This window comes from Pseudomonas sp. PA-6-3C (genome assembly GCF_021605825.1).
In the GTDB taxonomy this organism is placed as follows: domain Bacteria; phylum Pseudomonadota; class Gammaproteobacteria; order Pseudomonadales; family Pseudomonadaceae; genus Aquipseudomonas; species Aquipseudomonas edaphica.
In genome coordinates this window covers 113,873-159,764 of sequence record NZ_WKDV01000009.1, presented here as the reverse complement: position 1 = coordinate 159,764, position 45,892 = coordinate 113,873, and the positions used below count along the sequence as shown (strand labels likewise).

37 protein-coding genes and 3 pseudogenes (1 of these 40 only partly in view) are annotated in these 45,892 nt (G+C 53.0%); 18 read left to right on the top strand and 22 right to left on the bottom strand.

Annotation, left to right across the window (positions count from 1 at the left end; genetic code table 11):
• On the bottom strand, positions 1–816 hold an 816-nt coding region (locus GIW48_RS08965; RefSeq protein ID WP_236490668.1), incomplete at its 3' end, for a hypothetical protein.
• 75 nt (positions 817–891) lie between these two features.
• Positions 892–1,218 carry a hypothetical protein gene (locus GIW48_RS08960; protein WP_236461917.1) on the bottom strand — a complete coding sequence of 109 codons (327 nt, stop codon included), beginning with the start codon at positions 1,216–1,218 and terminating at the stop codon, positions 892–894.
• Between the two features lie 329 nt (positions 1,219–1,547).
• On the opposite strand from GIW48_RS08960, the gene GIW48_RS08955 reads away from it, so the two are divergent.
• Positions 1,548–1,766: a hypothetical protein gene (locus tag GIW48_RS08955; RefSeq protein ID WP_236461915.1), complete on the top strand. Its 219-nt coding sequence runs from the start codon at positions 1,548–1,550 to the stop codon at positions 1,764–1,766.
• A 185-nt stretch (positions 1,767–1,951) separates the two neighbouring features.
• On the opposite strand, the gene GIW48_RS08950 is transcribed toward GIW48_RS08955, so the two are convergent.
• The 3 genes from GIW48_RS08950 to GIW48_RS08940 form a co-directional block, all read right to left on the bottom strand.
• Positions 1,952–2,731: a hypothetical protein gene (locus tag GIW48_RS08950; protein ID WP_181643194.1), complete on the bottom strand. Its 780-nt coding sequence runs from the start codon at positions 2,729–2,731 to the stop codon at positions 1,952–1,954.
• Between the two features lie 123 nt (positions 2,732–2,854).
• Positions 2,855–3,157, bottom strand: a complete 303-nt coding sequence (locus tag GIW48_RS08945) for a hypothetical protein (RefSeq protein WP_181643195.1) — start codon at positions 3,155–3,157, stop codon at positions 2,855–2,857.
• Between the two features lie 618 nt (positions 3,158–3,775).
• Positions 3,776–4,321 (bottom strand): hypothetical protein, encoded by a 546-nt coding sequence (locus tag GIW48_RS08940; protein WP_236461911.1) that lies wholly within the window; start codon positions 4,319–4,321, stop codon positions 3,776–3,778.
• A gap of 926 nt (positions 4,322–5,247) precedes the next feature.
• Between GIW48_RS08940 and tmk the strand changes: the two are divergent.
• The 5 genes and pseudogenes from tmk to qatC form a co-directional block, all read left to right on the top strand.
• Positions 5,248–5,562, top strand: a pseudogene (tmk, locus tag GIW48_RS08935) (dTMP kinase); the annotation flags it as partial.
• Positions 5,563–6,225: 663 nt separating this feature from the next.
• Positions 6,226–6,774: a hypothetical protein gene (locus tag GIW48_RS08930; RefSeq protein ID WP_236461908.1), complete on the top strand. Its 549-nt coding sequence runs from the start codon at positions 6,226–6,228 to the stop codon at positions 6,772–6,774.
• A 187-nt stretch (positions 6,775–6,961) separates the two neighbouring features.
• The gene (locus tag GIW48_RS08925) at positions 6,962–8,833 is read left to right on the top strand and encodes a KAP family P-loop NTPase fold protein (RefSeq protein ID WP_115984116.1); all 1,872 of its coding nucleotides are present in this window, start codon (positions 6,962–6,964) and stop codon (positions 8,831–8,833) included.
• 277 nt (positions 8,834–9,110) lie between these two features.
• Positions 9,111–9,716 carry a Qat anti-phage system associated protein QatB gene (gene qatB / locus GIW48_RS08920; RefSeq protein WP_236461904.1) on the top strand — a complete coding sequence of 202 codons (606 nt, stop codon included), beginning with the start codon at positions 9,111–9,113 and terminating at the stop codon, positions 9,714–9,716.
• Complete coding sequence (qatC, locus tag GIW48_RS08915; protein ID WP_115984114.1) at positions 9,713–10,981, top strand: Qat anti-phage system QueC-like protein QatC; 1,269 nt, start codon at positions 9,713–9,715, stop codon at positions 10,979–10,981. The genes qatB and qatC overlap by 4 nt, the downstream gene beginning before the upstream one ends.
• Positions 10,982–12,022: 1,041 nt before the next feature.
• Here the strand turns inward: qatC and GIW48_RS08910 are convergent.
• From GIW48_RS08910 to GIW48_RS08890, 5 genes are all read right to left on the bottom strand, one after another.
• The gene (locus tag GIW48_RS08910) at positions 12,023–12,853 is read right to left on the bottom strand and encodes a hypothetical protein (protein WP_236461897.1); all 831 of its coding nucleotides are present in this window, start codon (positions 12,851–12,853) and stop codon (positions 12,023–12,025) included.
• A 193-nt stretch (positions 12,854–13,046) separates the two neighbouring features.
• Complete coding sequence (locus GIW48_RS08905; protein WP_236461894.1) at positions 13,047–14,201, bottom strand: hypothetical protein; 1,155 nt, start codon at positions 14,199–14,201, stop codon at positions 13,047–13,049.
• Positions 14,202–14,335: 134 nt separating this feature from the next.
• Positions 14,336–14,809 (bottom strand): hypothetical protein, encoded by a 474-nt coding sequence (locus GIW48_RS08900; RefSeq protein WP_236461892.1) that lies wholly within the window; start codon positions 14,807–14,809, stop codon positions 14,336–14,338.
• 353 nt (positions 14,810–15,162) lie between these two features.
• Complete coding sequence (locus tag GIW48_RS08895) at positions 15,163–17,748, bottom strand: DEAD/DEAH box helicase (protein WP_236461889.1); 2,586 nt, start codon at positions 17,746–17,748, stop codon at positions 15,163–15,165.
• Positions 17,749–18,213: 465 nt separating this feature from the next.
• Positions 18,214–18,732, bottom strand: coding sequence for a hypothetical protein (locus GIW48_RS08890; protein ID WP_236461885.1), 519 nt, complete (start codon positions 18,730–18,732; stop codon positions 18,214–18,216).
• Positions 18,733–18,961: 229 nt separating this feature from the next.
• On the opposite strand from GIW48_RS08890, the gene GIW48_RS08885 reads away from it, so the two are divergent.
• Complete coding sequence (locus tag GIW48_RS08885) at positions 18,962–19,339, top strand: type II toxin-antitoxin system CcdA family antitoxin (RefSeq protein WP_236461882.1); 378 nt, start codon at positions 18,962–18,964, stop codon at positions 19,337–19,339.
• A gap of 62 nt (positions 19,340–19,401) precedes the next feature.
• Here GIW48_RS08885 and GIW48_RS08880 read toward each other — a convergent pair whose 3' ends face one another.
• The gene (locus GIW48_RS08880) at positions 19,402–19,860 is read right to left on the bottom strand and encodes a helix-turn-helix domain-containing protein (protein ID WP_115984106.1); all 459 of its coding nucleotides are present in this window, start codon (positions 19,858–19,860) and stop codon (positions 19,402–19,404) included.
• Between the two features lie 246 nt (positions 19,861–20,106).
• Here GIW48_RS08880 and GIW48_RS08875 point away from each other — a divergent pair, with 246 nt between their 5' ends.
• The 6 genes and pseudogenes from GIW48_RS08875 to GIW48_RS08850 all read left to right on the top strand — a co-directional run bounded on the left by GIW48_RS08875 (position 20,107) and on the right by GIW48_RS08850 (position 25,726).
• A complete protein-coding gene (locus tag GIW48_RS08875) occupies positions 20,107–20,619 on the top strand; it encodes a hypothetical protein (protein WP_115984105.1) in 513 nt (170 codons plus the stop codon).
• Positions 20,620–20,813: 194 nt separating this feature from the next.
• Positions 20,814–21,542, top strand: a complete 729-nt coding sequence (locus GIW48_RS08870) for a metallophosphoesterase (RefSeq protein ID WP_115984104.1) — start codon at positions 20,814–20,816, stop codon at positions 21,540–21,542.
• An 807-nt stretch (positions 21,543–22,349) separates the two neighbouring features.
• Positions 22,350–22,988, top strand: a complete 639-nt coding sequence (locus tag GIW48_RS08865; protein WP_236461879.1) for an HAD family hydrolase — start codon at positions 22,350–22,352, stop codon at positions 22,986–22,988.
• A gap of 794 nt (positions 22,989–23,782) precedes the next feature.
• Positions 23,783–23,869 (top strand): annotated as a pseudogene (locus GIW48_RS29695) (transcriptional regulator); the annotation flags it as partial.
• A 304-nt stretch (positions 23,870–24,173) separates the two neighbouring features.
• Positions 24,174–24,824 carry a hypothetical protein gene (locus GIW48_RS08855; protein ID WP_236461876.1) on the top strand — a complete coding sequence of 217 codons (651 nt, stop codon included), beginning with the start codon at positions 24,174–24,176 and terminating at the stop codon, positions 24,822–24,824.
• A 77-nt stretch (positions 24,825–24,901) separates the two neighbouring features.
• Positions 24,902–25,726, top strand: a complete 825-nt coding sequence (locus tag GIW48_RS08850) for an NYN domain-containing protein (protein WP_236461873.1) — start codon at positions 24,902–24,904, stop codon at positions 25,724–25,726.
• Between the two features lie 1,376 nt (positions 25,727–27,102).
• Here GIW48_RS08850 and GIW48_RS08845 read toward each other — a convergent pair.
• Genes GIW48_RS08845 through GIW48_RS08835 form a run of 3 tightly spaced genes read right to left on the bottom strand, consistent with a single transcriptional unit; the run spans position 27,103 to position 29,667 of the window.
• Positions 27,103–28,008 (bottom strand): bacteriophage abortive infection AbiH family protein, encoded by a 906-nt coding sequence (locus GIW48_RS08845; protein ID WP_115984101.1) that lies wholly within the window; start codon positions 28,006–28,008, stop codon positions 27,103–27,105.
• Between the two features lie 37 nt (positions 28,009–28,045).
• Entirely contained in the window at positions 28,046–28,681 is a 636-nt protein-coding gene (locus GIW48_RS08840) for a restriction endonuclease (RefSeq protein WP_236460236.1), read from the bottom strand.
• Between the two features lie 2 nt (positions 28,682–28,683).
• A complete protein-coding gene (locus GIW48_RS08835) occupies positions 28,684–29,667 on the bottom strand; it encodes a nucleotide-binding protein (RefSeq protein WP_236460237.1) in 984 nt (327 codons plus the stop codon).
• Between the two features lie 260 nt (positions 29,668–29,927).
• Here GIW48_RS08835 and GIW48_RS08830 point away from each other — a divergent pair, with 260 nt between their 5' ends.
• Positions 29,928–30,887 carry a hypothetical protein gene (locus GIW48_RS08830; RefSeq protein ID WP_115984098.1) on the top strand — a complete coding sequence of 320 codons (960 nt, stop codon included), beginning with the start codon at positions 29,928–29,930 and terminating at the stop codon, positions 30,885–30,887.
• Between the two features lie 75 nt (positions 30,888–30,962).
• Here the strand turns inward: GIW48_RS08830 and GIW48_RS29860 are convergent.
• Positions 30,963–31,136: pseudogene (locus GIW48_RS29860) on the bottom strand (DUF7740 domain-containing protein); the annotation flags it as partial.
• 399 nt (positions 31,137–31,535) lie between these two features.
• On the opposite strand from GIW48_RS29860, the gene GIW48_RS08825 reads away from it, so the two are divergent.
• Entirely contained in the window at positions 31,536–32,489 is a 954-nt protein-coding gene (locus GIW48_RS08825; RefSeq protein WP_236460238.1) for a hypothetical protein, read from the top strand.
• A 5-nt stretch (positions 32,490–32,494) separates the two neighbouring features.
• Here GIW48_RS08825 and GIW48_RS08820 read toward each other — a convergent pair whose 3' ends face one another.
• From GIW48_RS08820 to GIW48_RS08810, 3 genes are read right to left on the bottom strand one after another with little or no spacing between them, the layout of a single operon-like run.
• Complete coding sequence (locus GIW48_RS08820) at positions 32,495–33,526, bottom strand: AAA family ATPase (RefSeq protein ID WP_236460239.1); 1,032 nt, start codon at positions 33,524–33,526, stop codon at positions 32,495–32,497.
• Entirely contained in the window at positions 33,511–35,076 is a 1,566-nt protein-coding gene (locus GIW48_RS08815) for an ATP-dependent nuclease (protein WP_115984096.1), read from the bottom strand. The genes GIW48_RS08820 and GIW48_RS08815 overlap by 16 nt, the downstream gene beginning before the upstream one ends.
• Before the next feature lie 42 nt (positions 35,077–35,118).
• Positions 35,119–36,048, bottom strand: coding sequence for a hypothetical protein (locus tag GIW48_RS08810; RefSeq protein WP_115984095.1), 930 nt, complete (start codon positions 36,046–36,048; stop codon positions 35,119–35,121).
• Between the two features lie 446 nt (positions 36,049–36,494).
• Between GIW48_RS08810 and GIW48_RS29745 the strand changes: the two genes are divergently transcribed.
• The 3 genes from GIW48_RS29745 (at position 36,495) to GIW48_RS08795 (ending at position 40,290) form a co-directional block, all read left to right on the top strand.
• A complete protein-coding gene (locus GIW48_RS29745) occupies positions 36,495–38,552 on the top strand; it encodes an AAA family ATPase (protein ID WP_236460240.1) in 2,058 nt (685 codons plus the stop codon).
• Positions 38,545–39,366 carry a hypothetical protein gene (locus tag GIW48_RS08800; protein ID WP_115984093.1) on the top strand — a complete coding sequence of 274 codons (822 nt, stop codon included), beginning with the start codon at positions 38,545–38,547 and terminating at the stop codon, positions 39,364–39,366. Before GIW48_RS29745 ends, GIW48_RS08800 begins: the two co-directional genes overlap by 8 nt.
• A 252-nt stretch (positions 39,367–39,618) precedes the next feature.
• Positions 39,619–40,290, top strand: a complete 672-nt coding sequence (locus GIW48_RS08795) for a DUF4238 domain-containing protein (protein WP_236460241.1) — start codon at positions 39,619–39,621, stop codon at positions 40,288–40,290.
• Positions 40,291–40,822: 532 nt separating this feature from the next.
• Here the strand turns inward: GIW48_RS08795 and GIW48_RS08790 are convergent.
• The 4 genes in view from GIW48_RS08790 to GIW48_RS08775 are tightly spaced (at most 2 nt apart) and all read right to left on the bottom strand, a layout consistent with a single transcriptional unit that may run on beyond the window.
• Positions 40,823–42,196 (bottom strand): site-specific integrase, encoded by a 1,374-nt coding sequence (locus tag GIW48_RS08790; protein WP_178083263.1) that lies wholly within the window; start codon positions 42,194–42,196, stop codon positions 40,823–40,825.
• A gap of 2 nt (positions 42,197–42,198) precedes the next feature.
• Complete coding sequence (locus GIW48_RS08785) at positions 42,199–43,275, bottom strand: hypothetical protein (RefSeq protein WP_115984091.1); 1,077 nt, start codon at positions 43,273–43,275, stop codon at positions 42,199–42,201.
• A complete protein-coding gene (locus GIW48_RS08780) occupies positions 43,268–45,508 on the bottom strand; it encodes a tyrosine-type recombinase/integrase (RefSeq protein ID WP_236460242.1) in 2,241 nt (746 codons plus the stop codon). Before GIW48_RS08780 ends, GIW48_RS08785 begins: the two co-directional genes overlap by 8 nt.
• Positions 45,501–45,892: the end of a hypothetical protein gene (locus tag GIW48_RS08775; RefSeq protein ID WP_236460244.1), read on the bottom strand. It continues 1,786 nt past the right edge of the window; the window shows 392 of its 2,178 coding nt (coding positions 1,787–2,178); its start codon lies beyond the right edge, outside the window; it ends in the stop codon at positions 45,501–45,503. The genes GIW48_RS08780 and GIW48_RS08775 overlap by 8 nt, the downstream gene beginning before the upstream one ends.

Genomic DNA, 45,892 nt, shown 5'->3' with positions numbered 1-45,892 from the left:
GGGAGGGGCACTCTCCTTCCGAGGCTGCGCAAGTTCCAGCCAAGTGCTCGCACAGAGGTATTTAGGCTGAGTGGATACTTTGGCATTTTGAGGGCCCATGTCGATGGGTTGATGCTGAGCTTGCGCAGTGCTCGTATTAGCCCCAGAAGTTGGGGTGGATGGGAATATCACCCAAATACAGGCTGCTGCGCCGGCAGCCATGAGAAGCCGCTCTATCGTTTTGAAGAAACCTTCGTGTTTTTTCGTCCTGGCATCTTTGTAAATCAGCCGTAGCCGCCAGCTGTAGTCCATCACGCTCTGCTGGTGGTGAGCGCTAGTAATGGAGAGATACCTGAAGAACGTGGATAACAGCTCTCTTATTCGTTTATCGGTCAGCTTCTCAGGGCTCGAGTACATTCCCAGAATGATGTTCTCTTCGTTCATTTTCAGGACTGCTGAACTATATGGCGCCATGAAAACTGTGACAGCTCCCGAAGGAGATTGGTTGAACCACAATGCAGCGTCTTTTTCGAGAAGAGTTTTGGCAGCGCCTTGAGGGGGGTATTCGCTTTTTTCCAACGTATCGAGACCTAGCCGCCGGGTACCACACGTCAACTGCAATTGGGCAAGGTACTGGCCTTCAGGCAAATGCCGGTAAGCGTCTGGAACGACCGGATGCAAATACAAAGAGCCGAAATGACCAGCGAGCGGTGAGTGCTCTATCTCATCAAACACTGCCTGGATCCGCCTCACCATTGCTGGCCACATCTGTCGGCGCGCCAAGGACTCGAGATCATCGAGCTTGATACGCTCAGCGTATTTCTCAAAAGCTTTCATGCCGGGATGTTGGCGGCGATGAGTGCGAATCGGGCGCGAAGCGTTAGCTTGTGAGTTCATTGGTTAAGTTGCCAATTATTCAACTTCGGCGGTGTAGGGATCGTAATGGCCATGTACGTACTCGCCTCCCTTTTTCCAGACGATTCGGCCGATCGCGGCCTCGTTTGAAATCTGTACGACGTACTTAACCTGCTCAATTTTGCCTCCTGCTGCAGCCTTCTTCACCGCGCGAATAATGCGGTCGCGAACGTCCTTGATACCATCCTCGTTGTTAGCAATTTGGCTGAATCGGCCACACCACACAGTATCGACACCACTTAGTTTGACCCATCCCTGTTCCTTGAGGCTGGCGTCGAAGTCATTCCGCTGGGCCGTCGAGGCATTCTTCAAGTCGAGGGACATCATTGCTCTGATCACTGTGCAGTCCTTGAGTAAACAGTTGGATTGGCCAAGGAATGCCTCTTTGCAAGGCATGTGGCGCAAGGCCATCTTCCATTGTCAAGGGTCTCTAAGTCCAGCGTTACAAGCTCATCAGCGACGGTGGTGTGGTATCTGATCCAATCGGCAAGAGGAGCGCGCAGGCATAGCCGTAGAGGCGAGGATGGAAACCCGCAGGGCCGAGACGCAGTCAGGCGGCTTGGTGCATGACTGCCGTACCTTGGGCGCCCCAGTCCCCACGAATACGACTTCCCATTACGGTGAGCTATCATCGGGAGCAAACAGGAGGCTCTATGACTCGAGACACCAAGGACACCGTCTACTGTAATGTCCAGATGCCTATGGCCACGGGGCGAGAGCTTTCTCAGTTGGTGGCTGAGCTACGAGCATCAGGCAGTCATCCTGGACTCGACTCAGTCTTCGAAGAGATACAGTACGAGCTGGATTCGTCGATCGAGTTCGTCGAAGAGCACCTCCGTGGTGAAGGCGGATTCGGCCGGCGGCCACACTGAGCGGTCTAAGTCGAGACGGCTCACTTTCTACCCCCTAGGCCCAGAATAGCAACCTGCATGGCGCCAGCAATGTCAGATTTCGTACCCGACCCAGGCTAATCCAACCAGCATCAAGATGAAATTGGATGAGCCAAGGATGTTCGTAACATTCGAAATGGCGGACGAATGTGCAGATGGATACCCGCTTATTTTTTCTCTTCGAGGGGCTCTGGAGGGGCAACCATATTAGGGAAGCGCTCAGACATCACAACGTGTACAAAGCGCGGTGCCTCAGAAAAATCCTGATTCGAGAGAAAGGTACTGTCTACTGTCACCACCTTGAAATCCAGAAACTTATCCTCCTTAATCTTAGTGGCCCTTTCCGAGAGATCATATTCCGCACGAATAAGATCTTTCTGACCCGCCCCTATATTCCAAAACTGCTGAAGAGATGTCACATGACTTCGGAACCAAAAACGCACCCAGCGTGATCTGAGAACTTTGCCATCACTATTCTTCGTGGGCTTGAAGTCCCTAGTGGCAAGCATGGCAATAATTACCTCGTGCTCCTGGATATTCTGGTACTTCCAAACCCCATTGTTATCGATCTCCCGAAGAGCCGAAGTAAAATCCTTGATATCCGCCGTGCGGACGTATTTTTTGAACTGGTGCCAGTGGTACGTCCAGTTTTTGAAGAAGCTCGATCGGAGATCCGCTGCTGCTTGAGTATCCGGAAAATTCGCCGTTAGTACGGAGTATCGAATGGCTCCCTCAGCCTTGATAGGGCATTTGGGTGCCTTAGGGTTTCGCACATGAGCAAAATGAGCCTTCACTGCAGGATCAGGATCGTTAACTGCTTTTTCTGACAACGGCTGATTGCATGCCGGACAACGTGCAGGGCCCGTTGACGGTTTCGACCGCTTCAGATGAATGTAGTCATTGATAGTGATGGCTTCAGACAGGGTTGGGTGCATCGCTTTAAACATTAGAAGCTCCAGCAGAATTGATCCAAAATCCTGCCAGCGGTAAATCAGCTTGGCAACTCAAATGGTTGCACGAAGCCCGAATTAGCTCTCGGAGCTATCCGGTTTAGTATGTGGCGGGCGTCTTCACCGGTGAGAGCTTTTTTTGCGACGGAATCTGCCCTCGTCTCGACGCCCTTGCTTGTACCCCAGAAGGTAGTAGTCGTGGCACAGCCACCCAGCGTTGCGAATGGCAAAGTCAGGCATCTCAATGGGCATCGGGCCTAAGTAAGTTTTCTTGCTGTTAGGTTGGCCAGGGTGCTCGACGCGGAAAAGTTTCAGATGCTTTCCATCTGGCTCATATTGACTTTCCTGATCTGCTACCTCAATCCGCCACCCAAAGGTTGCTAAAAGCTCAGTATTTAATGACTCAAGATCTTTAGTTTCCATAAGGTCATCCGATATTTATCCGCATCATGTTTAAATTATGTTGGTGGAGATTGGAGTGGCGCAACAATGCGGTGCAACTGTAAGTGTGCAACTCGTACGGAATGAGGCGGGTGGTGATTCGGTTGATTTAATTTGATTTGAGCGCAAAATGGCTCGTGGTTTCGATAGTTACCGCCAGCCAACTTAAGTTTCTCGTCTCAAAAAGTGCAGGAAATTTTTGCCCGAACTTCTCGCGCTGAAGTCAATAAGTCACCGCACTGATCGGTGCAGTTAGCAAGCGGAGCGCGCAGGCCGTCAGGCCGAGGCGCGAGGATGGAAGCCCTCCGGGCCGAGACGCGTTAAGCGGCTCGGTTCACGACAGCCGTCCCAAAGGGCGCGCACAGAGAATTCCACGAACACCCATGTCATCGCGGAAAAGTTGTCATAATTATTTTCATATCCGCTAAAGTTTTCTGAGCGACAAACCGTTTAACTTTGTATTTAACAATGATGGTAAATTCATATGTTAAGTGAAGCCGGCATGACGATGGGTAATATTTTCAACGTTGAGCGATGCCCCCCGCTCGCGCCTTACTTCTCACTCTGACCTTTGAACTTTGCACAGCCACCGTAGAAGATCTATAAACCACTGCATGTTTTGCTTCCGGGGATTGGCTCAAGTGGAAGTTTCGCATTCATGAGGGGCAGCTCGGGTGAGTAGTCCAAGATTCCAATTTCAGCTGACCTTATGATTGGGTTGTTGTATCTTTCCAGTACGCTTGCGTTTTCTGGATCCGTGGACTTTAGGTTGTCTGAGCAAACCACCAGTATCCATTTTTTCTCGGAGATTTTTCTTACGAGGGCTTCCAGTGCAAATACAAAAGCCCTTAGCTTTTCTTTGTTCAGATCTTGATCAATAACAATATCTAATCGCCCATTGTCAATTTGTAAAACCTTAATTGGGGAAAGCATCCTGGCAATCAGCGCTTCCTCGATAATGGTAATTACTTTTGAGTCGAATTCGCCATTCCAGAGAACTGCAAATCGTTGTAGTCCTACCGATTTGCGAAAGCCGAGCGACGGGGTGTGTGACTGCGGAGTCGAAAATATCAAGTATTGTGTTTCATCTTGAGCGAAGGTAATTGAGCCCAGGGACTCCGTATGCAAAAAGGGCGAATAAATCATAGGTATTCCAAATCATTGAAAATGAAATCGCGAGCTTGCTTAGCGGGCTAGTGCATGCTCGCTGTTTGTGGCGCTCTTTCGTTCTATTGCTGAAATATATATGGGGTATTTAGTCAAGTTTTTTGTCTTGTCTCGGGTGCGTTAAGTTGGTTAACGGTATTCTTAAAATATCCTGTGATGAGTGTTTTATAATAGTGCTTTTCGTCAGGTTTAAATGTCAATTCATTGGTAATTAGTGGTTCGTGATATATGGGTGTTTTTTTGTTTTGGGGAGCCTTTCGTTTAAACGGAGGATTGCAGGTGTCGGTTGGAAATAGCTTATTAGGATGTCTGGGGGTATGACTGCTTATGAAGGGTATACATATTATCCTGGGGTGATTTAGCTTCGAAAAGACTGGGTGGGGTATTTGAGGGGGCGCTTCTGTATCGCTTCGTCGATAGACGTGTCAGCCGCCTCATAGATGTGGTCGGCTTAGGCTAAATTGACAGGACAAAGGTGGTTTCACACGAAGCTTCTGCTAGTTATGTTGGGGCGGTTAATCGACCAAGTCGCGTAGCGCCCTCTGGTGCGTTCAAACGTGGTATCTGCTATGGCAGCTGTGACCTGCATAGCCCAGCGCAGGCTTCAGTCCTGGGCTTTGATGCCTCTGTCGCTCTAGGTGCTAGCTTAAATAGTGGTTTGCATCGAGCCAGACAGGTAGAGCTCAAAGATATAGAATCAAGCGCCTGTTCCTCGGGTTTACATTTTGACTCATCGAGGAGTCATCGAAATTCACTTTTTTGGGCAGCACTGAGAAACCAGGTTTACATTTTCACCGTGATGAAGCCCATTTTTTGGTTGGGTTGACCTGTTTTTAAATAAGTGAACGAATTTAGCTGCGTTGCATAAGGTTTTAGCCTTGAATTTATTAGGTTTTTTAAGATTTATGTTGGTGCAAATTCAAGTTTCTCTTGGGTTTACATTGGTGGCGCGAGATATATTTGGCGGGGGCAAAAGCACCAACCGCGATTACCTGGCCGAGCGTTTGCGCGCTGAAGGCATCGAGGTGCTGTTGACCCGTGAGCCCGGCGGTACGCCGCTGGCCGAGCGCATTCGTGAAGTGTTGCTGGCAACGGGTGAAGAACAGATGAACCCGGACACTGAGCTGCTGTTGGTGTTTGCCGCCCGCGCCCAGCATTTGGCCGAAGTGATTCGCCCGGCCCTGGCACGGGGTGCTGTGGTGATTTGCGACCGTTTTACCGCGATGTTATTTTCTGTTGGAAGAGAACGTCAACCCAAAATGGTTTGCCATCTCGACCTCCTCGAAAATACATTTCTTGCCTAGAAGCCCCGCTACGCAAGGGCTTCTGGAATCGGAAGGTTGTTGCTTGATTCCATTATAGCACTGGTCATTTCGAAAAAGTAAACCCCCTAGGCCTCTGATAATGCAAAAAAATCAAAGGTAAACCCAAAAGCCCCATTTATCTCGCTTAACGTGCCTTATTCCAGCTCCATACCTGCCTGAAACCCAATAAATTCAGGCTTTTTAGGGTTTACGTTTTCCTCTCCTCGTCCTCTTCAACTCTATAAAGCTAACGCTCAACACCCCCCAAAATACTAACCCTAAGCACAACCACTCCTGAGCAAGCGGGTATGGTCATCAGCCTTCCACTCCCCAATCTCATCTTTCGTTTCTTGATTTCACACTGCCACCATATGAAACTCCTGATGATTGTTGGTGGGTGTCCATCCGCCGAACAGGAGAGCGATTTAGCCCGTGCTGTCGGCCATGAGGTCGACCATCCGCGCGTCTGTACGCCTCGCTGCCCGTTAGCCCCACCTCGCTCTCTCAGTGAATCGCCAAACAGACACGGGATACAGCCTGGCAATTGGCGTCCGCTGTTCGCAAATTTAAGGCCTCTCTATGCTCCACACCGATGATGTACAGCAAGCCCGGGACAATCGGGAGAACGAAGCGTCCCCTAAAGCCCGTCTACCCCTCTGTGCCTGGCAGCCCGGCCAACCGATCCCCCGACCTGAGATCGTAGTGTGCGACCAGTATGAAAATTATCTGGAGACGCCGCCTGAAGGCTTGGAGGTCGAGGACGCGGAGGTGATTTGGTGGACGGTAGCCTCTAGCTTCAGCCGCGAGGAGTTACGGAGCAAGCTCGTGCCAGTCATCGAAAAGCGGCAAGACTGGGCATGCTTCCTCTTTTCCCCAATCGCAGACCTGGAAGGCAATGGCCGCTATCCATCCGGTGTCATTCAGCTTCTTCGAGACATTCTGCCGGAGGGCGCGCTCATTGCTGTTGAGCCCGCAGCAGGGGAGGAGTTGTCCGAGCTCGCGGGTACCTTGGCTATCCAAAACCTGATTTGGCATGAACTTACCTGGGCCGCTTTTCGGCTTGCTCTGAATCAGGAGCTACCTGACTATCTTCGGGACATGTACTTTGCTGGTGATTTGGGGATCTAGTAGGGGAGGGCGCGACCCTTTCCTGATTAACCGTCATGTAACGAAACATTTCCTCATCTCAGTGCACCTGTAGGTGGTGGCCACTGGCCCAGCGCAAGGCTACTATGGCGCGTCGTTGCCATTGCTTCACGCTGACAACTTTCACTCGGAAAGCTTTCATGCTGAAGACGTCCAGGGAGGGGTTGCCATGTGGGTAGATAACGAGACGGAAACAGACTTCCTCAATTTTTCTGGGGTCGCTGACACGGTCGCCGAGATCGTCTACCAGGCCGATGGTCGTCCGATTTCCATCGGCGTATCCGGCGCTTGGGGCGCGGGCAAGTCGTCCATGATCAAGTTGATCCAGGCGTCGCTGAAAGATCCTCCCCAAGGCGAAGAGAAACCAAAAAAGGACTTTGTATTCGTCGAGTTCAACGCCTGGCTCTATCAAGGCTACGATGACGCCCGTGCTGCCCTGATGGACGTGATCGCCACGCGTCTGGAGACCGAGGCTAAGAAGCGCGCGAAAGGACTAGATAAGGCATCTGAGCTGCTTTCGCGGGTGAATTGGCTCCGGGCCGCGAAGCTCGCTGGCAGCACCGCCTTGTCTTTTGCTACCGGAGTACCCGCGCCGGGCCTGCTGGGCGAGATCATCGGCCTTATTGACCGAGTTCGATCTGGGCAGGTTGATCAGGATGCCATTGAGGCATTGCACGACACCGCCGAAAAAGCCAAGGATGAGGCCGGTAAGCTATGGAATAGTACACCAGCCAAAAAGTCTCCGCCGAAGGAGATTCAGGCACTCAGGGATAACTTCGAGGCCATCCTGGAAGAGCTGGGGGTCACCCTGGTCGTGTTGATCGACGACCTGGATCGCTGCCTGCCGGAGACCACGATCTCAACCCTGGAAGCCATTCGTCTCTTCCTGTTCCTGCGCAACACGGCGTTTGTGATCGCTGCGGACAACGAGATGATCAAGCACGCGGTGCGCAAGCACTTTAGCGGAGTGCCCGATGATGTCTTGGTGACCAGCTATTTCGACAAACTGATTCAGGTGCCGATTCGTGTCCCTCCCTTGGGCACCCAGGAGGTCAGGGCGTACATGATGATGCTGTTCCTAGAGAACAGTACGCTGCCCAAAGAGGTCGTCGAAGAAATTCGAGTCAAGGTGCGCGGACAGCTTCGGACAACCTGGCAGGGCAACCGGGTGGATCGCGCGTTCATGCAGACCTTGTACGACGATTACCCCACAGACCTGATCGGCAAGTTTGATACCGCTGAGCGCCTGGCTGCAGTAATGACGTCCGCTTCTGGTATCCAGGGAAACCCGCGACTCATCAAGCGATTTCTCAACGCCCTGTCCATCCGGATGAGCATCTCTCGGGCTCAAGGGGTGGGTGTCGACGAAGCGGTGCTACTCAAACTTATGCTGTTCGAGCGTAGCGGTAACCCCAAAGCGTACGAAGAGCTGATGAAGGCTGTGGCCTCACACAAGGACGGCAAGCCCGTGCTGCTTGGCGAGTGGGAAGCGGATGGGAAGTTGGGTAAGGCCCTGACACTCCAGCAGCCCTGGGATCTTCCTTTCGTCAAAGAGTGGCTCGCTCTGCCTCCAGCATTGGCAGACAAAGATTTGCGGGGTGCTATCTACGTCAGTCGTGAGCACGCTCCGATCATTACAGACGAAGACCGATTGTCTTCAGAGGCTGCCGAGTTGCTTACGGCACTGCTTGCTACCCCTGACATGGCTGAGCAGCTCAAGGATCGGCTGGCTCTCATAGCGCCTGTCGATATCAACGTCGTGATGGATCGTTTGCTGGATAAAGCGGGTGCTGAGCAAGAGTGGGGCGTACCGGACATCCTGGAGGCGTTGCTCGTGGTCGGGCGCCTAGATGCACAGCAGGGGCTCCGCCTGGCGGCGTTCCTGAAGGCACGTCCGCCGGCACAAATACAGCCGAGCATTGTGCCAAAACTGACGGACGAGGCTTGGGTGAAGTCGGTCTACGAATTCTGGATGACGGCTGAAGTCAGTGGGCCGGTGAAGGCTGCGATAAGGAAGTTCGATGGGAACGTCACAAAATAACGATCCGCCTGGCAAGGGCCTACCGTACGTACCACCTTGGACTCCTCCGCTGCCGCCGTTGCCGCCGCCCGTGCCGCCAAAGCCGCCCGAGCCACCGGAGGATCCACAGGATGACGGGCCACCTGAGCCAGACAAGGACGAGACCGAGGATGGTAATGACCAACCCGAAGACCCAAGGCAGGTACCCCAGGCACCTTCAACCTTAGCCCCTCCTGCGCGATTCAAGGGAGCTCGGCGAGGGCTGGGTGACTTCGCAAACAGTGGTAATCGCAATAGCTTGCGCAAGAGCCTGCGGGAATATGTGCGCCATGGGTATGGTGGATCAAAAACCACCACGGCACGCTTTGGAGGCACCGCGTCAATCGCCGGGGCCTTCGGCAGCGCGCTTGAGTCGGTCGCGGATGGCAGCCAGCAAGCTGGCCCTGGTGTACTTGACCGTGCCCTTCTGCAAGGTCGCTCCGCCTCCGAAGTGATGGATGCGCTGGTTGAAGCAGTCCGCCCAGTAGACGGTACTCAAGATGCAGAGGCCGAGCGTGCTTCGATTCGTGGGTCGCTGTCCGATGTTTTGGTGCGCTACCCAGATGCTGATCTGCTCAACCTGTCAGCTGAGCAGCGGGCTTTTGCGATTGAGCGTTTCACAGCGATGGACGTGTTCCATCGGTACGAGCTCGATATGTGCAAGACCATCCAGGAAAAGGCGCCTTCAGCATCGGTCGCAATGCGTCGCTTGAAGGAGATCAAGGACTACATCAAAGAATGCGTGAGCGCTTCGTTCCGCAAGATCGCAACCGCTAGAACGCCTTTGACTACCGCAAGGATTTCTCAGGTGGTCACCCAGGCGCTGCAGGACACCTTTGAAGTGTTTGAGGGGTACGTAGAATGAGGTTTGTGTGCGGCCCAGCTGGATTCACGGTGCCGGGTATGGACGGCGCCATGCAAGTAGTGATCTACGGCAAAGCTGAAGATGGACAGGTCAGCGTCGGTGGCTATGCCCGTGAACTGCTGGACAAAGCCCATTTGGAAATCAGCCCTCAAGCCTGGGACTTTCTGAGTATCGCGCTTTCGGTGGTGGCTGCTGACTTCACTGATTTGAGAGCAAAGAGTGCCGACGCCTGGACTCGGCAGATCAGTCTTGAGATTGCTGTGCAAGATCCGGTGTTTTGGAACGCCCAGGCTCGTGCCTTGGAGGCGGCGTTGCGCTTTCTCACAACGGATCAATGGACGCTGGCATTTCATCCTGGTGGTTTTGGGCCACCTGCACAGATGCAGGCTCTGCATCCTGTTGAAGATTCGGTGGTGCTGCTCTCTGGCGGTCTAGACAGCTTGATTGGTGCAATTGACCTAGTCGAACAGGGGATAAAACCCTACGCAGTGAGCCAGATTGTCAGAGGCGATGGCGAGAAGCAGGATCTGTTTGCTCAGAGCCTTGGGTTGAACCGGATCGGTCTCAACCACGTGGCCAGATCGCCCGGGCAGCAAGAGCCGTCCCAGCGCGCTCGCTCGATCGTATTTTTGGCATTTGGCCTAGCCGTAGCGACCTCGCTCGATCGCTACCATCGTGGTGAGACCGTTCCGCTGTATATCTGCGAGAACGGATTCATCGCCATCAATCCACCGCTGACCATATCCCGGATCGGTAGCCTGAGCACTCGCACTGCGCATCCTGAATACTTGGGGCGGCTACAACAGATTTTTGATGCTGCTGGCATCAACGTTCAGATTCGCAACCCCTATGCCTTGCTCACGAAAGGCGAAATGATGGTGGGCTGCAAAAATCAGGATTTGCTCAAACAGCATGCCGTGACATCCACCAGTTGTGGACGCTTCCAGCGGTTCGGCTATAAACATTGTGGCCGTTGCGTTCCGTGCCAAGTTAGGCGCGCTTCGTTTAAACGCTGGTCGTCGCTCCGTGATCAAACCGAATACGTCCACGATAACCTGAACAAAGATGACCTGCAGCATGGGCGATTCGAAGACGTGCGCTCGGTGGGCATAGCGTTGGCAAACGTGGCTCAAAATGGCTTCGAAGAGTGGCTAGGCCACAGCCTCTTTTCTCCGTTCATCCATGATCGCCAAGGGTACAGTCAGATGCTTGCGCGAGGGCTTGATGAGCTTGGCGTTTTGCATCGTGACTATCGGCTGATTTAGCCGAGGGATGCGTGCGTCGAATGGCTACGCGGTGTGGCTTGATGCATAGCCATAGTCTATGTGTGGTTATATGCATGGGCAAGTGAGGCCGATCCAGGCGCTTCTCGCAGATCTGTGGCATTCAGAATTGGGAAGCCATTTGATGAGCCGAGGGGCCTTGATCGAGGTCTCATCTGTCCAATTCTGAATTGACGGTCGCGATCAGCCCATGTCATCTATGAAGTCTGGTGGCTTAGCCGTCCTGATCAACCTTTCAGTAACTCAGTATTCCAGCCTCCCCATTGATTTTACCATCCTTAGTTGAAGATTTTAATCAAGGCGATCCTGCTTCCATTTAAAGTTCGGTTTAGCCTTATATTGTTGCGGCGAACTCTTGGTTCGAACATAATTCGCGCCCCTTCAACCTAGTACCATCGACCGAATGTTGGCCGGCTCACAAAAATGGTGAGTACCTGACATTTTATTGGGGGATGGCGGTAGAGTTAACCCATCTGTTAAGTGAGTAGAGGCTGATATGGGCTGTCTTCAAGAGTTCGCTCGTCTGACTGAGTTATTGCGTATGTTGGAAAAACAGAAAGAGCATATGCTTCAGGATGGAGAGCTCGTTCGGGAGCTGGAGTTCGAAAGGAAATGCAACGCGCTCTTGGACGAATATGGCATTTCTAGGGAGCGCATGTTGGAGATCGTACTGGGCCGTCCCGATGTGCCCCGGGCAATTCGAAAGGAGCTAGCTGGTGTGAGGGATTTGAAAAGCGAAACCCGGGCTCCAACCCCTGCTAAGCAGGCTGCTGCGAGCACCGCACCTGAATCTGACCTGCGACCTGCCAGCTCAAATGCTGCTGCATGGAGGGAAAAATTTGGACATCGAAGCTTTGAGTCTTGGTTCAATCAAGCGAGTCCTGAGCGCAGCTGAGTTAAGTAGCAGTTTTTAAAACATTAACACAGCGGCTGATTTTGAATTTCCCGGATTTTAAATGGTTAGTGTTGGCTAGATAGTGAAGTTTGACACTAACTCAATTCTGAATTGACATGCGTTTATGGTCAGATTGCTGTCTGTATGGCCAAGAGCTGTTTCATTTCCGAATAGGCTCTTGCGACCGGGGTGTCCTTAGTCATTAGCTTACCAAAGAATGAAGCCATAATTACGTAATCTTGATCAATAAGGTCGTTTGTTATGCGAGCGCCGGGGCGACTGTCGATCCCACCCTTGCTGACCCATTCCATATTGTGCCAAAAGCAAGATATGAAATACCTCAGAACCAGTGGCTTATTTTTCAGAAACTTTTTGATGCGGACGTCCGAAAATCCTTTTTTCCTGAGAAATACTGTCGCACACTCAAAGGCCATTGAATAAATGGCCCCAAGGCGATGCTCATTCGGTGGGGTTTGCCGTAGTTCTTTGGATGCCGTCGGCCCGAGAACAGTTTTCAGCAGGCCGTCTCTTTTCAAGAACTCTTCTTGGTTTTTGACATGATTCAGCTCGTGCTTTTCAATATCTGGCTGAATTTCCTCGATATGTGCAGCGATGAGGCCTAGCCCGGCAGGTGAGTCAGAGCCTGCTTTCAAATCGTTCATCGCCAGTCGAATGACCTTGGTGAAAGCTTTGTCGACCAAGCGTCCTTCCATGCTTTTCAGCTCGGCGCACTCCATTTGAAACGCAACGCCGACAGATAGCGAAACCGACACTCGACCGGGAATAGACGACAGGGCGCCCAGTGATCCGCGCATGGTTTCCCGCCATTGGGGGCCTTTGCACATTTCGAGGAGTGCAGCGTCCGGAATTAAAAACTTGGCCTTGGGCCTATCTTCAATTAATTGCTTCAGCTCCTCCGAGCGGAAGTAGTTCTGATCCAAGGTGTAAATTTCTGTCATGGGGGAGACCTAAGATACGCAATCGCTCATGGCGCAGCCGAGATGGACACGGTGGTTATTACATACAGATCATCAACACGGTTTTGGATTACGGACGCCAGGCGATCCTAGTCGTTTGTCTGAGATCACCTATCTCATCCTGTATGGCTGAGTATTCCGTAAATGAGTTATCGGGCGTGCACAACCATTGCCATCATTCCTTAGCCATTGGCGCAGGCTCCTCGCTGCCCTCAGCTCGGCTAACGCTCTCACTGGTCTCAACCATGCGCAACATCTGCTCCCTGACTTGGTGCTCACATTTGTGGCAGGCGAAGTATTGAATTCTTTCCACGTCGCCTGTGACGAATTCATCGCATCGTTCGCACATAATCGCCTTCCAGCCCCGGTCAAAGCACGATACACAGCTCCACATTCCTTCGATGAAAAATACCGATGGTTCAGGGTGTTCACACTTGTGGCAGGATGCGATGTGCAGCTGACCTTCTTCGCACCAGTCGTCTCCCTCGGCAAAGTGTTTAGAGCAGAGGTCGATCAGGATGTCGGTATCAGCTACGTGGCCGCAGTTCGGGCAAGCATGCAAATCTTTCTGGAAGAATTTGAATGGCGCGTTGCAGCTCGGGCAGGGCAATTCTGCCTGGCACTCTTCCACAGCGGTGTCATCGACCCCACACACCATGCAGGTGTAGTCAGTACCCCATGAGTGGGTCTCGCCAACAATAGCGGCGGGCATGTGGCAATGGCCGCAGGGAGTGATTTTTTTACCTTTCTTCTCTTGGATCTCGATTTGAGGCTTCAGAATTTCGAATCGGGTTTTGATGAATTCGCCCTGGCGCATCATGCGCTGGTTGAGCACTTGTAGCTCCACTGCATAGGGTTGAAACACGCCGTCCCATAACCCGGTCAGAAGCGCATGCAGGTAGTGCCAAGATGCCCATGCCTCGGCAATCACGCCGGCCTGTGTCTTGCTCGGATTATCCATACCTGAATGTGCGAAATGGACAATCTGATTTCGGTGCTCGCCCAGTGCCTTGAAGTTGTCAGAGGCGTTCTTGTCGATTTTCTCGCCAAGAATGGACGGGATTCGGTTAAGGGCGTCATCAAGGTAAACGGAGAGAAAGTCACCAACGGCTAAGTTTTGGAGATCTCCGGTCTCAGGCTTTGAAAGCATGAGTGTCCAGTGCTCCTTCATGAGCCGGGCTTTCAGGAACAGCTCGACCGCCGTGTACAGATCGACGATGGCATTCTTGGGTTTGTTTTGGAGATGGTCGATAGAGCTATTCACGAAGCCCAGGGCGTTTCGCACCAGGGCATCGAAAAGCTCTTCTTTCGTCCGGCGTTCCTGCTTCAACCACCTGCGTGCCATTACGCTTCACCGCCTCTGTGTTGATTGTATGCTGGGATTGTAGGGGCGAAAGCACCTCAATGGCTCGCTTTCCGCACGCTCGCTATGGCCCACGCGGGAGCCCGTAGGCCAACTGGTGGCTATTCTTGGAGGGTGACGGTGATGGCAGTAGCATCTATGCCATAGAACCGGGCCATAGAGTCTTTGGCTCCCTTGATCGTTAGATAGGGCTCTCCCTTTGTCTCTGCGACAAAACCTTCGACTTCAATGGGAGTATTCATGCTGAATAGCTCCCTCACTCCGCGAGCTAAACCTACGTTCTCATTGTTTTTGAACAAACCGCTGACGGATCCAGAGACATCGATCGCTTTTCTAAATTTCACATCCCATTGCTTCTCGCCGTCAGGGGACAAGACCTTGCACCACTCACAGATCTCGAAAATCAAACCACCTGGATCATGCGCAGATCCATCGGATTGGCCCTTAGGCCAGTATACGAACGATACTGCCAACGCCTCCGCGTCATCTGCCACGGGCAGGCGTAAAGAGGCGCCATCGGTTTTGCTCCACGGAGCGGCGGTCTGATGTCGATAAATGAATTCTCTGTTACTCATGGCAATTCCTTAAAAGACTGCGTTGACTCTTAGACGGCTCGGTGTCGAACCTTGTCTGTCGACGGCCCGGGAGACCATTTCACTGGTAGTGAAGGGGGGCTGGCCTACGGGTCAAGTGTTAAACAAATGGTGCAAAACTGGGCGATCGAGTCAGACCTTGGCGATCTGCGATTTCACGGCCAGCGTCAGAGTTAACCGCTGATTGGTATACGTCTTGAAGAAGCCTTCTTTAATGGCCTTTGTCTGAGTGGTGGTGGGTGGAGAGCAGTCTCGCAAGCCTGTTTTACTTCAAAGGCGGGAATGACCATACGAGAGGTGCTTTGCCTGCTCCCGTATGGTTAATTTCCGCTGGGCTAAACGGCTTGCATGTGCTGCTCGACCGGGGTGGCTTGGACATGCCGGCAGATAGACGCGAAGTCGACCGCCTGCTGCTTCAGTACGTCCATCGCCTGTGCTTGCCAGACTAAGTCACCCTGCTCAAAGAAGCTTGATCTGAGCTTGCGCACGACTTGGAGAGCATGCGCTGCAAAATTGCAAAAATTACCGAGTTCCCAATACAGCAAGCCAGCAGAATGAACCAGTGCCGCGTGGCTGATCTTGGTCGCAGGGGTAACTAGTACTGTGAGGAATTCGCACTCTGAGGATTCGCTGACGTTTGCTCGCATCCAGTCTGGGTGTGAGGTAGCTTGCCTTGCTTTGTTCACGTGCAACGTTCCGTCGGTGGTGTTGACGTAGTCCTCGAAGACAATGCACTTCGTATCACAAATCCACCATGGATCTGGCGAGCCGTCACTTTCAACCTTTCCTGCATTGAAGCCTAAAAGCCCCCCAAGGTCTTTTTGCGCTTGCTCGAACGTATCGGGATGCCGAAGCCCATCTAGAATGGACATCTCTAGCTTGGCAAAATCACGATCATGGGTGGCGCCCAGTCGAGTCAGTTCAGCGCCCAATCGCTCGACCTGGCGTTGAAGAGCAATATCATCTTCCTGAACATTGACTGATTCACTGACCTCACGGCGAGCAAACGTTGTGAGCCATGGGATAGTGGGAGCGCACTTATGCGCATCGCTGAAATACTGTCGTGACTTTGCTGCCATTGAGGAGTTGCCAGCCTGCGCTCCGAGGTAGCACGCTGAACCAGCAAGGTAGTTCCAAAGCGCTCGGTAACCTCGCAGATCAGCAGAGGTTAGGATCCCTAAAACGCGCTCAGCGGCGCCTACTGCCTCTTCATAATTATGGTTCCAAAGCGCAGTCTGGTAATCGATTTCAGCTCCAACGGCACTCTCCAACTCTGCGATCGCTGGCAAGAACGTCTGTTGAGTGCGATCGCGCTCATCAAGGATCAATCGGTTGACCTGTTCCCAGTCCCTGCCGTTTGCTAGGAAAATTTCAAAATTCTCGATTATGTCGGCAAGCTCAGTGCCTCGGGACTGCTCTGCCCCAAAGCTGATTTCTGCCTGGAGTTCCGGGTGGAAAAATGGTCGGCGGCGCAAGTCTGCCAGATAGTCTGGTAGCTCATCGCCGGAAACTACCACGGCGGAATAGTCTTCAAGGGAGCGGGTACATCTCCCGATAGCCTGAACCACCCTGGTCTGGATTCGTTCGTTATAGAGCGCGTTAGCAGCCATCCGGGTCATCAGGAATCGCTCTTGGGCATTCATCGCTTTGGGAAGGCCTTCAATGAATAGTAGGCGGCATTCATCCCCGGCGAAGTCGATCCCGTCATATCGGTTTGCAACGACGGCTACCGCTTTTTTAGCCAGCGTGAAGTCAGCCTTAGATTCTTCGATATCCGTTGCGTGGAATACTCTAAATTTGAGGTTTTTATTAACTTCCTCGGCAACCTGCGCGGCTGCTTTATCGCTCGGTACAAGTACAACGCTGCGACTAGCTCGCCGCATCAGCTCACATCTAAGCTGTACAGTCTCTTCTGCGGTAAGGGACATCTGTGGAAAAATGAAGAAGCGGCGGCCAACACCTTGGGTGTCCCAACCGTCAGGTGCAGGGAGACGCATGATTTTTTTGCGGCCAGTAAGCCGTTCCAGGTCTCCTCCCGCACCTAGGGTTGCGGACATGTATATACGTTGCTTAGCGTGGCCAAATGCGGGGTGAGAGAATGTAGGTGGCAGAAGAGGCCTGATCATTATCTCCTGAGAAGATAGGTAGACGTGGCAGGCGTCAAGGTGGCTACGGATCAGTGACCAGGAATAGGCTAGGTCGGTGCCCTGGGTATGGACATCCAGAATTTCAATGATCTGGGGTGTAAGCTTTACCACCGTAGGCGTAGCAATTTTCTCTACCCAGTTACGGTCTACCACGTCCTCCCAGATGCCGCTCAAGCGCGAGAGGTCTGTGGCGGTCAGATAGGGTGCGAAAGCATTGCAAAGAGCTTGATGCAATCCTGCGTACCGGCCTTCGAGGCGGTTAACGCGCAGCGTCCATAGATGCGCGATATAGTTTTCACTGGCGTGTGCATCGTCGACAAAGATGATGTCGGCTTGATTGAAGAATGGATTTGTATTGAATAAAGCTGAATAGGTGGTGACTGCGATTTTTTGCGCTTGGAGGTAATCCGTTTTGGATGCAGGGGTGAAATCTCTCTTGCTGCCCACAAAAGTTGACACCGAAAGGCCGTATTTTTTCTCTGCTTCCTCGGCTACCTGATAGACCAGTTGCTTAGTAGGGCAGAGGTAGATTACGCGTTCCCTGTACTTTCGACGGCGCCACTCTGCGATTAGTAGCCCCACCAAGGTCTTTCCGCTACCTGTAGGTAGCTGCAATGCTACGTCCTCGGCGTTGACAGCTTTTGCAGCATAGGCTTGCATCATCTGGGCCTGATGAGGCAAGACGTCAGGAAATTTTCTCCGAGGTAGCTCCCGGAAAAGTTTATCCGGCGAGTCAGGTACAGAAGTACCTGTGTTGGGGATCTTGAAAGCCATGTTCACTCCTTGTGTGCGCCTTGGGACATGCCTGCCGGATTCATGGTGCGACTTTCAGTAACATTCTCTGAACGCCCGGTGGAGCCAATGTATAGCAGGCTCGGCTTCCGAATGTTGAGTTATGCCTTCAAAGGTTTGATTGGTTGAGTCTGCGGATAGCCTATGTTGCGATCACCCGTACAATAACTTCTTGCTACTGGCACATTACGTGGACTGAAAAGGTTCGTGCGTCCAATAAGGCCAGCTGTCATATCGAGGGGCATGAAACCTTCTAGAGGATCGAGGGCCCTCGAACTGCATCGCGTTCAGATGGCATCATCCGCAGGATAGTTAAAAGGACGGTAGTCATGGCCGTCCCAGGGTTGTCAAGATGGAGTAGGAGGGGCAATAGCAGTTTAAAACTGCAAGCTCTCCGGCTCCAGAGTGGCATCCACCTCGGACACCCCATCGCACCATGTCCCCAACTTACGCCCGGGACGTGTCCAGCTGGTCAAAAGGCCGGATAGCCCGTGCGTTATCGAGCCAGTCCTCAGGGTCTTCAAGTTTCTCTCTGACGTAATCGCCGTCGCGATTGCGGTAGCCGAAGGCCAAGTACCGCAGATTTTCGCGGCGGATCATGTAAGCCGCCGTGACCCTAGCCTGGCAGGCATACTCTGCTCCATCGAAGACGGGGGCGAGCAGTCCCATCCTGGCCAATGTGAGCTCAGTCTGCTCTCGCACAAACTCGACGAAAAGTTGCTGTGGGTCTGCCACCTCTGCTTTGAGCGCCTTGGGCCGACCATCTTCATGTTCCAGGCCGTAGAGGTAAGCCGTCTCCTGAGACTCCACAAACAATATATTCTTGAAAACCCGACATGCACCTCCAGGCTCGCAAGCCTTAATGTCAGCGAGCCAAAGCTCGTCATGCTGGGAGTCCGGGAAGCGCCCTGCGAAACGCGGGTTTGAGGCTGAGTAGATGGTGGCTGGTGTGATGCTGTCCTGCATGGTTGCGCTCCAAAAATACCGTCGGGTGTCGTCCATCATCGAGTGTAGTCACGCATGGCGACGATCAATGACGACTACTCTGGGGATGGACTTGGGTGTTGAGCTATAGGCAGGAATATGACTCGTAACGAACGGGGAGTTCTAATGGCAAGCTAGGCGTTCAATTCCGGGGCTTTGCAGGCTTTGAGCAAGAAAATCCATTCGTTCTGCGCAATATAGGAGATAAGCCATGCCTCTCGGCTACGATCCAAATGCCCCCAAACAGGCACTCAATCTTTTCGTCAACGGTGACCTACTGGACAGAGCAGTGGAATTGGATCTGAACCTCTCCGCTGTCTTAGAAAACGCCATAGCTGACGCTGTCGTCCGGTCTCATGAGAGTGAGCAGGGCCTTGCAGAAAACCGAGACGACATACTGGACGAATCCGTGTATCAGATTGACCAGAATGTACTGACTGCAGCTATTGGTGTTTTCGGTAACGCCACTCACGCGAAAAAATGGCTGACCACCCCATCGCGAGCGCTAGACAACATGCGCCCAACAGAGGCCGATACTCAAGAAGTCATGGATTTGATACGCCGCATAGACAACGGCTTTGGTAACTAGCAAATAGCGTCAGATCTGGCGGCTGTCAGCATGCCCGAAATCACCTCAGCCCCACATCTTGCTCAAAGCTCATGCCAATGCCGCTGAACGGTGGATCTTGGAAGCCCCAGTTCTTTCGCTGCCTCAACCTGCGTCAGCCCCTGACTTTTGAGCTTCTGCACATTCGCACGCGTAGCGGCAGCGCGAATGCTCGTTGGGTGTGTGCTATCTACGGTCTCTGCAGACGCCGGTGGAATCTGATCAGCCAACCCAAGAACTTCCAATTCTTTGATTGCCTGCATCAGCACAGTCTTGGGTGAGTCCTGAGAGTCAGAAGCTGTGGCAACGGCTATCAGAGCGGAAGGGGAAAGATCGAGCATATAGGCTAGGTCTGCTGCCACCTTGAGCGTCGGAGTGGTCTTCCCGCTTTCCAGTTGGCTGATATGCGACGCAGCCACCGTCCCGCTGAGATCCTTCTGCGTCAAACCTTTGGCCTGGCGGATGACGCGTAGCGCGGCGGCGAAACCAGTTTGAATCGACATTAGGTCTTCTCAAAAGGAGACGGTATGCCTCGTTTGCCTGCGCCCGAACAAATCTATATATTAAGTCGTATGGGCATTACGTTGCCTTCACGGTTAGCTCCTGGCATGCGGCACAGAACGGCGTTTCAGCAACATGCCTGCAAGGGCCGCCAAGGCCCGTGGTGGCGCTCCCTCACGGGGTCGTGCTGAGGCGCAATTAAGACTTAAATTGCTTTATGTACAGGGTAGACACAAAGGAAAGCCAGGATGTCAGAGCTGAAGAAAGTAACTGTCACTGTTAAGAATTTCGAGTCCAGCTCAGCTGACGACTATGCGCGTCTTTACAAAAAAGTTCGTCTTTTGGATCTGTCTGGTAAGAACATTTATTTTAAGAATCTAATCATTCCAAAATACCTTGAACGCCGAGGTGCGTTTGCACAGGACGTTTCGAGAACTTGGTATGTAAAAAACGTTCATGGTTCTGCAGTGGTATTGGTAGCGTTTGAAGCCCAAAACGGTACTGTCGAATATGATCTTGATGAGGTTCGCAACTTGTCCCGCAGGGGCTTCTGGTGGGGAGTTCTGATTGGGATTGCCGCAATCCCTGCCGGATGCATTGTCGCCATTGCAACGTATGGGCTCGGACTGGCCTTGATTCCCTTTTTTTTGTATCAAGCGTATATGCAGGTCATCAGGATTCCGTCTCGGTTGAGCCATAAGCAATTGCTTCAGGACTTTTCTCAACACGGCATTAGGGGTGGCGAGGGTTGGTCTCGCTAGATGGTTTAGTCGCGACGGACGCTTATGGGCCTGCCTACCGCTAAAGAGCACGCTGATCACAGTCAGTCTACTCCGAACTTCAATATAGCGATAAACCATCAATTGGAAGATCCACGCAGAACCGTCAAGAGACAGGTTCTGGGTTGGTGAGAAATGCCGACCCGGCCCGGTTCTTGGGAGATAAGGGTTCCCCAATGAAGATTTTGATTTACTCGGATTTGCACAACGAATTTGACTGCTTCGCCCCACCCGATATCGACGTTGACTTAGTGATCTTGGCTGGGGATATCGATCTCCTGCACCGAGGGGTGAGGTGGGCAAATGACTCGTTCACAAGTGATGTGATTTATTGCAGCGGTAATCACGAGTTCTATAAGGGCCATCTCATCCGTACTCGCGAGAAAATGGAGGCAGCAGCGGCCCCGCATGTCCATGTCCTGGACAACCAAGTCTGGGCATCGGGCGGTGTCCGATTTCTTGTTGCGACCGCTTGGACTGATTTCTCTGGAACAGGTGATGTGATGGCTGCTTCCAGTGCATGCGTTCGGGAGCTGAATGACTTTCGAATGATCCGCACGGGTAGCGAATACCGTCGCATCCGACCAGCGGATCTCATTGAGAAAAACCGAACAGCTTACGAGTTTTTGCGCGAGCAGCTTGCGATTCCATATGCCGGCAAGACGGTAGTTATCACTCATCATTGCCCCATCCCAGAGGCCTCTGGGGGAGAGCATTCTGAACATTTGAGTGCCGGCTATTTCAATCGCTGGCACCAGTTAGTTGATCAGTCCGACGTATGGATTTTTGGGCATACCCACTATGCGATCGATCAATTTTTTGGGCGGTGCCGGCTAATCTCGAACCCTCGGGGATATCCGTCTGAAGAAACGGGGTTTGACCCTAGCAAAATTCTGGAGATTTAAAGTGCCAAAAGTAGCGAGGAGTCCGGCGGGTGACGTAACTCCCATCCCTCTGCAAGTCATTGCAGCGAAGCGAATCAAGTGGGGCGTTGTCATCGATGCGTACCTTACCGATGTCGCGAGGGTTGGGGCGCGATACTCGGCTATGGCTTTTTCGGATCGGGCAGGTCTGATTGAGGACGGAGAGACCGTCGCCACTCCGCCGGCCAAGGCTGTCGCTGAACAGCATGGCTTCGTATTGCTCCAGAGCCTCAGTGGCCATGATCATTACGTCGTCGTGAACTGGCTCGAAGCCGATCAGGCCAGCAACCATGCCAGTCTATGAAATGATCCGGATCACGGGGCTTGGGGAGGTTTATGGCGAGCATATGCTCCTGGATTGAGCTACCGCGCTTGCTCGCTGCCGATTGATTTCCGGATCACACCTATGATTGTCGTTGCTTGTTTCTGAGCGGATCTGGGGCTTTCTAGATGTTCACACAGGCGTTAGGCGGGGAGGGTAGCCGACTAGTCATGTTGCTCTCGTGCAGCGTCCGGATCTTCATATCTGGCACAGATATTGGGCTCATTAACGTCGCGTTCGGTTTGCCCAAACGACCCGAAAAACGGGTGTCTCAGAAAGATGTAAACCTGTTTTTTAATCTGTTAACCACTACAGTTAACAAGTCGAAAAATCAGTTTACAGTCCCCTGTTGCAGAGGGCTACGTCATGATCGAAGTGATTGGCGTAACAGACTCGGGTACCGTTTAACGACGGTTTGCTTCGGCAGTCATGGTGCTTGAATCAGGTCGGTCAGGAGGCAAAGCATAGTGATTTCAGCCGTCATACTCGATGCATTTGGTACCGCTGTTCGCATTCGTCAACGCACCAACCCTTATGGGGCTTTGTTCAGAGAAGGCCGCCGACAGGGGGTAGCGCTCACACCCAACGGCCCTCACTTCGTAATGACGGCAAACCTCACTTTTGATCAAGTGGCTGAACATCTGGGGATAGAGCTTTCTCCCTCTAAGCGAGCCGAGATGAACGCTGCGTTAGGCAAAGAGCTGGTATCCGTCGAGCCCTACCCTGATGCTCTTGATGCGATTGCCAAGTTGCAGGAAGCTGGGGTGATCATTGGTATCTGTTCGAATTTAGCTCAGCCCTTCGGTTCTGTGATTAGGAAGGCCTTTCCGCACGTGCAGTATTACGCTTTCAGTTACGAGCTTGGAATCATGAAGCCGAACCCTGAAATCTATTTGGCCTTATGCAGTGAGATGGGCGTGGAGGCCGGTCACGGCAACGCTGACAAAGGACGAGTAGTAATGATTGGTGATTCGAGAAAGTGCGACAGAGATGGCCCCAGCGGTCTCGGAATAATCGGGTACCACTTGGATCGGTCAGATCTGGGGCAGATAAGCGATCTCACGCAATTCGCTAACCAGCTCATCGGTCATGATTGTGCTACGTGAGTGGTAGGCATCCTGAAAGTCGGTCAGTTGATACATCCGGGTGAAGATCTAGGCAGCCCTGAACTCACCCGATATCCGAAAGACCGTCCTTGGCACGTTGCTCTGACCCCCAAATAGGGGGGGCTACCGACCTTCTCAGAGAGTGCCAAAATGCCGTCTTCTGCGGGCAGTGTCAGACAAGTCTATGGTTTTGCGACATTTAATGTCGCTTTAAGGACTTTTTTGCACCCCACCCCCTTGAAAATTTTAAAGCGAGACGGAGTTCTATATTTGAGAGCAAAAAGATTTTCTACGATGCCGGCCCCACTGATGATGCTTGGATAGGACATGGTGTGATGGTGGATCTTTTCGCTTTTGATCTGAGAGCTTTTTAGGCCTCAATTGCCTTGCCGATAGGCGAGGCGAGGGCTTCTAGGGGGGATCGTCTCTTCGGCCGTAAGGCCGCTGCTTTTGCTTTTGACTTCAAAAAACAAACTGAACCCAATTTTTTTTGAGTGGAGCAGCTCCGCTTCAAAATGCACCCATGTCAGACAACCTTCAACAACCCTGGAATTGGGAGGGGCTGTATTTTCCCTCGTACATAGGAGTGTTATTGGCTCTGGATTATCAACACATTGATCCGCGTAATGATGTCCATGGATTACTGAGTAGCGTGGACTAAAGATAGACTGTAAATGGATCGAGAAAAGATCCATTTTCGACATATTTAAGAGTGCCATTCATTCCGATGTGCCCTAGCAAGAATCATCAATATCTTCAAACCTGAGTCAGCGCCGCAGAATTATGCGAGATCTGTAGCTAAGGGCGATGCTGGCCTCAAGAAAGAAATCGAATTCGAAACGAAGCTGCACGATTTGCTCGCAAAATACGGCTACAGCCTCATCCGCGCATGCTCCGGACGCGCTTTGGGTGATGGGTTCCAATGCCGTCATCACATGGCCCAAGCTGGTGGCCCTGGCAGATGTCGTGAACAGTGTCTCGAAGTCTGGCAGCACCATCGCTCTAGCTCCAATGAATAAGTGCCGCCCACTAGGCTTTGCCGGGGTGGGCCTGAGGCATTCGTCCTTCATCCAGAAGATGTGATGCCGGATGGCTATTTGCCATTTGTTGTTCATCTGTGAGAAAACTGCACTGTACGCGTCCGTTGGCTTAACGAACGTCGTCGTGACCCTAAGGAGAGATGTTTTGAGCAGGGACAGCAAGATCAAACGTATCCGAAAAAAGAAGGCAGAGCAGCGTAAGAAAAATCAAGCCAACCCCACGCCGCGAAAACCTTTTAATGAAAACGACGTTGGCCGGTTAACCGCTGAAATGTTCGAGCCACTAACTACCCCTAAGTCGGTCACGGAGCAGATCACGAAATTTGCTTCTGAGATCGAAGCCGGTGCTCCTGTCTTTCTGGAGTGTCAGCCCGAACCCTGGAGCCGGCAGAGTATGTGCGACATGAACGTGGAGAAGTTCATCGAGGAGCACGGCGGCTCGATGCTCTGCGGATACCGGGTTTGGTACACACATCCCATCTATGTAGAGGGGGAGCGCCACGCCGTATGGATAAACGGGGATGAGATCCGAGACGTCTCATTCGTCGATACCGGTGAGACACAGGTATTGTTCCTGCCGGATGCTGTCTCTGGCAAACCATTCGACGATGCTCCGAAAAAGATCCGACGTGCCTTCTCTGATGCACATCAGAAAGCCTTGAAGCTCTACGAGGACTTTGAAACGGCTCAACGTATTCTAGAGATGCCTCCGGCTGAGGCTTGGAGAACCATGCTCAGTTACGAGCAATGGCTGACAGGGCAGCGCATGCCCAATTTTATTTCTAAAGTCGTCTAACGTCCGCTCCGGGCGTGCCTGTCTTAGATACAGTGCGAGCGCTGGGTGTGGTGATGCAGCAAGCATGGAGCTTACGAATGGCAATAGCCCCAATTAACGGAGAAGTCCGCGTTGCGGTTCTGGTCGATTGCGACAACGTGTCACCGGAGGTCTTGGAGCATGCGCTGAAAGTAGCCGCTCAGTTCGGTCGGATCGTCGTAAGGCGAGGGTATGGAAATCACGGCACCCTCGCCAATAAATGGCAGGAAGCGCTGGTCAGACTGGCGTTTACGCCGTGCCTCCAATACCAGTATGCCTCTGGTAAAAATACTTCAGACATCGCGCTCGCCCTCGATGCGCTGGAAGCGCTGTTCGATCACCGTGCCGACATGTTTTGCCTGGTGACCAGCGATTCTGATTTCGCATACCTCTGCCGCAAACTGAGGGAGCGGGGCGCTGCAGTTTGTATCGTTGGCGAAGCCAAAACCCCGGATGCGTTGCGTAACGCCAGCGATCAGTTTTTTGAGTGGCGCCGCAGTGAGGAGCCAAGTAAGCACGAGTCGGCTTTCGTGAAGGATCAGGAAGCCTCAGCGGCGGGTGCTGATGCTCTCACAGTTAAGAAAGACGTGCAGGAGCAGCCAGGCAAAACCGTTTTGCGCAGGCCCAGGTTCATCATCGATGCGGTATCGCTGCTGGCTGCGGGGACGAACGAGGGAAGGGCAACCCTGAGCGGGCTAGGGTTCTATCTCAAACGCACGAATCCAGCCTTCTCTCCGGCTGAATATGGGTATTCGGGCTTGCTGGACATGCTCAAGACTTACGACTTGCTCGAAACTCATCGCGAACCGGGAGGGCATTGGACAGTAGGCTTGGCGGCCACCGCCAAGGTCGCGCCTGAAACCGGCTCAACTGCTGGTAAGTAGAGCTGTCAGGTGTGTTGCCTGCACCTAGTACGGTGAATGGATGAGCAGTTTGTTAGATCAAAGCATCACGTAGATAAGGGAAGGGGTGGTGGTCGAATGACAAGGATGGCACAGGCCCTTGCGCTCATATTCTGCGTGGTCGTCGCAGGCTGGACTGCTAGTGCATTCGCGCGCGGTGCAGCGGTGCATGTCAGCGGTTATACGCGGGCCAATGGAACCTACGTCGCCCCACACTATCGATCGGCGCCCGATGGCGACTTCAGCAATAACTGGAGCACCCTTGGGAATATCAATCCGTACACCGGCAAGCCTGGCACGCTAACATCTCCACACGGTTACGGAGGGGGCGCAGCCATCTCTGCGCCGGTGGTAATTGATGGAACCTCATCTTTTCAACCTCAATCAGAACCGGTGGAGCCATCCCAGCCGTCCCAGTCTCGGCCTTCGCACTACTCGTCCCCTACCGTGAGACATAACGAAGCTCCTGCAAAGCAGGGTAACTGGCTACCTGAGCACGCTCAACTGGATTACTCAAGACGAAACTGGGAGTGCGTGAGGGGATATCGGCGTACGGGTGATACGTGTTCCCAGGTCACCTTGCCCAGGCACGCAAAGCTCGATTTCTTCGGTCACAATTGGGAGTGCGAGCGCGGTTTTCGCAAAGTGGCCGATAACTGCTTGGCCGTTGAGATTCCTATACATGCCAAGCTGGACTTTCTCGGACATGAATGGGAGTGCGAGCGTGGATACCAAAGACAAGGTCGTGGTTGTCTGGCGGTAGGTGTTCCCGAACACGCGAAACTCGATTTTTTCGGGCATGACTGGGAGTGTGTGAAGGGATATAGGAAGTCCGGCGACAATTGTGCAATTGTATCGGTACCCCAGAACGCCAAACTAGATTTTCTTGGTCACGATTGGGAGTGCATGAAAGGCTATCTGAGGTCAGGGAACCAATGCCTCCAGGTTCAGGTGCCCCTCAACGCGAGGCTCGATTTCCTAGGGCATGACTGGGTGTGTAACGCAGGGTTTCAGCGGTCGGTAGATGCGTGCTCGGCGGTGAGTCGGCCATGAAGTTAGCCCGTTTGTGTACCTCTCTGGAGGTGAAAGCGGCTAGCTCCAGCCATGCAGGTAGGGCTCTTGTCACCAAGATTTCCCTGATCGTTAAGGAGTTTGAGGTGGTTGGAGGCAGCTAACTTAGTGGAGCTGGTTGTAGCCACCCATTATCTGAAGCGTAGTGAAAGCTTGGCGCGCCGGGATGAGATGCGTGACCAGGTTCGTTCGTGGGCCGTTGATATTTAAACTTGGAAACGGTGGCTGTTGCAGCTGATGGGCTCTCATGCCTGAGCAAGCTCCCTCGAACGCCCACGCTGCCAGTCCTACAGCTGATCCCATGTTTTGAAACCAATACGGTTGTTGTACAAGGCCAGTCTCGATACGTTTTCCTTGAGCTCTCTCTGGCCGTCGTCATAGGGTGGGAGAACAAATGTCCAATGAGGAGGGCGGTCACCAAACGTTTGGAGCAGGCTCGAAAAATAGGCGTCATCCACTTCTGACATTGAGTGCCCGAGCACAATCACCTTTTCGATATCACCAAGACTCTCGAAAAAGCCCGCATTTTCCCGAATGATTTTTTTGCTGGGCTTGAAGGTACTGCTGAAATAATCGTCTAGTGTCGAATATGCTTCTAGCAGTCGGTGGTCGGCTGATTCAGGATCAACGCCGTCGTGGAGTGATGGGCGATTTTCATCATCCCATGCGTGCCCCAAGACAATGTCCGAATCTGGATCTGCGGCCTCACCATGGATGTGCAGAATGTTCTCTGGGGGCACGTTGTAGAGGTGGGTCAGGGTGCTGGTGTAATTGAAGGTAAGAAATGTTGCATCGATCTCAAGGTTTACAAGCATACCCAAAACCTCAGTTCTGTTTGGCGTCGGGATAGATCTGACCCAATCCGCGAACTGATGCCGCAACGTATGCGAGAGCCCCGTGGCTATCCGATCCACCTCCAGCTGGAAGTCATGGTGGCCGGAATCGCTCCAGTCGTCAGACGAATACGAACCCAGAAAGCATTCCATGTCCGAGACGACGTTATCGGTGTCCAGGTCAGCAAGGGCCTTTTCTAGATTCGCCCAATTCCCTTCGGCTGGAACGTAGCTCTCCACCCAGTCGTACGTTTCATCATCAGCCTTCGCCAGATACTTTTTGAAATCTGAATAGCCGGTGGGCATGCCGTGGTGCAGGTCGAATCCGTTGCCGATTATGTAGAGAGTCTTGGAATTCATGGAGGCCTCCTTGGCTTGTGGGCAGCATGCAGCGGGTTCAATTGAGAATCTTGAGGAATGGCTGCTTGTTGATGATCGCAGCCTGGGACTTTGTCTTCAAAAAGTCCACGAGATCACCTTGGCGCTGCAGGAGCATTACAATTTCCTCCAGCGAGCACAGGAGCATCGTTCTTTGATTCAGAAACTCCGCGCATTGCGTTATGGCGGGCAGGGTAAATCCGCTACTGGAGATGAAGGTTCCCGAAGCATCTGCACGGCCCATCACTCTCACCATGTGGGGTGCCAAGTCCTGCACACCCACAGGGTCTTTCAGCCATTTCATTTCTACTACATGGATCCTGCCACCGAAACTGATCACTCCGTCGATCTGCTCCAGCACCGTGGAACCCTCTAGCGGCGTTCGAACAAAGTTTTCTCTGATCTGAATGCCATAAGCTCTAAACAGGTCATTGAGGACGTTTTCGAGGAGCTTCCCACGTTCCTTCGGTGTGTCGTCCATGGCGAACAACCCGAAGAGTCGGGATTTGATGTCATCGATTTCTTTGCGCCTTTTGGTGGCCTGGAGTTGCTCATCGCGATGGCGAGCTTGAACCTGTTCCCGCTCCGCATCTCGCTCATTTTTCATGCGGGTGAAGGCATCCTTCGCATTGACGGCTTCAGTTACCTGAGTCATCACTACCCACCCTGTGCCAGATCCAGCAGTTCACTCAAAGGTGCGCTCTTTACGCTCTGCATGACATCGAAGCTGTCCATGATTTCACCACCAAGCAATTCGAGCAGGTGCTCAAACAGTTTGAAGTGGTGGTGCTTTTGATCGAGATTCTGCCAGTCGCTCAACACGTCTTGAGGGAGCACAGCACTCGCTGAAACCGATTGAGGTATGAAGAAGGGGCAAAACAGGTCTGAGGTAACGTCAAAACCGTCCGTGCTCGCCGTGGTGGCGAAATCCATGCTCATAAAGCTTGGGCGATGCAAAAGCTGTACTGGTGCCTGGAGTATGTCGCTGTCGAGGAAACCCTTAAGTGACCAGTTATCCAAGCTGCTGGTGAACTCGCCAGGCACTAGGTAGATGTCGGGCTGAAACCGGCCCAGGAACCCTGCAGGATGCACTTTGAGCCGATCATCTGGGTTTTCTGGGGAGAGGAATGAATCGCGGGCGATACCGTTGCTCACGTCCACGACCACAACCTCGCCTGCAGATGGCGTGTAGGCCAGGATCTCTTCAGGAGTGAGTTCCGGGCAGTTGATTCGGAGCGCTTCCAAGCGGTTTCTAACCTGTCGGGCGGCTTGCACGGATTGAGGGTAATCCGCATAGAGGTAGGTGCTTTTTAACCGCAAAGACTTCGCAATGGCGGCAAGATTCCTGGACACTGTGGTCTTGCCAACACCACCTTTCATGTTTGCCACCGCGATGACCAACCCCTCATTAGGAAGTCGCACCCTGGCGTCATCTTGAGTCATCAGTTTCGAGCGTACCAACTCTGCAATCCACCCCATCAAGAAGGGGTCAACCGGCCTCGTCCCGTTGAGCCAGCGGCTGATCGTTTCCGGCGCCGTGCGCTTACCGTCTTCCCGCAGTGCGCTGACCTTCTCGGCCAGCGCAACGCCGCTGAGATCCAAATATTTCATGGCTCGCTTGAGCAACACAGCATTCATCATAAAATTGATTCTTGGTCATTAATTATGGTTTGTTTAATGACTGTAGATCAATATCTGATGAGCGCCAGGCGCCTGAGTGTTCTACCACGTCGATTCGGCGTGGGTGCGCACTGGGCTGCCATTCTCACAGCGTGAAATGATTCAATCGGGACAGCTTGAAATCCATCAAAACGCCATCATGTATCAACAGCGGTACACATGGAGGTTTCGCTCACTGGGGTACTACGCACGCGGACAACTCTTCTAGCAGAGTCATGGATATGAAAAAACAGAAGTTCACTATGCAAATTGCAAACACACCCGAAAATCAGGAAATGATAGAGCTCATACGGCAATGGAGTAACATTATTCCGACCCTGCATTTCTTGGATCTCTGCACGATTAGTCATATCAAGACTTCGCTAGAGCGAGATCCCAATGAAGCGTCATCCGAGCCTCGCACATTGACTTGGCTGAGGGAAAATGATTTGCCGCATAATGGTTTTTCGTATCTTCCGGCGCTTATGGAGAAGGCCAGTGATACAAAAAGCAACTTCGATACAGAGGGGTTGATTGACGAGGCTGTGCGTGACTTGACAGCCTTGAATAAATTCTTCCAGAACGCCCGAGTTGTGGAAGACATTACCTTGGCCTCGAAGTATGTTTCTGATTTGAAAGGCATACATCCAGAGCAATTGGGCCCACAATATCACGAGTTTTTAGACTACGTTAATGGGTTGCAGCTTTTCAATACTATCGCCCCGGCCAAGAGGCTCAAGGTCGCTGAGGCTATCTGTGAAAAAGCTGCAAGTCTTGGCATCTATAAGGGACACCCCTTGGTTCTCGCTTCTGTTGCGTGCATCTACGGCTGCGTGGCTGCGAAGAAGGTGCTTAAGTTCAAAAAAGATCCCGGAGAGTTTAGCTCAAGCAACGCGCTGGGTGATGTGCAGGTTATTCAGCGGGTTGGAAAACTCACTCATTTGATAGAGCAGGATCAGCAGAGTTTTGCTCGAACCGCTTTTGTAACCGACGACAAGCATTTGCAAGATTTTTATGATTTCTTCTTTATCAATGATGTGGAGTCAGTTGAGGATGAAGACACCACTTCAACAAAATATGAGATGACGATAAAAGCCGATAAGCTTTTCCCGGATCTTTTTGAGCAGAATGGCGAGCCTAAAGGCGATGCTGAGAATGTTGAGATCTTGAAGCTATACGTACTGTTCGGTATGCCAAATTGACCGAAAAGGGGAGCTCAATGGGCTGAGAAGTCTGTCCTGCGAGCTTCCTATTTCGTGCTTGATCTGATCAACACGGATCAAATCCTTTGGCCGGGGGCTGCTGATCAAGTCGTAAATGATGTTCCGTTTGCTTCGTGGAAGCTTTTTAACGACGTTCTTACCGGCGCGACGGATCGCCTCGTCCGTGCCATGAATCTGGTCGGCAATTATCAAAATCAGAATTGCATCGGAGAGAGTCTTGCGGGGCATAGGTGCTGTGTAAACATCCGAACCTTTTGACGGGGTAGGGGCCATATTATGCCCCATTGCCTCTAGCACCGGCGTATGGTTGACGGTCAGGCCATGGTGGGCCAGATCGTGGCGTTCAGTGCTAGGGCTCACTTACACTCCCCTTTCAGGCCGCTAGGGAAATACCCGAGCAGTCGACTGGGCGATGCTAGCCTCCAGCTATCTCCCAGGGCCTCGGCCTGGGGTGGCCCTCGTCGATAGATGATCTACCAAACCAGTAAGCTATTAACTCCGGTTGAAGCAGGGGGAAGGCCATGGCGGCGTATACCAATGGCATGGGTATCACTGCGGTTATCCTTGGCTTAGTTCACAGCGACGGTTGTCGAATCCTGGGTGGGTAGGTTCGTTGGAGCTTCACGAATGAGCATGATGCAGAACGCTGTCACATCCATTCAGCTTGGCGTGGAGGATTTCCATAGCGACGATCCGAGGCGGGTGCTCTCGGCAATTCGCAACCTCTACGCGGGCTTGTTGCTGCTATTCAAATGTAAGCTTCAGCAACTCAGCCCACCTGGGTCGGATGAGGTTTTGTTGAAAACGGATATCAGCCCTGTCATCGACGCTGAGACCCAGGCCGTGATCTGGAAGGGCAAGAAGACCGTTGACTACATGGAGATCCAAAATCGGCTTACATCGCTCGGCATTGCGGGGGTTGAGTGGAAGCTGCTTGAAAATCTTCAGAAAATCCGGAATTCAACTGAGCACTATTACAGCCTGGTCTCGCACTCCCAGATGCAGGAGGCCATCGCTAATTCGTTGCAGCTCATCATCCAGTTCTGCCAGCCCCACTTGGGCGAAGACCCTGCGAAGCTGTTGGGGCGGTCATGCTGGCAATCCCTGGTAGAGGTCGAGCAGGTCTACGCTCGACAATACGAAGCGTGCTTAAAGTCGTTGGAGCAAGTTGACTGGGTTTTCCCCGAGCTTGCCGAAGCTATTGACGAAGTTCGCTGTCCCCAGTGCGACTCTCAGCTGGTTCGGGTCGGCGATCCGACGCTCGACCCTGAGAGCTTAGAATTCGACTGCATGGTGTGTCTGGAATCCAGCAGCTACGAAGCGGTTATGGTGCCTGCCCTAGCGGAGTCGCTAGCTGGTATCAATTATGTGAACGTAAAAGATGGTGGGGATGCGTGCAGCGAAACGTGCCACGAGTGCGGTAACGACACCTTTCTCGTGGAGCATGGGCAATGTGCAATCTGCTTTGCTGAACTGGACTACACGGAATGCGCTGTGTGCAGCAGTAGCCTAGGCGTCTATGACCAAGATTCTGGCGGCCTATGTAGCTACCACCACCATCTTGCCCACAAAGACGACTAAGCCGGCTACCGGGCCTTCTTGAACGGTTTGAACAGCTTGTCGGGAACGATGTAGAGGTCGCCATTTGCGCGCGAGCAAGCCACGTACAGCTTGTTTCGAGTCTGTGGATTGGCTTCGTGTAAGTTGCCATTCTGGTATCGTTTCCAGGTGTCAGCGCCCAACACGACACACACGTGCCCGAAGTTATCCATGCCTTTGCTCGCTCCCCAGTTCAGCGAGTGGCAATCGTATTTATCGTGTTCCTTCAAGAAGAGCTTCACGACGTTTGGATCGGCGTGAAGGGTCGCGGCTTGTCCGGGTTCTCCGACCGTAATGATCTCACTGACCCGCTCCTGCTGCGCGCCCATGGTGATCTGAAGCTGCGCACTGATGAATTCGCAGACGGTTGTTGAGCACCGCCAGCTGTGCCCCAGCGTGGTTTTGTCCACCTTGATTCCGGCGTCACGGAATCGTTTCTCGTACTTGGTGATGTCGTCATGCAGCGATTTATTAACCGAGCCGTCCCGGCTGGTGTCGTAAGTATGCTGATAGAAGTCACCAACAAAGGTCATATTGGCCTTTGCTTTCGAGATATCCAGCAGTAGGTTGAAGTCGTGGCCGGCGAAATCCTGCACCTCGTCGACGTAGACACAGTCATAGAAACGCTCGACCCGCGCGCGTATCGCCGGTATGCATTTTCTCATCTCCAGTAATTTAGCCAAGCGGTTGTAGTAGAGCCTTCGACTGCCATCCCTAAAGCGCGCCATATCGCTGAGCGGCGTCCGGGGGTTGGTTGGCAGTCGGAAGTTCATGCCCTGGGTATTCAGCTCTAATTGCAGCAGTGGCCGGTAACAAAAACCGTGCAAAAAGGAGAAGTACGTCATGACGGTGATGTTGGGCGGAATCGTCCCGAATTTTTGGATGATGCGGTGTCGAAGGTGGCGATAGTTGTTCTCGGTATAGGTGACGATCAGGGCGCGCTGGTCAAGGCTCAGGCGATCAATCACCAGGCTGGTTTTCCCGGATCCGGCTACCGCGAAAATCACGCTCTTATCCACTGGATCGCCTCCTGAATGTAGGCTGGTGCGACAAGTTCTTCTGGTTTCTTCGTAAGGAGCTCGAACGCCACATCCGCCTTGTTTTTAAGCATGTAATCCTGAACCGTCAGGGTCTTGCGCGCTCCCCCGAATAGGTCGTCACAGATTTTTTGGTTGTCGAGATAAAGACCGATCTCGAACGTAGAGCGCTCATTGTTCCCGTCAGCGAAAATCCGGGCACCGCCGTACAGGCAAGCCTTGTAGTTCTCGACGCAATTTTGCTGATGGTCATGGTCGTTGTCCCGGATTGCCGCGACTCTGATCCCAAGGAGCTTGCCGAGCTCAAGATAGCGTTTGAAGCTGGTACCACCGATCGAGATGATGTGGACGTTGTCTGACTGCGGAGTGGTTCCCGCGTGCTTGTTGTAGAAGTGTTCCAGAAGGATGAATTCGGCATCCCCCTCGACCAAAATGACCCTGTTCGACAACGCGAACTCAAGCACATTGTTGTCCGGGGCCTTCATGAAGAATTCGGCAGTGGATTCCGTCAGATCCTTGAGTCGGCCTGCCTTTTGTTCGGTTCCCAGGAGTAGGGCTCGACGAAGATCAAGTCGTGAGCAGATGTGACTACTGTGGGTGGCGATGAAGAGTTGGGTTCCCTGGGTGCGGGTCAGGCGCTCTACCAGGCGCTTCATGTTTGTGTGGCTCAGATGGTTCTCGGGCTCTTCGAGCAACAAGGCGTGTAGGCCACCTCTGGCATCATGCTTCTGCAGCGCAAAATTGGTTTTGATGAAACATTGCTCGCCCTTTCCACGGTTTTCGATTGGGATCCCTTCCTTGGTGATCACCAGGTCAGTTTCCAAATTCGAACGCACGCTGGTTCGCAATGCAAACTGGTACTCGCCCAGCTTGGCATTCAGCTCCTTGAGACTGTCTCTTTGGAAGCCTTCCTTGCCCTGACGGTATTGGTTTTCGAGCCGATGGCGGTCTGGCACCTGGGTGTGAAAGCCGAACACCGTTCGTGTGTACTCCCGCGCGGCGTACTCGGTGTCGATTCGAGAGCTGTCGATGAGTAGGTGCTTCACAGGCCTTCGATAACTGACGTGGGGTGCCCCGGAAAAAGTGGAGAACTGCACCGCGTAGTATTCGTATGGAAAGCTCTCTTTGTTATTTCGAAGCAGTTCAAGAATGGTTCCGCCGAAATCCTCCACCAAGGGAACGATGGCCATGCGCAGGCCATCGCTGTCTGCCCCCGTCGAGTTCTGGCGTCCGTACAGGCCTTGGTCATCACCCGCCTCAAGAAAAATGTCCACTATCACCTCTGGCAGCAAATCGAGGCGGGCTGGGCCTGCCAGGAATTTCCTCACTGCAGATTGGTTCAGTAGCGCTTCGTAGCCAATGGTTTCGACCCGGCTGCGACTCGCACTTAATGCGAGGTCAAGGGCCAGTAGGACGCTACTCTTGCCCGTTTCATTGTCCCCAATCAATACGTTGGTGCCGGCATCAAACTGAAGAGTCAGATCGCCAAAGCTTTTGAAATTGTGCAGCACGAGTTTGGTGATGGCCGGCATGAGCGTTTCCTGTTTGACCTTAGGCAGGGGGGTAAGCGTTCATCAGTCGATTTTGGAGACCTGGGCTTTCAGAACCAAGGTCGACGTCAATCTGCGTTTAGTGAGGGTTTTGAAGCGTCCCTCCCTAGGGGCTTTCTCGGGTGCGGTTGTGGAGTGTTTCCACATTCCCAGAACTACGACCTCATCGTCCTTTTCAATGCCTTTGAGCCACGATGGATCCCTGGCCCAAATGCTCACCTCCAGGCCAATGCCATTTTCTGCATCATCCGGATCGACTCGGAACTTGTTCATCTGCAGGTTGATAACGTTCTTGGTTTTGTCACCCCTGATTTCAGTCCTGACGCTGCTCACCGCACCTTGAATCGCGACGGGGTGTTGAGCGGCGTTGTGCGACACTGCGTAATACGCTTCCGCGTGGCGTTCCGGCTCGAAATAGAACTGATTCCAGGCGACCTTCACGTTGCCCTCAAACACCAGCTCCAGATGCTGTTCGATGTCCTGGTCTCTGTCACAGAGCGCGCGGAGCTTCAGGGCTCGCTTGGCGGAATTGATGTACGCGGGAAGAAGATTTGGGTTGTGGGTGTAAGTTCGACCCGCTGTCGCCCGAGTGCCCCCATCATCCTCGAAATTACGACCACCTTTCTCCAGGGCTTCTTTGATCATGACCAGGCGCATCCGGTAACGATTGTGCTGGATGCTCTCGATCAGGTCTTCGGAGGTGCTGGCAATCTCGTTAATTTCCTCGTCCACACCGAATCGACAATTCGCGGCATGAGCACCTTTGGGATAGAGGCGAAAGTAGCCCTGGACGAAAACAGACTTGTCATACATTTCCCGGGTGTACGGTGGGTTGTGAGCGACTGGCGTTCCGCATTTGCATTGAAGAGGTTCTGCACCTGTGCCCTTGGTGTATGTGCCTGCTTCCCATCTATCGCCATTCTGGTCGAAGGCGTGATCCATTTTGATGCCCATACTCACTCCTCATGTCAAAGCCGGATCCGATCCAATCCCATCTCATATTGAGCCTGCAGCCACGGTCACCCTGCTGGCGACTGCGTGGTATCCGATACTGTTGCGCTCCTGATCTCGCGGATAGCTCTAGCGTCCGGGCGTCCAGTTGTCTGGCTATAGGCCATCAGTTTACTGATCGAGGGCTAGCCTGCAAGCATGGGGTCTCCTCATTCGGAGTCGCTGTCCATCCCCGCAACACTTGGTCTGCTGACATCAAAACGGGGGCGCGTTCGGGCATGTTTTCGACTGATTAGTTTTTTGGTAACACCTGCCTCGCATCGCACTGCGGCCCCGCCCAGTCGTTTCTACTTATACCGGCTCTGTGGCATGACTCGATCGGTGCGGCGTATGATTTCGCCGCCTCCCCCAACAACCTGAAGCGGGGAGCGACTGCCAAGGATGTCATCGTGACCCCTATTTTTCGCCCTGAATGCCCTGACTATCTTCTTCCATATCTTGCAAATGGCCCGCATGAACTGGGGCAGCGTTGGGAGCTTGAAGGGTATGACGGCAGCCGTCCGGACGATGTTACGAGAAAGTTCAGACGCAGATTGATGGAGGACTTAGTTCAGGTTTTTGGGCCGATCTGCTGTTATTGTGAGAGCTATGCTCATCCTGGGAGTGGCGTGATGGAGCGTCACCGGCCTCGAAGAGGCGTACGCGGAGAGAATCCCTATCTGCACCTTCATTCGGATTGGCGAAACATTTATTGGGCATGCCCGGTCTGCGATCGGTATAAGGGAAATCGGTTTCCCCAGATGGGCTCGCCGCTGCCCGAGCGTCCCTATTTGGAAACAGTTGAGTTCGAGGAACCCGGGTTATTGGATCCTTGTCGAGACAATCCAGACGAGCATCTAGAATTCTATGAAACGGGTGAGGTGTCTCCACTTAGCGTTCGTGGTGACATCACCATCAAGCTCCTTGATCTAAACCGGCGGCAATTGATCCAGACTCGATTCGAGCAAGTACAGCTACTGCAGAGCACGGGCAGGATACATTCAGTCGACGAGCATCCAGCACACAGGGCGGTATGGCGCCAGCTTGGAGAGGCGGGGAGACATCAAGCTCGTTCCTATGGCTTTCCCGGTGAGGTTCCAAGGCGCCAACAGGATTTCGATCGCCACAAGGAAGAGTCGCCTGTTGAGATAATCGACACTGAATCCAAGAAAGGAATGGAGGCCTACCTTGCAAAAGCGCAATACGTGACGCGGCTGGAGATCAAGAATTATGGGCCTATCCATCATCTGGATCTCAATCTAGAAGTGCAAGAGGGGTCGAATGCACCTTGCTATGCTTTGCTCGGTGAGAATGGTGTAGGTAAGAGCACCGTACTCAAAGCGCTAGCTTTGACGCTATCGGGTGAGGCGTACTCGAAAGCCCTTCGCCGCACGAGCAACCAATTACTGGCGACCGGAGCGCATGAGGGCTCAGTTGTTGTAACTTTGGTAGGCGGTGATCAGGTCTCGATGCGTTTCAAACGCAACAAAAAAATTGAGTTTAGCAACGAGCACTCTCGTTCACTCGTCGTGGCGTATGGCGCCACTCGGCTTTTGGCGACTGCGCGCCATAAATCAAAGCCCGGAAAGGATCACGCGAAGATCGACAACTTGTTCGACCCCTTCTTACCAATCAACGATCCTACCGAGTGGTTAAAGCATTTGGGTCGCGATCGTCTGGACGAGGTCAACGATGTCCTTCGTAAGTTGATGCCCAAGGATCACCAGGTACAAGTCACGGTATCCGACGATGGTGCTATGCACCTCAACGTAGGTGGTGTCGATGGGCGTCAGCTTGGTGAGCTCAGCGATGGGTATCAGTGCATGATCGGCATGGCAGTAGACATCATGCATGTGCTATCGCAGTCAGGGGCTGCGCTTGATTCGTCAGAGGGAATCGTACTGATCGATGAACTCGGCAACCACTTCCACCCTGCTTGGCGCCTCCAGTGCCTGCCAGCACTACGCGAAGCCTTCCCCGGAGCTCAGATCATTTACAGCACCCATGACCCTCTTTGCCTCCGTGGCTTGAAGGAGGGCGAGGTAGCGGTGCTGCGTCGAGACAGGCTCAATCATATCTACGCGCTGGAAAATCTGCCTAGTGTCGCCAATTTCAGAGTTGATCAGCTCCTTACCTCCGAGCATTTCGGACTGCGGAGCACGGTCGATCCGGAGCTCGAAACCAAGATAGAGGCTTACGAAGAGCTCTTAAGTAAACCAGTGAGATCATACGAAGAAGAGCAAGCGCTTGCTGACTTGGTGGCTGACCTCACTGACACCCGTTATCTAGGCGGCAGTCGCCGTGAGCGAATGGCCTTGCAGATGCTCGACACAACAGGTGCACTGGACATACCGGTAAATGCAGCGGCGAATGTAAAACAATTCACCGATTCGACGGTGTCGAAGCTCAAATTTCTCATGCAGCAGGTCACGCCGCTGGCGGATGGGGCGGGGACAAACAATGATTAAGATCAAGCGCCCAAGGGATAGCGCACCAGCAGACTTGATACTCAGGGGGCGTGCTGAGCTGAGGAAAAACTTAGCGCTCGAACCCAAGAAGCGGGTTTTCAAAGAGTATGGCTCAACGGCGGTCAGAGAAAAGCTGGCAGAGCTATTCGGTCGCAAATGCATGTTCTGCGAGTCGCTGCTGGCAGGAACGCAGTCCGGTGATGTGGAGCATTACAGGCCAAAAGGTAAGGTGGTCGTCACCGTCAAAACGGCGAAAGTTGCAGCAGAGGTAATCCCTGGATATTTCTGGTTGGGAGCTAAATGGCCGAACCTGTTGTTGTCATGTTCAGATTGCAATCGACCCAGAACACAGGATGATTTTGATGGCAATGCTCGGGTAATCGGTAAGGCCAACTTTTTCCCGTTGGTCGACGAGACCAAGCGAGCAAAAGGGACATGGCGGGTTCGCCAGGAGGAACCACTGCTGCTTAATCCCTGCATTGATGATCCCGCAGAGCACCTAGTGTTCCTGGAGGACGGGCGTGTGGAGGCGCGCGTGATTGACGGTGTGCCAAGCGCAAAAGGTACGGCCAGCATCTACTACCTGGGACTGGCTCGCGCGGAGCTACTTCAGATGCGCGCACGCCATGGTCGGATGGTTCGTGCTGCAATTCGTCACACGATAAGTGCCTTGAAGGAAGGCCGTGATCCTGGCGCCGATTTGGAAGACCTCGAAGCGTTCTTGATGCCTAAGGAACCATACGTCGCGTTCAGTCGCGTACTGATCTACAAGTACATGAGAGAACATCTCGCAGCGCTGGGTTTGTCGGTTTGAGTCGGCGCGGCGTCGCTGATTGGTCGTTGCCGCCACTGACCATTGGCTAGTGCTTTGAGTTGGTAAATTGATAAGCACAGTGTGGCTTCGCCGCATCGAACACCGCGACCATTTGGGCCAACGCACTCTCAGTGCCGGCGCGTATGTTCATAGGCTGTTTAGCGAGCGAGATAGGTGTACTCGCCATCCGCTCACTCGAATGCAGCGCTAACCCATATTGAGCTTTGCCTAAAAGGATCCGAAGGAGTGGTTATGGCAGGGGTCTACCAGCATTTCATACCGCGTTTTTTGCAAAAAGGATTCCGAGCCCCAGGCACTGGTGGGGAGGTGCGCAGCTGGCTGTATGACCGGCGTCGAGAGCCTAGGAAAACAAACCTCAAAGCTATCGGGATGGAAGGGCATTTTTATGCGGTAGAGACCGAGCCAGGCCTTGATGACAAAATCACGATGGCCGAGGAGAAAATTTATGCCCCCTTTATCGACCGGTTTCGGCGAGGTGAGCTCGATGGCCAGAGCGTTAGCGCCATACCAGATCTGCTAGCCCACTTTGAAATTCGCCGCCGTCATGTGCGGCAAAATATGGCGTCTGCCGGGGATGCGTGCATCAGCAGCATTCTAAAACGCATGGCTGATCCAGGCACTCTTGCTCAGCTACTCAGGCCCCATCTGCACATGGAGTCCCCAGCTATCGATCAAGTCATCAGAGAGATGCCCAACGCCGATCAGGTCAAGCAGGTACTGGCGGAGCGTCCAGATCTGCTAGCAGGGTTCTTCGATGCAGTGGTTCCGATGGCAGCAGCACAGATTGCGGCATTGCTGCTAAATACCAAGAATCATGTCTCACACGCGGTGAGGCAATGCCACATCAATGTGATGTGCGAATCGGTTGCCCCCGAAAACGAGCGGATCGCTTCAGGTCATTGAGCTACACCTTGGAGAGCTATGCACCTGGTGATCTTCCACTAGGTGACTCCATCGTGCTCTTCCATGTGAAGACGCAAAGGGCATTCAGTCCGTTTCTCGAAGGATGACAAGCTGATACACGTCGTTCTTCCCCTCGCATCCAATTTGTTCCTCCTGGGCACCGCTGATGTTTATCAGGGCCCCCCAACTTATGACATACCGAGGGAGATTGCTCGCTGCTCGATGGACTACTTCATCGCAAGTGAAGCTAAACCCCACCTGGTTGACCTGAGGAATGAGATTGGTTCCAACGCTCAATGGGTATCTGAAGCCGAGGTGAGTTGCATCATGGAGGAGGTCATCCAAAAACTCATGCAAGGGTAGAGCTGATAGGGTTACATCCTTTAGAGACTGGAAGAGTCCTCCCAGTAATCATCTTGATGGTGGCGTTACCGTGCGGCTTGAGCGCTTGAGGCACTCCAGATAAAACGGCCCCTAGTGAGGGGGCCGCTCACTGTCGCGAACGGCCAAGTATCCTGCGTTTACTCGCTGGCTAGGCGGCCCTTCCTCCTAACTCGGCTCCATCCTCCACCAACTTGTTCCGATCAATCGGGCGCAGGTTTTTAATGAAGCTGGATACAGAATGTTTAGGCGCGCGGATCAGATCCAGCGTGTGGCCTTTGTGGGCGAACATCAGGACGCGGGCCATGCTTACGTAGAATTTGTAAGTGGTGGCGACATCTTCATGGCCCATCTGTCGGGTGAGCGCTTGGGCTGCAGCCAGGTAGAGCACTTCCAGATTCTCCGTCAGCAATCGATCACCGAAGAAGCCTATGAGGAACTGGGTCGGCCACCAATGTCTACTCTGGTAGAAATTGATGTGAGACCTGAACTGGCTGTCAACCTTCGCGGCATTGTTTTTCGCATCGTAAGTTCGAGACGCAATCTTGTCGACATCGACCGGTATCCCGCGGGAGGTCAGAAACAACACATCAGGAGGGCAGTCGTGTTTGAACCGCTTTTTATAGAGCTGTTTACGAATCCCATAGTGAGGAATGATGTAGTTCTCTTCGAGGGCTTTGAGATCATCCATGTGTATGGTGATTTCACGATCTTTGCCTCCTTTGCTGTTGTAAACCGTGTACTGCGTGGTCACAGCTCCCTTGGTCATGTTCGAGTACGGCATGATGTGCTTATTCTCGGCATTACCTAGGTATGGAAACCTGACCAAGTCCATCGGGCGCATCGCGGTACCTAACGCGAGAAGAAAAATCGACGCATACACTGGGTCTGAGTAGGACTGCAATAGCAGTTTGATCTCATCGTCAGTAATCAGGAAATCGTACTGTTTCTGCCGACTCTGCTTGTCCAAAGCCCGGATGTTCTTCGAGCTGATCCTCGACGGAGCAATCCGATTGATATAGTTGAGCATGCGCCCACTGCGAAAATTCGCCCGCCAGGTTCTAATCTGCACATTGACGTTGGTCACATAACCATGTTCGTTCAGCCACCTGAAGAAAATCAGCAGTACTTTGGCGTCCTCGAAGATGGTCTCTGACGACGGCTTCGGGGAATTCCTTCCAAGCCGCTCAAGCTGCCGTTGTACCTGCCATCGGCAAATGTCTTTGTTGTCCGCCAGAGCATGGTAATAACCCAGATCCACGTTCTTCATTTTTGGCTGTGTCGACAAGAACCGGTAGAACATAGAAATAAGGGTGGCGTGGCGTGTTGATGACGCCATCGACGAACGAGTGTGCTTGTACAGAAACAGGTTGGGGTGGCTCAAAAGAACCTGCTTATTCTTCTGCTGGGCGATGAGGACGCAATGGGTCACCTGCGTTCCCAGCTCCACGCTGTTGTAAGTGACCTGCCGTGTCTTGATGAGCAGGCCAGCAGAAGCTTTAGTCGGATGTGGTTTATCACTCACTATCAGTCTCCCACCTGTACTTTGAAGGAAACGATCTCATCTAGGCCCCACGTCATGCTGGGCGCATCAGCGTTATCGGCAGCTTGAATCTCCAGCTCGGGCAAAGCGTTGCGCTGATAGATGAAAACCCTCTGTGCTTTTCGCTCAGCATCCAGTGGCATGTAAGGAACGTGCAGCGATTTCTTGAAGGTGGAAGGTATGTGCTTGATAAAATTGTTGATCTCCGTCCGGGAAAATAATGGCAGGCGGATGATCAGGCAGGTCTCCTCAGGCGAGGTGATGTACCGGGAGGCGAATTGGCTGAATCTCGAAATGTACCGATCGGCAAAGAGCACCACGTGCACATCGGGCATCGTCGCGAACCGTGCAAATTTCTCCCTGATGGTCACGAGCTCCGCCTCTTTGGCGTCCTCAAAATCATCTAGGCTCTTCGTGCGTTGATAATGGATGCACAATTGTTCGATATCGACATCGTAGATGATCTTGTCCCGGCTCGATGCGCTCTGCAGCGGTGCCTCCAGCTGGAAGGATGAAGCGAGTTTGAGCTCCAGCAGGGCGTTTTTCTTCGTGAGCTCGACCGCGTGTAAGGTTTGCTTCTCCAAGGACTTGCGCAGCTGATTGCTTTCGAACATGGCGATGTCATCGTTCATCAACGTACTGACATGGCTGTTGATAGCTCTGGCAATCTCCTTGTCTCGCTCCACCAGAACCTGATCAAGGCGTGCCTTCCATTTCGCATCAGTGGCATTGATGGTGGCTTGGGTTTCAACCTTCGCCTTGGCCGCCGTGCCATCAACCAGGTCAGTCACGTCTTTCTTGCCAGCGATATACGGCTTGAACTCGGAGTAGTAGCGATCCAAGGCTTGACGCGTGATGCCCGCGCGCTCCGCGACATCCACCAGCTTGAGCTTGTGGGTGGCTCCGGACGTGTAATGCGAGACGATAATGTCTTTGATGACCTGCCGCCGGTTGGCTTGAGCCGCTGCCTGTGCCAGCAAGACGTCCACGGCGCTACGGTCATCTGATGCTGCTTGCACCGTTACATCCGCATTGTTTGCTGCCTGCTTGACCTTAGACATGGCGCACCTCGATGTGCGTCGACGCCGAATGTCCGGTGCTGATGAGGTTGTTCAGGTGACCTTCGCTCGTCGCGATACGACGCAACAGCTCGGACTCCACCTTGGGCGCGAGCTTCCCGCGAGCGTTATCAAGCACCGCTTCGTAGAACTGAATATTGTCCGCCAATGCTTGCCTCGCTGAGCCCAGCATGACGATCTTTTTGCATTCCAGCTTGCAGTTGCCAGGGTCTGGCATGATCAAGGCCTCGTCGAACTGTCTGCCTTCCAAGCAAGGGGGCAGGTTCGACGGGGTGAAGCGCTCTCCGGAGAGGCAATACGTGCCCAAGGCGGTACGGCGGATGAAGAGAGGCTCGCCAGCCTTCAGCAGGTGGCTGACGTACGAGACGATAGTCACTTTGAACTGCTGGCCTGCAAACTCGTCCGGACGCTTGAGGATTTGCTTGTAGATACGCTCCGCAGCGGCCCCCGAATGACCTAGCCGCAGGCCAGCAACGATGTCGTGAAACTCCCGGGCGTAGTTCTGCTCGATCGCCAGGGCGACGCTGCGCACCATTAGTGGATTTCGGGCGATGTACCGAAGCGTCATCGCATAACTCTTGTGCCCGAACAACGTCCGGATGATGTCGATGTTGCGTTCATCCCGGTTGATCAAGATCTCAGCAATTGTCTTTCTGAATCTGTGGCAATGCAGCCGCTCGATAGGTAACTCATTTTTGAGTTGCTCAATCACCGAAGTAATCTGAGAGGGGGTTGCCCTGTTAACGACCTTGGTTGAGCGCATAGGCTGAAACAACCAGCCTTCTTTTACAAATGGAGGAATCGACCGCAGCTGCTCGTAGTTGCGGATCATATCACCCACAAAACGAGGTAGGGGGAGGACATCCTCTTCACCGTGTTTCGGACTGGCAGCGGTCTTCCAGCGAGTGATCTTCAGCCAGTAGTCGCCCTTGTGATCTTGCGTGACATGAGAGAAATGCATCGCTGCCAATTCACTCTTGCGCGCACCGGTCACCAGAGCCACGAGGATGAAGATCGAGTTGCGAATGCCGTCCAGAACCTTTCCATAGCCAGTCACCCAGCTATAGGTCAGGTGCGGCAGATCGTCTTTGAGATGCTTATGCACTTGAGGCGACATTACCTTTTTCCCATCGACTTCAATGGTGCACAGCGCTTCAAGCTCAGGCAGGTGGTCACGTCGAGTGACCACGAGATCTTTCAGAAATGCGAATTTGGTTTCAACTAGATAGTCTTTGAGCGCCTCTGCTTTGGGCATGACGCGTTCGAGCCAGAACAGGGCGTAGTCCATCAGAATCTCCAGATCCTCCTCCGAGTACGCGATCCAGCTTTCCAGTGCGCCATTGAACCGACTCTGGACGACTTCCTTTCGTCTCTCGGGGATGTCGATATGCTCGGAGAGGACATCCAGTCGAAGTGGTTCAGGAAGCAGCTTCTGTTCGGATAGCCTGGCCCAGAAACGCATGTGCTTGAAGAGCGCGAAATAGTGGTGTTTCGCCGTGTTAGTTTTAGCCCGCTCAAAAGCCCGGTTGATCATTGGCATTGAGATCAGGGCGATGTGCTGAGGCTCAGCGGTGAGACCGTTGTCTTTGAAGATGTACTGCTCGACGATCGCGTACTCGTTGCCAAAGGTCTTGGTCGTGGTGTTCGAGCGGATATAACTGAACGGCGAGAACGCAGGGATGGTGTGATACGTCAGCGCGCGTTTGAGGTCATTAGAGCCGAGGAGCTCGCGATCAAACCGGATGTTGTTTGGATGCGCATGAGGCCCGTGCGGCAATGACCACATGGCATCACCATAGCGAACACCATTGCTAACCGGGAAGTCTTCACCCAACTGGACAATCTTGTTGGCCAACGACATCGATGGCTGCGACGCCTTGGACGTCAGCTCCTCTTGAAGTGCGTCAAGCTCCTCCAGAAGGGCCTCCGAGTAGTCTTCATCGATGTCATCCAAGATCGCTTGGGCGTCTGCATCGACAATATTTTCGGCGGCCTCGGTAGCCTCGGTGTCTTCGGCTGCTTCGGTGTCTTCGTGGCCGGATTTTTCGCGTGCTTGCTTCGGCTGGCCAGGCTTTTTGGCTTTTGCTTTTGCTGTAGCTTCTGGTTTAGCACATTCCTGGCTGACCTCGGCAGTTGCCGCAGGCTGGCTTTGCTCGTCTTCGATCAGGGTGCCGTCTTGCTGAATCGAGAAGGATGTCAGATTGTTATTAGACATTGTGCACCTCACTTTCAAAGATGATTTCCAACAGATCGAGGTCGCGCGGGAGCAGCGGGCCATAGTTTCGGCGGTAGCGAGCGGCTTGCTTGATCTCGTCGTAATCACCCCATTCGTCGAGGATGAACCTGATAGCTTCTTGCTCTTTCAAAAAGCGAGAAGAGAACCCGCCGGCGCCGGATTCCAGCAGCTCGCTCAGGTGCGCATCACGCTCCATTAAGTAAGGCAGGGAGTCTTGGAAAATCCGAAGTTGAGAGCAGAAAATGCACTCTTTGACCTTCCAGCACTTCTTTCCAGTTGTGGCAATGATCTCGGAGCCGACCCAGTTCGGTCTCGTTTGATCCGCGCAGCCCCACAGCGCCTTGGTTTTGCCCGGAATATGGA

Bases quoted from the DNA above. Each gene is read 5' to 3' on its own strand.
- GIW48_RS08960 (WP_236461917.1), bottom strand. From the start codon at position 1,218: ATGTCCCTCGACTTGAAGAATGCCTCGACGGCCCAGCGGAATGACTTC.
- GIW48_RS08955 (WP_236461915.1), top strand. From the start codon at position 1,548: ATGACTCGAGACACCAAGGACACCGTCTACTGTAATGTCCAGATGCCT.
- GIW48_RS08950 (WP_181643194.1), bottom strand. From the start codon at position 2,731: ATGTTTAAAGCGATGCACCCAACCCTGTCTGAAGCCATCACTATCAAT.
- GIW48_RS08945 (WP_181643195.1), bottom strand. From the start codon at position 3,157: ATGGAAACTAAAGATCTTGAGTCATTAAATACTGAGCTTTTAGCAACC.
- GIW48_RS08940 (WP_236461911.1), bottom strand. From the start codon at position 4,321: ATGATTTATTCGCCCTTTTTGCATACGGAGTCCCTGGGCTCAATTACC.
- GIW48_RS08930 (WP_236461908.1), top strand. From the start codon at position 6,226: ATGCTCCACACCGATGATGTACAGCAAGCCCGGGACAATCGGGAGAAC.
- GIW48_RS08925 (WP_115984116.1), top strand. From the start codon at position 6,962: ATGTGGGTAGATAACGAGACGGAAACAGACTTCCTCAATTTTTCTGGG.
- qatC (WP_115984114.1), top strand. From the start codon at position 9,713: ATGAGGTTTGTGTGCGGCCCAGCTGGATTCACGGTGCCGGGTATGGAC.
- GIW48_RS08910 (WP_236461897.1), bottom strand. From the start codon at position 12,853: ATGACAGAAATTTACACCTTGGATCAGAACTACTTCCGCTCGGAGGAG.
- GIW48_RS08900 (WP_236461892.1), bottom strand. From the start codon at position 14,809: ATGAGTAACAGAGAATTCATTTATCGACATCAGACCGCCGCTCCGTGG.
- GIW48_RS08895 (WP_236461889.1), bottom strand. From the start codon at position 17,748: ATGGCTTTCAAGATCCCCAACACAGGTACTTCTGTACCTGACTCGCCG.
- GIW48_RS08890 (WP_236461885.1), bottom strand. From the start codon at position 18,732: ATGCAGGACAGCATCACACCAGCCACCATCTACTCAGCCTCAAACCCG.
- GIW48_RS08885 (WP_236461882.1), top strand. From the start codon at position 18,962: ATGCCTCTCGGCTACGATCCAAATGCCCCCAAACAGGCACTCAATCTT.
- GIW48_RS08880 (WP_115984106.1), bottom strand. From the start codon at position 19,860: ATGTCGATTCAAACTGGTTTCGCCGCCGCGCTACGCGTCATCCGCCAG.
- GIW48_RS08875 (WP_115984105.1), top strand. From the start codon at position 20,107: ATGTCAGAGCTGAAGAAAGTAACTGTCACTGTTAAGAATTTCGAGTCC.
- GIW48_RS08870 (WP_115984104.1), top strand. From the start codon at position 20,814: ATGAAGATTTTGATTTACTCGGATTTGCACAACGAATTTGACTGCTTC.
- GIW48_RS08850 (WP_236461873.1), top strand. From the start codon at position 24,902: ATGGCAATAGCCCCAATTAACGGAGAAGTCCGCGTTGCGGTTCTGGTC.
- GIW48_RS08845 (WP_115984101.1), bottom strand. From the start codon at position 28,008: ATGAATTCCAAGACTCTCTACATAATCGGCAACGGATTCGACCTGCAC.
- GIW48_RS08840 (WP_236460236.1), bottom strand. From the start codon at position 28,681: ATGACTCAGGTAACTGAAGCCGTCAATGCGAAGGATGCCTTCACCCGC.
- GIW48_RS08835 (WP_236460237.1), bottom strand. From the start codon at position 29,667: ATGATGAATGCTGTGTTGCTCAAGCGAGCCATGAAATATTTGGATCTC.
- GIW48_RS08830 (WP_115984098.1), top strand. From the start codon at position 29,928: ATGAAAAAACAGAAGTTCACTATGCAAATTGCAAACACACCCGAAAAT.
- GIW48_RS08825 (WP_236460238.1), top strand. From the start codon at position 31,536: ATGAGCATGATGCAGAACGCTGTCACATCCATTCAGCTTGGCGTGGAG.
- GIW48_RS08815 (WP_115984096.1), bottom strand. From the start codon at position 35,076: ATGCCGGCCATCACCAAACTCGTGCTGCACAATTTCAAAAGCTTTGGC.
- GIW48_RS08810 (WP_115984095.1), bottom strand. From the start codon at position 36,048: ATGGGCATCAAAATGGATCACGCCTTCGACCAGAATGGCGATAGATGG.
- GIW48_RS08800 (WP_115984093.1), top strand. From the start codon at position 38,545: ATGATTAAGATCAAGCGCCCAAGGGATAGCGCACCAGCAGACTTGATA.
- GIW48_RS08795 (WP_236460241.1), top strand. From the start codon at position 39,619: ATGGCAGGGGTCTACCAGCATTTCATACCGCGTTTTTTGCAAAAAGGA.
- GIW48_RS08785 (WP_115984091.1), bottom strand. From the start codon at position 43,275: ATGTCTAAGGTCAAGCAGGCAGCAAACAATGCGGATGTAACGGTGCAA.
- GIW48_RS08780 (WP_236460242.1), bottom strand. From the start codon at position 45,508: ATGTCTAATAACAATCTGACATCCTTCTCGATTCAGCAAGACGGCACC.